General features: G+C 45.5%; 49 protein-coding genes, 1 other RNA gene, 1 pseudogene and 1 other annotated feature (2 of these 52 running past the window's edge). Of the genes and pseudogenes, 42 read left to right on the top strand and 9 right to left on the bottom strand.

The genetic code is table 11. The annotated features are described in order from the left end of the window. The 8 genes and pseudogenes from OCV77_RS03365 to OCV77_RS03330 form a co-directional block, all read left to right on the top strand. Positions 1 to 86: the 3' portion of an MATE family efflux transporter gene (locus OCV77_RS03365; RefSeq protein ID WP_262573326.1), read on the top strand. 1,663 nt of this gene lie to the left of the window's left edge; only the last 86 of its 1,749 coding nucleotides appear in the window; its start codon lies beyond the left edge, outside the window; the stop codon is at positions 84 to 86. Between the two features lie 12 nt (positions 87 to 98). Beyond that, complete coding sequence (locus OCV77_RS03360; protein ID WP_262573324.1) at positions 99 to 9,083, top strand: non-ribosomal peptide synthetase; 8,985 nt, start codon at positions 99 to 101, stop codon at positions 9,081 to 9,083. A 24-nt stretch (positions 9,084 to 9,107) separates the two neighbouring features. Continuing rightward, positions 9,108 to 9,407 carry an STAS domain-containing protein gene (locus OCV77_RS03355; protein ID WP_118796823.1) on the top strand — a complete coding sequence of 100 codons (300 nt, stop codon included), beginning with the start codon at positions 9,108 to 9,110 and terminating at the stop codon, positions 9,405 to 9,407. A gap of 36 nt (positions 9,408 to 9,443) precedes the next feature. Continuing rightward, positions 9,444 to 9,944 (top strand): annotated as a pseudogene (locus OCV77_RS16610) (4'-phosphopantetheinyl transferase family protein); the annotation flags it as partial. 180 nt (positions 9,945 to 10,124) lie between these two features. Beyond that, positions 10,125 to 10,784, top strand: coding sequence for a (d)CMP kinase (gene cmk, locus OCV77_RS16605; protein WP_262573364.1), 660 nt, complete (start codon positions 10,125 to 10,127; stop codon positions 10,782 to 10,784). A gap of 13 nt (positions 10,785 to 10,797) precedes the next feature. Then, positions 10,798 to 11,646, top strand: coding sequence for a 4-hydroxy-3-methylbut-2-enyl diphosphate reductase (ispH, locus tag OCV77_RS03340; protein WP_118796824.1), 849 nt, complete (start codon positions 10,798 to 10,800; stop codon positions 11,644 to 11,646). Next, positions 11,627 to 12,763 (top strand): 30S ribosomal protein S1, encoded by a 1,137-nt coding sequence (gene rpsA / locus OCV77_RS03335; protein ID WP_118796825.1) that lies wholly within the window; start codon positions 11,627 to 11,629, stop codon positions 12,761 to 12,763. Before ispH ends, rpsA begins: the two co-directional genes overlap by 20 nt. Before the next feature lie 107 nt (positions 12,764 to 12,870). Beyond that, on the top strand, positions 12,871 to 13,653 hold the full coding sequence (locus OCV77_RS03330) for a CheR family methyltransferase (RefSeq protein ID WP_262573319.1): 783 nt from the start codon (positions 12,871 to 12,873) through the stop codon (positions 13,651 to 13,653). Positions 13,654 to 13,710: 57 nt separating this feature from the next. On the opposite strand, the gene OCV77_RS03325 is transcribed toward OCV77_RS03330, so the two are convergent. Next, on the bottom strand, positions 13,711 to 14,814 hold the full coding sequence (locus tag OCV77_RS03325; protein ID WP_118796827.1) for a ribonuclease H-like domain-containing protein: 1,104 nt from the start codon (positions 14,812 to 14,814) through the stop codon (positions 13,711 to 13,713). 153 nt (positions 14,815 to 14,967) lie between these two features. Between OCV77_RS03325 and rsxC the strand changes: the two genes are divergently transcribed. Genes rsxC through OCV77_RS03290 form a run of 7 tightly spaced genes read left to right on the top strand, consistent with a single transcriptional unit; the run spans position 14,968 to position 20,958 of the window. Next, positions 14,968 to 16,287 carry an electron transport complex subunit RsxC gene (rsxC, locus tag OCV77_RS03320; RefSeq protein WP_262573315.1) on the top strand — a complete coding sequence of 440 codons (1,320 nt, stop codon included), beginning with the start codon at positions 14,968 to 14,970 and terminating at the stop codon, positions 16,285 to 16,287. Positions 16,288 to 16,299: 12 nt separating this feature from the next. After that, entirely contained in the window at positions 16,300 to 17,232 is a 933-nt protein-coding gene (locus tag OCV77_RS03315) for an RnfABCDGE type electron transport complex subunit D (RefSeq protein WP_118796828.1), read from the top strand. Next, positions 17,229 to 17,840 (top strand): RnfABCDGE type electron transport complex subunit G, encoded by a 612-nt coding sequence (locus OCV77_RS03310; RefSeq protein WP_262573312.1) that lies wholly within the window; start codon positions 17,229 to 17,231, stop codon positions 17,838 to 17,840. Before OCV77_RS03315 ends, OCV77_RS03310 begins: the two co-directional genes overlap by 4 nt. Further along, the gene (gene rsxE / locus OCV77_RS03305; RefSeq protein ID WP_118796829.1) at positions 17,840 to 18,532 is read left to right on the top strand and encodes an electron transport complex subunit RsxE; all 693 of its coding nucleotides are present in this window, start codon (positions 17,840 to 17,842) and stop codon (positions 18,530 to 18,532) included. The genes OCV77_RS03310 and rsxE overlap by 1 nt, the downstream gene beginning before the upstream one ends. Next, the gene (gene rsxA / locus OCV77_RS03300) at positions 18,519 to 19,103 is read left to right on the top strand and encodes an electron transport complex subunit RsxA (protein ID WP_118796830.1); all 585 of its coding nucleotides are present in this window, start codon (positions 18,519 to 18,521) and stop codon (positions 19,101 to 19,103) included. Before rsxE ends, rsxA begins: the two co-directional genes overlap by 14 nt. A 12-nt stretch (positions 19,104 to 19,115) precedes the next feature. Further along, complete coding sequence (locus OCV77_RS03295; RefSeq protein WP_262573310.1) at positions 19,116 to 19,916, top strand: RnfABCDGE type electron transport complex subunit B; 801 nt, start codon at positions 19,116 to 19,118, stop codon at positions 19,914 to 19,916. A gap of 13 nt (positions 19,917 to 19,929) precedes the next feature. Beyond that, positions 19,930 to 20,958: an aldo/keto reductase gene (locus OCV77_RS03290; RefSeq protein WP_118797117.1), complete on the top strand. Its 1,029-nt coding sequence runs from the start codon at positions 19,930 to 19,932 to the stop codon at positions 20,956 to 20,958. Positions 20,959 to 20,970: 12 nt separating this feature from the next. On the opposite strand, the gene OCV77_RS03285 is transcribed toward OCV77_RS03290, so the two are convergent. Beyond that, positions 20,971 to 21,945, bottom strand: a complete 975-nt coding sequence (locus OCV77_RS03285) for an FAD:protein FMN transferase (RefSeq protein WP_262573307.1) — start codon at positions 21,943 to 21,945, stop codon at positions 20,971 to 20,973. A gap of 159 nt (positions 21,946 to 22,104) precedes the next feature. On the opposite strand from OCV77_RS03285, the gene OCV77_RS03280 reads away from it, so the two are divergent. Beyond that, positions 22,105 to 23,256 carry a GH25 family lysozyme gene (locus OCV77_RS03280; protein ID WP_262573304.1) on the top strand — a complete coding sequence of 384 codons (1,152 nt, stop codon included), beginning with the start codon at positions 22,105 to 22,107 and terminating at the stop codon, positions 23,254 to 23,256. A gap of 10 nt (positions 23,257 to 23,266) precedes the next feature. Here the strand turns inward: OCV77_RS03280 and OCV77_RS03275 are convergent, their stop codons facing one another. Further along, positions 23,267 to 24,061 carry an AP2/ERF family transcription factor gene (locus OCV77_RS03275; protein ID WP_262573302.1) on the bottom strand — a complete coding sequence of 265 codons (795 nt, stop codon included), beginning with the start codon at positions 24,059 to 24,061 and terminating at the stop codon, positions 23,267 to 23,269. Between the two features lie 122 nt (positions 24,062 to 24,183). Between OCV77_RS03275 and OCV77_RS03270 the strand changes: the two genes are divergently transcribed. Beyond that, positions 24,184 to 24,807, top strand: a complete 624-nt coding sequence (locus OCV77_RS03270) for a cell wall hydrolase (protein ID WP_118796835.1) — start codon at positions 24,184 to 24,186, stop codon at positions 24,805 to 24,807. 96 nt (positions 24,808 to 24,903) lie between these two features. After that, positions 24,904 to 26,391, top strand: a complete 1,488-nt coding sequence (thrC, locus tag OCV77_RS03265; RefSeq protein WP_262573296.1) for a threonine synthase — start codon at positions 24,904 to 24,906, stop codon at positions 26,389 to 26,391. Between the two features lie 75 nt (positions 26,392 to 26,466). On the opposite strand, the gene OCV77_RS03260 is transcribed toward thrC, so the two are convergent. After that, the gene (locus OCV77_RS03260) at positions 26,467 to 27,834 is read right to left on the bottom strand and encodes a citrate/2-methylcitrate synthase (RefSeq protein WP_262573294.1); all 1,368 of its coding nucleotides are present in this window, start codon (positions 27,832 to 27,834) and stop codon (positions 26,467 to 26,469) included. 293 nt (positions 27,835 to 28,127) lie between these two features. Between OCV77_RS03260 and OCV77_RS03255 the strand changes: the two genes are divergently transcribed. The 10 genes from OCV77_RS03255 to OCV77_RS03210 all read left to right on the top strand — a co-directional run bounded on the left by OCV77_RS03255 (position 28,128) and on the right by OCV77_RS03210 (position 40,524). After that, positions 28,128 to 29,777, top strand: a complete 1,650-nt coding sequence (locus OCV77_RS03255; protein ID WP_262573291.1) for a DUF5722 domain-containing protein — start codon at positions 28,128 to 28,130, stop codon at positions 29,775 to 29,777. A gap of 82 nt (positions 29,778 to 29,859) precedes the next feature. Next, a non-coding RNA gene (gene ssrS, locus OCV77_RS03250) (6S RNA) lies at positions 29,860 to 30,060 on the top strand. A 120-nt stretch (positions 30,061 to 30,180) separates the two neighbouring features. Next, positions 30,181 to 32,418, top strand: a complete 2,238-nt coding sequence (locus tag OCV77_RS03245; RefSeq protein WP_262573288.1) for a SpoIID/LytB domain-containing protein — start codon at positions 30,181 to 30,183, stop codon at positions 32,416 to 32,418. Between the two features lie 21 nt (positions 32,419 to 32,439). After that, complete coding sequence (locus OCV77_RS03240) at positions 32,440 to 33,288, top strand: YihY/virulence factor BrkB family protein (protein WP_262573286.1); 849 nt, start codon at positions 32,440 to 32,442, stop codon at positions 33,286 to 33,288. 48 nt (positions 33,289 to 33,336) lie between these two features. Continuing rightward, positions 33,337 to 33,565 (top strand) — a binding site (T-box leader). Positions 33,566 to 33,635: 70 nt separating this feature from the next. Then, a complete protein-coding gene (pheS, locus tag OCV77_RS03235) occupies positions 33,636 to 34,679 on the top strand; it encodes a phenylalanine--tRNA ligase subunit alpha (protein ID WP_118796841.1) in 1,044 nt (347 codons plus the stop codon). Positions 34,680 to 34,698: 19 nt separating this feature from the next. After that, positions 34,699 to 37,143, top strand: coding sequence for a phenylalanine--tRNA ligase subunit beta (gene pheT, locus OCV77_RS03230; RefSeq protein ID WP_262573284.1), 2,445 nt, complete (start codon positions 34,699 to 34,701; stop codon positions 37,141 to 37,143). A 16-nt stretch (positions 37,144 to 37,159) separates the two neighbouring features. Further along, positions 37,160 to 38,572: an aminopeptidase gene (locus tag OCV77_RS03225; protein WP_262573282.1), complete on the top strand. Its 1,413-nt coding sequence runs from the start codon at positions 37,160 to 37,162 to the stop codon at positions 38,570 to 38,572. Next, positions 38,572 to 39,633, top strand: a complete 1,062-nt coding sequence (gene queA / locus OCV77_RS03220; RefSeq protein WP_262573280.1) for a tRNA preQ1(34) S-adenosylmethionine ribosyltransferase-isomerase QueA — start codon at positions 38,572 to 38,574, stop codon at positions 39,631 to 39,633. Before OCV77_RS03225 ends, queA begins: the two co-directional genes overlap by 1 nt. 40 nt (positions 39,634 to 39,673) lie before the next feature. Beyond that, positions 39,674 to 40,018, top strand: coding sequence for a PilZ domain-containing protein (locus tag OCV77_RS03215; protein WP_262573279.1), 345 nt, complete (start codon positions 39,674 to 39,676; stop codon positions 40,016 to 40,018). Between the two features lie 32 nt (positions 40,019 to 40,050). Further along, the gene (locus OCV77_RS03210; protein ID WP_262573277.1) at positions 40,051 to 40,524 is read left to right on the top strand and encodes a VanZ family protein; all 474 of its coding nucleotides are present in this window, start codon (positions 40,051 to 40,053) and stop codon (positions 40,522 to 40,524) included. On the opposite strand, the gene OCV77_RS03205 is transcribed toward OCV77_RS03210, so the two are convergent. Next, on the bottom strand, positions 40,514 to 41,461 hold the full coding sequence (locus OCV77_RS03205) for a LysR family transcriptional regulator (RefSeq protein WP_262573275.1): 948 nt from the start codon (positions 41,459 to 41,461) through the stop codon (positions 40,514 to 40,516). The two genes, OCV77_RS03210 and OCV77_RS03205, sit on opposite strands and share 11 nt — an antisense overlap. Positions 41,462 to 41,613: 152 nt before the next feature. Between OCV77_RS03205 and OCV77_RS03200 the strand changes: the two genes are divergently transcribed. From OCV77_RS03200 to atpC, 7 genes are read left to right on the top strand one after another with little or no spacing between them, the layout of a single operon-like run. Next, positions 41,614 to 42,291, top strand: coding sequence for a F0F1 ATP synthase subunit A (locus tag OCV77_RS03200; RefSeq protein ID WP_262573273.1), 678 nt, complete (start codon positions 41,614 to 41,616; stop codon positions 42,289 to 42,291). 34 nt (positions 42,292 to 42,325) lie between these two features. After that, positions 42,326 to 42,553 (top strand): ATP synthase F0 subunit C, encoded by a 228-nt coding sequence (gene atpE / locus OCV77_RS03195; RefSeq protein ID WP_118796849.1) that lies wholly within the window; start codon positions 42,326 to 42,328, stop codon positions 42,551 to 42,553. A 26-nt stretch (positions 42,554 to 42,579) separates the two neighbouring features. Next, entirely contained in the window at positions 42,580 to 43,068 is a 489-nt protein-coding gene (locus tag OCV77_RS03190) for an ATP synthase F0 subunit B (RefSeq protein WP_262573271.1), read from the top strand. Then, positions 43,055 to 45,073, top strand: coding sequence for a F0F1 ATP synthase subunit alpha (atpA, locus tag OCV77_RS03185; protein WP_262573270.1), 2,019 nt, complete (start codon positions 43,055 to 43,057; stop codon positions 45,071 to 45,073). Before OCV77_RS03190 ends, atpA begins: the two co-directional genes overlap by 14 nt. A gap of 1 nt (position 45,074) precedes the next feature. Beyond that, on the top strand, positions 45,075 to 46,010 hold the full coding sequence (gene atpG, locus OCV77_RS03180; RefSeq protein ID WP_118796852.1) for an ATP synthase F1 subunit gamma: 936 nt from the start codon (positions 45,075 to 45,077) through the stop codon (positions 46,008 to 46,010). Further along, positions 46,010 to 47,407, top strand: coding sequence for a F0F1 ATP synthase subunit beta (gene atpD, locus OCV77_RS03175; RefSeq protein WP_262573268.1), 1,398 nt, complete (start codon positions 46,010 to 46,012; stop codon positions 47,405 to 47,407). Before atpG ends, atpD begins: the two co-directional genes overlap by 1 nt. A 36-nt stretch (positions 47,408 to 47,443) precedes the next feature. Continuing rightward, positions 47,444 to 47,860, top strand: a complete 417-nt coding sequence (gene atpC, locus OCV77_RS03170; RefSeq protein ID WP_262573266.1) for an ATP synthase F1 subunit epsilon — start codon at positions 47,444 to 47,446, stop codon at positions 47,858 to 47,860. Between the two features lie 57 nt (positions 47,861 to 47,917). Here the strand turns inward: atpC and OCV77_RS03165 are convergent, their stop codons facing one another. Continuing rightward, on the bottom strand, positions 47,918 to 49,018 hold the full coding sequence (locus tag OCV77_RS03165) for a prephenate dehydrogenase (protein WP_262573264.1): 1,101 nt from the start codon (positions 49,016 to 49,018) through the stop codon (positions 47,918 to 47,920). 251 nt (positions 49,019 to 49,269) lie between these two features. Here OCV77_RS03165 and OCV77_RS03160 point away from each other — a divergent pair, with 251 nt between their 5' ends. Continuing rightward, positions 49,270 to 51,360, top strand: coding sequence for an elongation factor G (locus OCV77_RS03160; RefSeq protein WP_262573263.1), 2,091 nt, complete (start codon positions 49,270 to 49,272; stop codon positions 51,358 to 51,360). A gap of 169 nt (positions 51,361 to 51,529) precedes the next feature. Beyond that, on the top strand, positions 51,530 to 53,941 hold the full coding sequence (leuS, locus tag OCV77_RS03155) for a leucine--tRNA ligase (RefSeq protein ID WP_262573262.1): 2,412 nt from the start codon (positions 51,530 to 51,532) through the stop codon (positions 53,939 to 53,941). 63 nt (positions 53,942 to 54,004) lie between these two features. On the opposite strand, the gene OCV77_RS03150 is transcribed toward leuS, so the two are convergent. The 3 genes from OCV77_RS03150 to OCV77_RS03140 all read right to left on the bottom strand — a co-directional run bounded on the left by OCV77_RS03150 (position 54,005) and on the right by OCV77_RS03140 (position 55,150). After that, positions 54,005 to 54,274: a hypothetical protein gene (locus tag OCV77_RS03150; RefSeq protein WP_118796857.1), complete on the bottom strand. Its 270-nt coding sequence runs from the start codon at positions 54,272 to 54,274 to the stop codon at positions 54,005 to 54,007. Further along, entirely contained in the window at positions 54,264 to 54,773 is a 510-nt protein-coding gene (locus OCV77_RS03145; RefSeq protein WP_118796858.1) for a hypothetical protein, read from the bottom strand. The genes OCV77_RS03150 and OCV77_RS03145 overlap by 11 nt, the downstream gene beginning before the upstream one ends. Positions 54,774 to 54,913: 140 nt before the next feature. Then, positions 54,914 to 55,150, bottom strand: a complete 237-nt coding sequence (locus OCV77_RS03140; RefSeq protein WP_118796859.1) for a chorion class high-cysteine HCB protein 13 — start codon at positions 55,148 to 55,150, stop codon at positions 54,914 to 54,916. 190 nt (positions 55,151 to 55,340) lie between these two features. On the opposite strand from OCV77_RS03140, the gene OCV77_RS03135 reads away from it, so the two are divergent. The 5 genes from OCV77_RS03135 to OCV77_RS03115 form a co-directional block, all read left to right on the top strand. Then, positions 55,341 to 55,886 (top strand): RNA polymerase sigma factor, encoded by a 546-nt coding sequence (locus tag OCV77_RS03135; RefSeq protein ID WP_118796860.1) that lies wholly within the window; start codon positions 55,341 to 55,343, stop codon positions 55,884 to 55,886. Continuing rightward, complete coding sequence (locus OCV77_RS03130; RefSeq protein ID WP_262573259.1) at positions 55,876 to 56,247, top strand: DUF4179 domain-containing protein; 372 nt, start codon at positions 55,876 to 55,878, stop codon at positions 56,245 to 56,247. Before OCV77_RS03135 ends, OCV77_RS03130 begins: the two co-directional genes overlap by 11 nt. Next, the gene (locus OCV77_RS03125; RefSeq protein WP_262573258.1) at positions 56,231 to 56,857 is read left to right on the top strand and encodes a histidine kinase; all 627 of its coding nucleotides are present in this window, start codon (positions 56,231 to 56,233) and stop codon (positions 56,855 to 56,857) included. The genes OCV77_RS03130 and OCV77_RS03125 overlap by 17 nt, the downstream gene beginning before the upstream one ends. Then, a complete protein-coding gene (locus tag OCV77_RS03120) occupies positions 56,854 to 57,471 on the top strand; it encodes a PrsW family intramembrane metalloprotease (RefSeq protein WP_262573255.1) in 618 nt (205 codons plus the stop codon). Before OCV77_RS03125 ends, OCV77_RS03120 begins: the two co-directional genes overlap by 4 nt. Positions 57,472 to 57,549: 78 nt before the next feature. Then, a protein-coding gene (locus tag OCV77_RS03115) for a hypothetical protein (protein ID WP_118796864.1) crosses the window boundary here: on the top strand, positions 57,550 to 57,671 show its 5' portion. It continues 172 nt past the right edge of the window; 122 of the gene's 294 nt are visible here — the first part of the coding sequence; its start codon is at positions 57,550 to 57,552; its stop codon lies off the right edge, out of view.

Raw genomic sequence — 57,671 nt, 5'->3', positions numbered from 1 at the left:
ACGGAATAGAGCTTGTGAAAAAGATTTCCAGATCTATGGACTATATACGCACGATTGATATGAATAATACTATAATATCATTTTAAGGAGGGGAAGAAATGTCTTCTATTAACGAGAAATCCGGTTTTGAATTTGTGTTTCAGCCTGTAACGAAGCTGTTCGAGGAACAGGTACGTCTGCACCCGGACAAATGTGCGGTCGCATCCAGTAAAGAACGCTTTACCTATGCCCAGCTGAATGAAAGAGCAAATAAAATCGCCCATTCTCTCATTGAAAAAGGGGTTCAACGAGAGACGATCGTTGGGGTAGTACTGGAGCGCTGCTGCGATTTTTATGCAGTACGACAGGGAATTCTGAAGTCCGGAGGTGCGTTTGCAGTAGCCTCCCCGGATTATCCGGATGACAGGATCCAGTTTATCTTTGAGGATGCCGGAGTGCCCTTTGTGATCACAACAAAGGAAATCGCAGAGGAACGTAAGGAGCTGTTTGAAAAGCTTCCCTGCATCGTGGTTCTGCTTGAAGAACTGCTGGCAAATCCGAATACAGCAAATCCGGATACAGAGATTGGCGAACATGATCTTTGTTATTGTATTTATACATCCGGGTCTACCGGAAAGCCTAAGGGGGTTATGATCGAGCATCTGAATCTTGCTAATTTCGTAAACCCTAATCCGAAAAATGCAGAAACCTACGGGTATGTGAGCAGGGGAAGTGTATCACTTTCTATGGCAGCGATGACATTTGATGTTTCTGTACTGGAAGAGTTTATTCCGCTGACAAACGGACTGACTGCAGTGATCGCAAGTGATGAAGAGATCCTGAATCCGGTCATGCTTGGTGATCTGATCGTAGAAAATAAGGTTGATATCATGACAACGACACCGACCTATCTGTCCAACATGATCGATCTGCCACAGCTTAAGGAAGCTGCTTCCCAGATCAGGGTATTCGACGTGGGAGCAGAAGCCTTTCCACCGGCTCTTTATGATAAAATACGTGCAGTAAATCCGGATGCATATATTATGAATGGCTATGGTCCTACAGAAACAACGATCAGCTGTACGATGAAGGTGATCACTGACAGCAAAAATATTACGATTGGTGAGCCAAACGGTAATGTTCAGGTATATGTGGTTGATAAGGATAATAAGATCCTTCCGGACGGAGAAACCGGCGAGTTGGTAGTTGCCGGTCTTGGAGTAGGCAGGGGGTATGTCAATCTGCCTGATAAAACAGCAGCCGTTTTCATTACGCTGAATGGTGAAAGAGCATATAAAACCGGAGATCTTGCAAGAATTACTCCGGAAGGTGAAATTGAATTCTTTGGAAGGATTGATAACCAGATCAAGCTTCGAGGATTACGGATTGAGCTTGGTGAGATTGAAGAGGTCATTAACAGCTTTGAGGGAATTATTACCAGTATTACGGTACCAGTCGATAATAAATATCTCTGCTGTTATTTTATGGCAGACCGTAAGATTGATGCCGATGAGCTTTCTACATATGCATCAGAATCACTGGCGCATTATATGGTACCGGATGTTTTCGTGCAGATGGAAAAGATGCCGGTAACAGCAAATGGCAAGATTGATAAAAGTGCGCTGCCAAAGCCTGTTTCACAGCCAAAGAACTTGAAAGAGCCGGAAACACCGATGCAGAAGAAGATTTTTGAGATCGTTTCCAGTGTAGTGGAAAATGATTTCTTTGGAATTGATACAAGCTTTTATAAAGCAGGATTGTCTTCCATCAGTGCTATGAAGCTCTGCGTTCTGATCTCCGATGAGTTTGGCATTACGGTAAAAACAAGCGATATCCATGAAAACAATACCGTTGAAAAACTGGAAAACTATGTCATGCTTGCACCCAAGATCAGAACCTATGAAAAGCGGGAAGTATATCCACTTACCGGTTCCCAGAAGGGTATTTTTGCAGAGTGCAGCAAGAACCCAGAAAGCACCGTATATAACATCCCGTTCCTGTTTGAACTGGAAAGCTCCGTGGATGTACAGAAGCTGTCCAGAGCCGTAGAACAGATGGTAAAAGCACATTCCTATCTGCTTACCGAGGTATTCTTAAACGATAAGGGAGAGATGGTTCAGCGTCCTGGTGAGGAGAACTTCGTACCGGAAGTTATTGAGACAACGAATGAACAGTTTGAAGAGCTGAAGAAGGAACTGGTGCGTCCGTTTAAGCTGGAAAAGGGACGTTTATTCCGTGCGCAGATTTATGTTACCGAAGACAGGAAATATCTCTTTACCGATTTCCATCATATTATTGCAGACGGAAATTCCTATGATATCATTTTTGAGGATATCAACCGTGCTTATGTAGGAGAAAAGCTGGAAAAGGAGACATATACCGGATTTGATGCTGCCCTTGATGAAGAGCAGCAGATGCAGGAAGGAAAATATAAGAAAGCAGAGAAGTATTATGACAGTGTGTTCGGAGAGGTGGAAACCGAATCCCTTCCGCTTCCGGATGTAACCGGAAAGAACCCTGAAAAGGGATATCTGGAGAGAAAGCTTGCCGTTGCAGAAGACCAGATCCTTTCCTGCTGCGAGAAGTTTGGAGTGACACCGAATATTTTATTCACTGGTGTATTTGGTATTCTGATGTCCAGATATTCCAATGCAGACGACAGTCTCTTTTCCACGATTTATAACGGAAGAAATGATTCCAGACTGGAAAATACAGTCTGCATGCTGGTTAAGACGCTTCCGGTTTATTGCAGGTTTGAACAGAAGACGACGATCCAGGCCTACATGACAGAGCTTTCCGGGCAGCTCCTGTCCTCCATGGCAAATGATATTTTCCCGTTTTCTGATATCTGTGCAAAATATGGATTCAATTCTGATCTTACCTTTGCTTATCAGGCAGAATTAAGTGACGATTACCCGATTGGTGATACCGTTGCAAGGGGACATGATCTTTCCCTTGATATGGCGAAAATGCCGCTGCTCATCCAGGTAAGAGAGTACAATAATGAATATGTGCTTACAGCGGAATTCCGCAGTGACATGTACAGTGATGCTTTTGTAGACGGTATGCTGGACGCCTATGAAGCAGCTATGGACTCTGTACTGAAAAACAAGTACGTTTCAGAGGTTTCCATTATTTCAGAGAATGCAGTTAAAAAGATTGCAGAATTTAATGATACTGCCTGTGAATATGACAGGGCGAAAACTATTTCCGACAGATTTGCGGAAATGGTACAGACTATACCGGAGCATACGGCTGTTGTATTTAAGGACAAGAAGTTCACTTATAAAGAACTGGATGAGATCAGTGACAGGCTTGGAAAATATATTGCTTCTCTTGGAATTGGAGCAGAAGATGTCGTGTCTATTCTGATTCCCCGCTGTGAGTATATGGCCATTGCGCCTATGGGCGTTATCAAAGCCGGTGCAGCCTATCAGCCGCTCGATCCGTCTTATCCGAAGGACAGACTGATGTATATGCTGGAGGATTCTGCTGCCAAACTGCTGATCGCAGACAGAGAGCTTCTGCATCTGGTAGATGGTTATCAGGGACCTGTTTTATATACGGATGAAATCATGCAGCTTGAAGATGTGGATGCAGAACTGAAAAAGCCGCAGCTTCATGACCTGTTTATCTTACTCTATACCTCAGGCTCGACCGGTGTACCGAAGGGATGTATGCTGGAATATGGAAATATTACCGCATTCTGCCACTGGTACGGGAAATATTACAGTATTGATCCTGATTGTAAGATAGCTGCCTATGCGTCCTTCGGCTTTGATGCTTCCATGATGGATATTTACGGTGCACTTACAAATGGTGCGCAGTTACATATTATTCCGGAGGAGATTCGTCTGGATTTCATTGGACTGCAGAAATACTTTGAAGAAAATGGCATTACCCATTCCTTTATGACGACACAGGTCGGAAGACAGTTCGCACTGGAAATGGATTGTAAGAGTCTCCGTTATCTTTCCGTTGGTGGAGAGAAGCTGGTTCCCTGTGAGCCGCCCAAGGGTTACAGATTTGTCAATGTTTACGGGCCTACAGAAACGACTGTTCTTGTAACAGCATTTGAAGTGGATAAATACTACCCTAACATACCAATCGGCAAGGCACTGGACAATGTCAAGCTTTATATTACGGACAAGGCAGGTCATATGCTGCCCTATGGTGCCTGCGGAGAACTGATGATCTCAGGCTTCCAGGTTTCCAGAGGATATCTTAACAAGCCGGAGAAAACGGCTGAGGTTTATACAAAGAATATTTATGATGATACCGAAGGCTATGAGGTTCTGTATCATTCCGGAGATGTGGCAAGATACCTTCCGGATGGAAATATCCAGATCATCGGCAGAAAGGATTCCCAGGTCAAGATCAGAGGCTTCAGAATTGAACTTTCCGAAGTGGAAGAGGTCATCAGAAGATATCCTGGTATCAAGGATGCGACAGTTGTTGCATTTGATGATCCGAATGGCGGAAAATATATTGCAGCCTATGTGGTATCCGACAGTAAGGTGGATATTAATGGATTAAATGATTTCATTAAGGAAACCAAGCCTGCCTATATGGTGCCTGCAGTTACCATGCAGATCGATAAGATCCCGCTGAACCAGAACCAGAAAGTAAATAAAAAGGCACTTCCTGTACCTGAGAGAAAAATAGAAGAGATCATAGCACCGAAGAATGAGATCCAGCAGAAATTATTTGACTGTATCGCAGATGTCCTTGGCTATCAGGAATTTGGTATTACCACAGATATTTATGAGGCAGGACTGACTTCCATCAGTGCAATCAAGCTGAATATCCTGATCTCCAAAGCGTTTGATATTGTCATCAAGACATCGGACATCAAGGATCATCCGACGATTGAGATGTTGGAGGGCTTTGTCCAGACTGCAGGAAAAGAAACAAAGAGAGAAATACAGGAAAATTATCCGCTTACCAATACACAGGAGGGAATCTTTATTGAATGTACAGCCAATATGGGCTCTACCATTTATAATATTCCTTACCTTCTGAAGCTGGATAAAAAGGTAGACCTTGAGAAGCTTGCAGAGGCCATTGACAGTACGATAGAGGCACATCCTTATCTGAAGACCCGTCTCTTTATGGACGAAAACGGGGATGTCCTGCAGAAGCGTGATGACAGCTTAAGCTGCAAGACACAGATCATCAATGGAATGAACAGGGAAACGCTGGTCCGTCCGTATATGCTGTTTAATGATCAGCTTTTCCGGTTTGAAATTTACAGAACCTGTGACGGAAATTATCTGTTCCTTGATATTCATCATATTATCGCAGACGGTACGTCCCTTGGTATTATCCTGAATGATATCAACCGGGCTTACAGCGGAGAAAAGCTGGAGGCAGAAAAATATACCTCCTATGATCTTGCACTGGATAACCGCGATGCCTTGAAGAGTGATACCTATAAAAATGCAGAGAACTACTATAAATCGGTATTTGAAAATAAGGGTGGAAGTATAAGCTTCTATCCGGATAAGAACGGAGCAGTTCCGACTGCGGCGACTTATCACAGAGAGGTTACGGAGATTTCTGTGCAGCAGGTAAAGGATTTCTGCAAGAAGCATGGAATCACAGAAAATGTGTTCTTCATTTCTGTGTTTGGCCTTACACTTGGTAAATATAATTTCAGAAGGGATGCGGTATTTACTACCATTTATCATGGAAGAAATGATTCCAGACTTTCTGAAACAGTTGGTATGCTGGTAAAGACACTTCCTGTTTACAGTGATTTTTCAGGAAGCTTAAAGGATGGACTGCTTGCTGTACAGCAGCAGCTGATCGATTCCATGAACAACGATATTTATCCATTCTCACAGATCAGCCATGAGTTCAACATCAAGGCGGATGCCATGGTGATCTATCAGGGAGATAATTTTGCGTTTGATACGATCGGCGGTGAATACGCACAGGAGGAGCCGGTCAGCTTAAATGCGGCGAAGGCACCGGTTTCCATCAGCATTTCCATCGAAAGGAATAAGTTTGTCTTTGAAATTGAATATCGTGGTGACATGTACTACGAAGAAACCATCAAATATCTTGCAGACAACCTGGAACTTGCTGCAGGTGGAATCATGAAGGAACAGGAGCCGGAAGACATCAGGCTGATGTTTGAGGAAGAGACAGAGATGGAGGATGATCCGGAGCATACAGGCAAGACCTTTGTGGATCTGTTCCGGGAGGCAGCAGCAAAATATCCGGACAGACCGGCAGTAAGAGATGGCTCTGGCGAAATTACTTACCGTGAACTGGACAGAATGTCCGATTACGTTGCACAGAAGCTTACTGAAAATGGATTTGGCAGAGAAAAAGCGGCAGGCATTTTGTGTGGAAGAACCAAAGAATATGCAGTTGCCTATGTGGGTGTCATGAAGGCTGGCGGAGCCTATGTACCGCTGGATCCGGAGTATCCGCAGAGCAGAATTGAGTACATGCTGAAGGATTCAGGAGCAGAGAACCTGCTTGTAATGAATCAGTATCGGGATCTGGTCAGCTTCTATGAAGGAAATGTGATCAGTCTTGATGATGTCGCAGAAGAAGCAAAAGACTTTACACTTTCTGCAGAGCTTACAGCGCCGAAGCCTGAGAATCTTGCTTACATGATTTATACATCAGGTTCTACCGGAAAGCCTAAGGGTGTTATGCTGGAGCACAGGAATCTGATGAACCTGATCGAATATGTCAGACTGACCAGAAAAACAACGCCGGATGATATTGTGGCTGAATTTGCAAGCTTCTGCTTTGATGCATCGGTAATCGACCTGTTTGCTCCGCTTACCGCAGGGGCATTACTGTATATCTTCCCGGAGGATATCCGCAAGGATGCCGTTGCAGTTACAAAATGTATACAGGATCAGAAGCTGACCAGTGTTACGTTCCCGACTCAGATGGGCGAACTGGTAGCAGAACTGCTTGAGGATGCCCCGCATCTTAAATTTGTTACCCTTGGCGGTGAGAAATTCAAGCATTACAGAAACCGTACTTACCAGATGATCAATGGCTACGGTCCCACAGAGGATACCGTATCTTCCACAGAGTTCTGGGTTGATAAACAGTATGACAACATACCAATCGGAAAATCCCAGAGGAATGTACGCAGCTACATTGTCAGTGAAGACTTAAAGAGACTTCCGGTAGGCGCATCCGGCGAGCTCTGTCATGCAGGACGCCAGATCGCAAGAGGATATCATAACCTTCCGGAGAAGACCGCATCAGTATTTGTGGAGAATCCGTATTCTGTATGTGAAGATGACAGACGTCTTTACAGAACCGGCGACATGGTAAGAATGAAGGGTGATGGAAATATCGAGTATATTGGCAGAATTGATTCCCAGGTTAAGATCAGGGGCTACCGTGTGGAGCTTGGTGAGATCGAAGGCGCTGTCCTGAAGCATGAACTGGTGAAAAATGCTGCTGTTACCGTGGTTGAGAAGGGTGGAAACAAGTATATCACTGCTTATTACACAGGAGAAAACATCCCGGATGAAGAACTGAAGACCTTCTTAGAGCCCCTGATCCCTGATTATATGATGCCGTCCTTCTTCGTCCATATTGATGAAATGCCTGTGACACCGGGTGGTAAGATCGACAAGAAGGCACTCCCGATGCCGGAAGTAACCGTAGACAGCACAAGCTATGTAGAGCCGGTTACTGCGGTTCAGAAAGTGCTCTGCGAGATCTTTGAAAAAGCACTGGGAATTGAAAAGGTGGGAATCGAGGATAACTTCTTTGAACTGGGAGGTTCCTCACTGACCGCATCCAAGGTTGCCGTGATGTGCCTTTCCAAGAATATTTCCATTGTATATGCGGATGTATTTAAATACCCTACAGTCCGTGAACTGGCAGCGATCGTAGATGATCAGGTATCCGATCAGAGTGCACAGAGCAATAATGAGTTTGCTGGCTACAATTATAATAAGATCCAGAGTGTTATCAGTGGAAACGTGGAAGAAAATGTGGACAGGATCACCAGGGAAAAGCTGGGAGATATTATGATCACAGGAGCGACCGGCTTCCTTGGAATCCATATCCTGAAGGCATACCTTGACAATTATGATGGTAAGGTTTACTGTCTGGTGCGTAAGGGTGCCTATGAGTCCATGGAAAAACGGATGATGCACATGCTGATGTATTATTTCGATAATCCATGTGAGGAGCTGTTCAAAGATCGTATTGTCTGTGTGGACGGTGATATTACTTCAAAGGAGCAGGTGGAAAGCTTTGCAGCCTATAAATTCCAGACGCTTATTAACTGTGCTGCCTGTGTAAAGCACTTTGCGGCCGGGGATGTGCTGGAAAAGATCAATGTACATGGTGTCGAAAATCTGATTGATTTCTGTAAGAATAATGGACGCAGACTGATCCAGATTTCCACAGTATCCGTTGCAGGGGAAGGCTCAGAGGGGATTCCGCCAAAGGACAGAGTCTTCTGTGAAAACGACCTGTATATCGGACAGAGTATTACCAATGAATATATCCGTACCAAGTTCCTGGCAGAAAGAGCGGTACTGGAAGCTGTTTCCGGCGGACTTGACGCAAAGATCATCCGTGTGGGTAATCTGATGAGCAGAAACTCTGATGGTGAATTCCAGATTAACTTTATTACAAACGGATTCCTGCGGAGCCTCAGAGGCTATAAGGCGGTTGGCAAATTCCCGATGGGCAGCATGCATGAAATTGCAGAGCTTTCTCCGATTGACTCGACTGCACTTGCTGTTCTGAAGCTGGTACAGACAGACAGAAGATTCACTGTATTCCATGCCTGCAACAGCCACCATATCTATATGGCGGATCTGATCTATGCAATGCGTAAATATGGCTTTAAACTGGATATTGTTAAGGATGAGGAATTTGAGGAAGCAGTTAAGGAATTTGCAAAGAACGGCAATGATTCTGATGCCGTTTCCGGACTGATCGCCTATACCTCACACAATGAGAACGAGATTTATACGATGGAATACAGCAACCGGTTTACAGCACAGGCGCTTTACCGGCTGGAATATAAATGGCCTGTTACAGATGACCGATATCTGGAAAATGCGATCGGAGCACTTGACAGACTTGCATTTTTTGACTGATAACTGAAAAAGGAGAGAATAAGAATGGAAATTACAAGCAGAACTGAGGGAAACAAGGTAACCATGGAGATCAGTGGCTGGCTGGATACACAGACAGCGCCAAAGCTGGAGGAGGAACTGTCCCATCTTGATGACAGTGTAACAAGTCTTGTGTTTGATTTTGCAAAGCTGGAATATATTTCTTCTGCAGGATTACGACAGGTGATCTCTGCATACAAAAAAATGGCAGGCAAAGATGGCTTTAAGATCATCCATGTTTCTGATGAAGTGCTTGATGTCTTCAGACTCACCGGATTTGACCAGAAGATCCAGATTGAGAAATAAAAAACACTCTCAGCCTGGAATCTTCAAAAAAGTAAAATGATGAAATTATACAGAATAAATATTAATATGCTTGATGATCCACTGGAGAACAAAAGGCTTCTTGAGCTGGTAGGTACAGAGCGGAGGAAAAAGGTCATCCGGTATCGCATGCCGGATGACCGGAAGAGAAGCGTTGGAGCAGGTATTATTATAAATAAAATTCTGGATGAAAACGGACTTTCTGAAAGCTGTCTGAAGTACTCCGAAAATGGAAAACCTGTTGCAGACAATCTTTTTTTCAATGTATCCCATGCAGGAGATTATGTTGTTGGTGTGTCATCAGACTGTGAGGTCGGATGTGATATTGAAAAAATTGTGAATGCACCGCTTAAGATCGCAGAACAGTATTTTAATGAGGGAGAAGAACGGTACATAAAATCTGCGTGTGATCCGGATAAGGCCTTTTTTACACTTTGGACGCTGAAGGAAAGCTATATGAAAATGACAGGAAAGGGAATGAGCCTTTCTCTTGACTCTTTTGAAATTATCCGGACAGAAACTGGCTTTGTACTTGGAAAAACACCGGAGAAGCGGTGCTTTTTCGGGACTATGGAATTTGATGGATACAGCTTTTCGGTCAGTAACGAAACAGATTTTGATTTAAAACAGCTGGAGTTTTATGATATAATGAGCGCAGTGGAAAACCAGGCGGCTGTAAAAACAGAAAGGAATCATAAGATGAGTTATCAGATTGCCATAGATGGACCGGCAGGTGCCGGTAAAAGTACCATAGCCAGAAGAGTGGCCAGAGAGAAGAATTTTATATATGTAGATACAGGTGCCATGTATCGTGCCATGGCGTATTATCTGCTTAAGGAGAAGGTGGATCCCTCCGATGAAGAAGAGATTTCTGAGAAATGTACCGGTGCACATATTACGATCCGGTATCAGGATGGGGAGCAGGTTGTTCTGCTAAATGGTGAAAATGTGAATCCTGTGCTCAGGACAGAAGAAGTGGGAAATATGGCTTCTGTTACCAGTAAAAATAAAAAGGTGAGGGAGAGACTGACCCAGCTTCAGAAGGAACTGGCAGAAAAGAACAGTGTTGTTATGGATGGCAGGGATATCGGAACCTGTGTCCTTCCTCAGGCAGATGTAAAGGTATATCTGACAGCCAGCGCAGCAGTCCGCGCAAAGCGCAGATTTGACGAACTGACTGCCAAAGGGGAAAGCTGTGATATTCAGAAGATAGAAGCGGATATCGTAAAAAGGGATGAGCAGGATATGACAAGAGAGATCGCACCGTTAAAGCAGGCAGAGGATGCAGTCCTTGTAGATTCTTCGGATATGAGTATTGATGAAGTGGTAGAAAAGATCCTTTCCCTGACAGAAGCATAAGGAAGGAAAGCAGATGGAAGTTATTTTAGCGAAGAGTGCCGGCTTCTGCTTCGGTGTAAAACGGGCTGTGGAAACAGTATATGAACAGACAGGAACAGAAAACAGGATTTATACTTATGGTCCTATTATCCATAATGAAGAAGTGGTGAAGGATCTTGAAAGTAAGGGTGTTACTGTACTGGAGGGAGAAGAGGATCTGAGAAAGCTTGATAAAGGAACTGTAGTGATCCGGTCCCACGGAGTACCGAGAGAAATCTGTGAAATGATAGAAAAAAAGGGATTGACCTGTGTGGATGCTACATGTCCCTTTGTAAAAAGGATCCACAGGATCGTTGAAAAAGAAAGCGGAGAGGGCAGGAGGATCATCATTATCGGAAATCCGGGACACCCGGAGGTAGAGGGGATCATGGGATGGTCACATACGCCTGCAGCTGTTATAGAATCAGCAGAGGAGGCAGAAAAATTCACCTGTTTACCGGGTGAGAAACTGTGCCTTGTATCCCAAACGACATTTAACTACAACAAATTTAAAGAATTAGTTGAAATTTTTCAAAAAAAAGGTTACAATATTACCATTGTTAATACTATCTGTAATGCAACGGAAGAACGACAAACTGAGGCACGTGAAATTGCGGACAAGGTCGATGCGATGATAGTAATAGGTGGGAAGCACAGCTCCAATACCAGAAAGCTCTATGAGATCTGCAGGGAGAGATGCAAGTCTACCTATCTTATACAGACACTGGATGATTTGCATTTGGAATTGCCTGAAACTGCTGCTCTGGTGGGTATTACTGCGGGGGCTTCCACCCCCAACAATATAATCGAGGAGGTTCAAAATTATGTCAGAATTAACTTTTGAACAAATGTTGGAAGAATCATTAAAAACAATACATACAGGAGAGGTAGTTGAAGGTACAGTCATCGATGTTAAGCCCGAAGAGATCATCCTTAATATCGGCTACAAGTCAGATGGTATATTGACAAGAAATGAATATACCAATGAACCCAATGTAGATCTGACTACTGTAGTTAAGCCTGGAGATACCATGGAGGTTAAAGTCCTGAAGGTAAACGATGGCGAAGGACAGGTTCTCTTAACCTATAAGAGACTGGCAGCTGACAGAGGAAATAAGCGTATCGAAGAAGCGTTCAACAATAAAGAAGTCCTTACTGCAAAGGTATCTCAGGTACTGGAAGGCGGATTAAGCGTTATTGTTGATGAAGTAAGAATATTTATTCCGGCAAGTCTTGTATCTGATACTTACGAGAAGGATCTTTCAAAGTATGCCGGACAGGAGATCCAGTTCGTGATCAGCGAGTACAATCCTAAGAGAAGAAGATATATCGGTGACCGCAGACAGCTCCTTACTGCTGAGAAGGCAGAGAAGCAGCAGCAGCTTCTTGAGAGCATTCATGTAGGAGATGTGGTTGAAGGCGTTGTTAAGAATGTAACTGACTTTGGTGCATTTATTGATATCGGTGGTGCAGATGGACTGCTTCATATTTCTGAGATGAGCTGGGGTCGAGTAGAGAACCCGAAGAAGGTATTCAAGGTTGGTGATAAGGTTAAGGTATTTATCAAAGATATCAATGGTACCAAGATTGCACTGAGCCTTAAGTTTGAAGATGCAAATCCCTGGAAGGATGCAGCAGAGAAATATGCAGTAGGCAATGTTGTAACAGGCAGGGTTGCCAGAATGACAGATTTTGGTGCATTTGTAGAGCTTGAACCCGGTGTGGATGCACTGCTTCATGTATCACAGATTTCCAAGGAGCACATTGAAAAACCTTCTGATGTTTTAAAGGTTGGTGACGAGGTTACTGCTAAGGTTGTTGATTTCAATGAGGCAGATAAGAAGATCAGCTTAAGCGTTAAGGCATTACTTGCACCGGAACCGGCTAAGGAAGCAGAAAAGGAAGATGAAGACGTTGTTTCTGTAGATATTGATGCAGTAATTGCAAACGAAGAGAATTAATTGCCGGACAGGTATAATAAAGAATGGCATGCAGGAAGTACGTGGAAACGTACTTCCTGTTATTATTGAATGGAATTTTTTCAAGATAAGAAAGATGGTGAAGGCTGATGGCATACGATTATGAAAATTTTAAAACGGCAGTGTTTCAATTAACGAAGATCGATCTGAATGCATATAAGGAAAGACAGATGAAGAGAAGAATCGATTCGCTGATTACCAAGAATGGATTTAAAGGGTATGAGGATTATATAAAGGCTCTGAAAACAGATCGTGAAAAATTTGAGGAATTTGTTACTTATCTGACGATTAATGTATCTGAGTTTTATCGGAATCCGGAGCAGTGGAAGCTGCTTGATGAAACGATCATACCGGATCTGATCACAAAATTTGGTAAGAACCTGAAGGTTTGGAGCGCAGCCTGCTCTACTGGTGATGAGCCTTACTCTCTGGTTATGGCGCTTTCCAGACATATTCCGCTGAACATGATCCGTGTTTATGCAACAGATCTTGACAAGCAGGTTATAGCTAAGGCGAAGGTCGGACTGTATGGAGAGAAAAGTATTGCTTCCGTACCGGATGATTTTAAAAAAAAGTATTTTACGAAGGTAGGTCCGTCTTATAAGATTTCCGATGAAATCAAAGCAAGAGTGGAATTTAAGGAGCAGAATCTGCTGGATAATAATTATCCGTCGGGGTGTCACCTGATCGTCTGCCGGAATGTTCTGATTTACTTTACAGAAGAAGCCAAGGATGAAGTGTTCAGGAAATTTTATTCCTCACTGGCTCCTGGCGGGGTACTTTTCATAGGAAGTACGGAGCAGATCATCAACCACAGAGAAATGGGATATGAGCGGAAGAATTCCTTCTTCTATGAACATCCGAAGCAGTAAAATGAAAAACAGGCGGCATTTCCGGAAAGAAATGACCGCCTGACTTAGTGATTGGCATTATGGCTGTACCGCCATGATATTCAGGATATGGCTGGCATAGCTTGAAAAAAGCTGCCGGTCTTTTTTAATTTCATCAGTCAGTTCGAAGAACAGGTCGTGACTTTTATAATCACGCTTGAAGAAAGGCTCTGCCAGAATCTCCCACTGGGGAAGATAACTGGAAAATTTCCTTGTATAGCAGTTGGAGGCTGATGCCTGCTCCCGGTATTCCTTGTCTACAAAGGAAGCGATAGATTTATGGATCGCAGTATCCTCTGTGGGAAGATAATAATAATCCTTGTAGTTGGCATAGAAATATTTCAGCTCTTCTTCATAGATCGGTACGATCAGGGTGCCTTCATGTTCTTCGCCTTTGAAATGACACCCTCTGGCCATGGCACTGACGGATACAGGCAGAGGAGAGGCGAAGATCAGCTTCATCATCAGTTCTTTACGCAGAATGCCATGAATATCATTATAATAATTTGCCTGTACCTTGCGGGCTTTCAGACTGTTATTGAACAGATCGTAATAGGACAGGATGGGAAGAACCTCCAGCATGCCCTTCATATCATCTGAATTGTGCAAAAGAAGGATATGATACAGGTTAAAATCATGGGAAGAGAGATAATCCTTGTAAACATTGATCAGCTCACCACCGGTATATCTGTCCTCACGTCTGATATTCAGGAAGGATTCGACTGTTTTCTGCTTACAGTTGGGGAGCTTTAAGAAGCCCCGGTAGGGATGGATCCTTTTGTAAATATCGATACCCTCAAACTGGCTGAAATCATAAGGAAGCTGATACTGAAGCAGCTTCTTGCGAAGATAAGGCAGATCAAAGGAATTACCGTTATAATGGATCAGAAATGAATAGTCTGCGGCGAATGTGAAGAAGGATTTTAACAGTTCAGGCTCTTCTTCAGCAGACTGTGCAAACCACTGTCTGATCTGCCAGTTTCCTTCTTTGTAAAAGGCGCATCCAATCAGATAAAGCTGGGAATTGTCCGCAGAAAGTCCGGTAGTTTCGATGTCCAGAAACAGGATCTGATCAAGGGGAGCAAGACGCTCTATCGGGTATTTTAAAATGAAATTATTTAAGATAATTTCTTCGGTTTTCATAGAATGTTCTCCTTCGCAAAATCACATCTTCAGTGTAGCATATTTTTCAAAAATGCAGTAGTATTTTCGACAAAAAAATAGTATATTTAAAAGATAAGAATGAGAATTTTCATCAGCTTGATGGAAGAGAAATCAAGGGAAAGAAGGAAAGTTATGGCAAAACTAACGTTTATTGGAGGAATCCATCCCTATGACGGTAAGGATTTGTCGAAGGATAAGCCGATACGTGAGATCCTCCCTAAGGGAGATCTGGTCTATCCACTGTCCCAGCATATCGGGGCACCGGCAAACCCTATAGTGAAAAAAGGTGACAGGGTTCTGACAGGACAGAAAATTGCAGAGGCATCAGGGTTTGTTTCCTCACCGATTTATGCTACCGTATCAGGAACAGTCAAGGCGATTGAGCCAAGACGTGTGGTGACTGGTGATAATGTCATGAGTATCGTTATAGAGAACGACGGGCTGTATGAGGAAGTAGAGTGGCCTGAGGTAAGACCATTTGAAGAACTGACAAGAGAGGATAAGATCAATATCATCAAAGAAGCTGGTATTGTGGGAATGGGCGGCGCCGGATTCCCGACCTTTATCAAGCTTTCTCCCAAAGAGCCCGAAAAAATAGAATATGTGATCGTCAACTGCGCAGAGTGTGAACCCTATCTGACCTCTGACTACCGGAAAATGCTGGAAGAGCCGGATAAGCTGATCGGAGGACTGAAGGTTTCCTTAAGCCTTTTCGAGAATGCAAGAGGTATTTTGGCAGTAGAGGATAATAAGCCTGACTGTATCGAACGCCTCCGTGAGATGACAAAGGATGAACCGAAGATTGCAGTGAAGGCACTGAAGACCAAGTATCCGCAAGGGTCAGAGCGTCATTTGATCTATGCGGTAACAGGCAGAGCCATCAACAGTTCACAGCTCCCTGCGGATGCGGGGTGTGTAGTGAATAACGTGGATACCGTGATCTCCATTTATAATGCAGTGATGAAAGGCCGTCCCCTGATGCACAGGATCGTTACCGTGACAGGAGATGCGGTCGCAGAGCCCTGCAATTTCAAGGTAAGGATTGGAACCAATTATCACGAGCTGATAGAGGAGGCCGGCGGCTTCAAGACACCTCCGGTTAAAATTGTTTCCGGTGGTCCCATGATGGGCTTTGGAATTTTTGATTTGGATGTACCAACAACCAAAACATCATCTGCGCTGCTCTGCATGACGAAGGATGATGTATCCGCCATGGAGCCTTCTGCCTGTATCAACTGTGGCAAATGTGTGGAGGCCTGCCCGGGAAGAGTGGTGCCAAGGCTTCTTGCTGACTGTGCTGAGCACTATGATGAAGAAGGCTTCCTGAAAAACAATGGTATGGAATGCTGTGAATGTGGCTGCTGCAGCTATGTCTGCCCGGCTAAGCGTCCGTTGACCCAGGTGATCAAGTCCATGCGCAAAATGCAGCTTGCCAAGAAAAAGAAGAAGTAGGAGGAACAGAAAATGAGTGATTTGATGAAGGTGTCATCTAATCCGCATATCAGGTCTAAGGTGACGACAAAGAGCATTATGCTGGCTGTCGTAGTAGCACTGCTTCCTGCTGCTGGCTTTGGTATTTACAATTTTGGACTGGATGCACTGATTTTAATTTTAGTAACGATAGCAACGACAGTATTAACAGAGTATCTTTATGAAAAGGCCATGCATAAGCCTGTGACGATCGGGGATTTCTCGGCAGTAGTAACGGGACTTCTGCTGGCATTGAACCTGCCGTCCACAGCACCCTGGTGGATCGCTGTGATCGGTGGTGTATTTGCCATTCTGGTCGTAAAGATGCTGTTTGGAGGTCTTGGACAGAACTTCATGAATCCGGCGCTGGGTGCCAGATGCTTTCTTTTGATCTCCTATACATCTATTATGTGTAATTTCCAGACAGATACATACACAGGGGCGACTCCGCTTGCTGCACTGAAGGCAGGGGAGGATGTGAATATCCTTGATATGGTGATCGGAAGAACAGCCGGAACTATTGGTGAAACCTCCATGATCGCCATTGTGATCGGTGCGTGCTTCCTGATCTTACTTGGTGTTATTGATCTCCGGATCCCCGGCACCTATCTGGTAAGCTTCGTGATATTCCTGAGCCTCTTTGGAGGACATGGCTTTGATCCTGCCTTTATCAGTGCCCATCTGGCAGGCGGAGGTCTGATGCTGGGTGCTTTCTTTATGGCAACAGATTATGTGACGAGGCCCATTACCAAGAAGGGACAGTATCTGTATGGTGTTTTCCTTGGTGTATTAACCGGAATCTTCCGTATTTTTGGACCTTCTGCGGAAGGAGTTTCCTATGCCATTATCATAGGCAACCTGATCGTGCCGCTGATTGAAAAGGTGACACTTCCCAAAGCATTTGGAAAAGGAGGGGAAAGGTCATGAGTGATAAAAAAGGAATGATAAAGGATGCATCGATCCTGCTGCTGATTACGGTAGTAGCAGGACTTATCCTTGGATTTGTATATCAGATCACAAAGGAACCGATAGCGGCTGCAGAAGAAAAGGCAGCAAAGGCAGCTTATCAGGAGGTATTCCCGGATGCGGCTGGATTTTCTGATAAGCTGGAGCTGGCAGTGCCGGAAGGTGACAGCACCTGGGAGCAGAATTATGCAGGAGTTGATCTTGACAATGCTCTGATGGCGACAGATGCTGAGGGAGGCTGCCTTGGGTATGTGCTGACGATGACGAGTCATGAGGGCTATGGCGGGGATATTACCTTTACCATGGGGATCCAGAACGATGGTACATTAAATGGGATCTCCCTTCTGAGCATTTCAGAAACAGCCGGACTTGGCATGAAGGCCGGTACCGTACTGGTTCCCCAGTTTGCCGGAAAGCAGGTATCGCAGTTTACCTATACGAAAACAGGATCTACGATGGACAGTCAGATCGATGCCATCAGCGGTGCAACGATCACAACGAATGCAGTGACAACGGCCGTGAATGCCGGTCTTTACATTTTTGAAACGCAGCTTGGAGGTGACAGGTGATGAAAGAGAACAGTGCTCTGGAGCGATTAAAAAACGGTATTATCACTGAAAATCCGACCTTTGTGCTGACACTTGGTATGTGTCCGACACTGGCCGTTACCACGTCAGCGGTCAATGGTCTTGGTATGGGACTGACCACCATGGCGGTACTGGCACTGAGCAATATGTTTATTTCCATGCTCAGAAAGGTGATTCCTGATAAGGTCAGGATTCCTGCCTTCATAGTGATCATTGCCTCCTTTGTTACAGTAGTGGAGCTTCTGCTGAAGGCTTTTATTCCATCTCTGTATGATGCCCTTGGCTTATACATTCCACTGATCGTTGTAAACTGTATCATCCTTGGAAGAGCGGAGGCCTATGCTTCCAAGAATAAGGTGATCCCTTCCCTGTTTGATGGAATCGGTATGGGACTTGGATTTACCCTGGCACTTACGATCATCGGCGCTGTCAGGGAACTTCTGGGGGCTGGACAGCTCTTTAATATGCAGGTGATGCCTGACAGCTATGTACCCTGCAGCATTTTCGTGCTGGCACCCGGTGCCTTCTTCGTACTGGCAGTCCTGACTGCTATTCAGAATAAGATCAGGATAAACGGAGAGAAGAAGGGCAAGGATATGTCAAAGATCCAGTCTGGATGCGGCGGCGACTGTATGAATTGCAATAAGGAGGAAGCAGAACATGGAAACTGTTAAGGATCTTCTGATCATACTGGTCTCCTCATCGCTGATCAGTAATGTTGTATTGAGCCAGTTCCTCGGACTTTGTCCTTTCCTTGGAGTATCCAGGAAGATGAATACAGCGGCAGGAATGGGAACTGCAGTTATCTTTGTCATTACACTGGCATCCGCAGTAGCAGGCGTTATTTACAAGTTTATCCTGGTTCCCTTAGATCTGACCTATCTGCAGACCATTGTTTTCATTCTGGTCATTGCGGCACTGGTACAGTTCGTGGAAATGTTCCTGAAAAAATTTATGCCGGCATTATATAAGGCACTTGGCGTATATCTGCCTCTGATCACAACCAACTGTGCAGTACTTGGGGTAGCCCTTACCAATGTGCAGAAGAACTACGGTATCCTTCAGGGTATCGTGAACGGATTTGCTACAGCAGCCGGATTCACCATTTCCATTGTGATCCTTGCAGGAATCAGAGAAAAAATGCAGTATAATGATATCCCGAAATCCTTCCGTGGTATGCCCATCGTTCTTGTGACAGCAGGTCTGATGGCGATTGCCTTCTGTGGATTTTCAGGACTCTTATAGGAGGTATGACAGGTGGATATAACAGGAATTTTACTGGCAGTTGCTGCAGTAGGAGGCGTTGGCCTTTTCGTAGGAGTATTCCTCGGGATTGCGGCAATCAAATTTAAGGTAGAGGTAGATGAAAGAGAAGCAGCCGTATTGGAGGCACTTCCCGGAAATAACTGTGGTGGATGCGGATTCCCCGGCTGTAGCGGTCTTGCGGCTGCTATTGCCAAAGGAGAGGCGCCGGTCAATGCCTGCCCGGTAGGCGGAGAGCCTGTAGGAAGGGTGATTGCTGGTATTATGGGAGTGACAGCAGAAGAAAAGAAGAGAATGGTTGCCTTTGTACAGTGTCAGGGTGACTGCGACAAGACCTCTTCAGATTATGAATATACGGGGATTCATGACTGCCGTATGCTTTCTTTTGTGCCAAATGGAGGTGCAAAAAGCTGTAACTACGGATGTCTTGGATATGGCTCCTGTGTCAGTGTCTGTCCCTTTGATGCGATCCATGTAGTGAACGGAGTAGCAAAGGTAGATAAGGAAGCCTGCAAGGCATGTGGTAAATGTGTGGAGGTCTGTCCGAAGCACCTGATCAGCCTGATCCCTTATGATGCAAAATATGCAGTTGCCTGCAGCTCACAGGATAAGGGACCGGTAGCAATGAAGGATTGTACGGTGTCCTGCATCGGTTGTCAGCTCTGCAAGAAGAACTGTCCGGCAGAGGCTGTAAGCGTTGAGAATTTCAACGCAACGATCCTCTATGACCAGTGTAAGGGATGCGGTATCTGTGCACAGAAGTGCCCCAGAAAATCCATCGTGGCACATGAATAAAGGGGAGAATATCATGGTACAGGTAAGACTGGGAAAAACAGAAATAGTGGTAAACAAGAATGGATTCGGAGCGCTTCCGATCCAGAGGATCAGTGATGAGGCTGCAGCAGCCCTCCTGAACAAAGCCTATGATGGCGGGATCCGGTTCTTTGATACGGCAAGAGCCTACAGTGACAGTGAACACAAGGTGGGGCTTGCTTTTGAAAAGAAAAGAGAGAGCCTTTATATCGCCACCAAAACAGGGGCACAGACAGGAGAAGGACTGCGTGAGGATCTGAAAAAGAGCCTTGAGAATCTTCGCTGTGATTATATTGATATCTATCAGTTCCATAATCCGGCGTTCTGTCCAAGACCGGGAGATGAAAGCGGACTGTATGATGCAGCACTGGAAGCAAAGAAGGAAGGAAAGATCCGTCATATCGGAATCACCAATCACAGACTGTATGTAGCGAAAGAAGCCATAGAGAGCGGCTTATATGAAACACTGCAGTTTCCCTTCTGCTATCTGGCGACAGAGAAGGATCTGGAGCTGGTAGAAGCCTGCAGGGAAAAGGATATGGGCTTTATTGCCATGAAAGCACTGTCAGGAGGACTTATTACCAATTCGGCAGCGGCTTATGCGCATGCGGCACAGTATGAAAATGTACTGCCAATCTGGGGTGTGCAGAGAGAATCGGAGCTGGATGAATTCCTTTCCTATATAGAAAATCCTCCTGAAATGACAGAGGAGATCGCAGAGCTGATCAGAAGGGACAGGGAAGAGCTGTCAGGAGATTTCTGCAGGGGCTGTGGTTATTGTATGCCGTGTCCGGCAGGGATCGAGATCAATAACTGTGCCAGGATGTCACTGCTGCTCCGGAGATCCCCGTCAAAGCTGCAGCTTACAGAAGAAGTACAGGCGAAGATGAATAAGATCAAGAACTGCCTGCACTGTAATAAATGTAAGAGCAAATGTCCGTATGGACTGGATACACCGGCACTTCTTCAGAAGAATCTGGCAGATTATGAAGAGGTTCTTGCCGGGAGAGTATCTGTATCCTGATCGGAAAAAGAATCAGCCGGTGATCAGTTCACCGGCATCACTTATGAAGACAGCCTCTGTATCAGGGAGGCTGTCTATTAATTTGCGTCCATTTTCATAGCCGAGAATAAAGCAGAGCGTGGAGAGAGCATCTCCGTCAACAGAGTTCTCACTGATGATAGTAACACCATTTAGACCACTGTTTACAGGGTATCCATCTCTCGTAGAAAGAATGTGATGATAGAGGATACCATCCTTTTCAAAGTAACGTTCATAGTTTCCGGAGGAAACAAGGGATCTGTCACGGACAGTCAGTGTTGTCAGGGCAGTGCCGGTCTCAGCAAAGGGCTTCTGCACACCGATATGATAATCGGATCCATCCGGTTTCGTGCCGATCGTAAGCACATTTCCGCCAAGGTTGATGATACCGTTTTCTACGTCGTTTTTTGTCAGAAATTCCTTCAGCTTGTCGGCAATATAGCCTTTGGCAATGAAACCAAGATCCAGTCTGGCTTTTGGATCAAGAAGAGTAACGGTATTGCCGGAGAGCTTTACCTTTGTATAATCAATGTGGGAAAGTGCTTCTTCTATATCTTCTCTGGAAGGGACAATTCCCTCATTGGTATCTCCAAAGCTCCAGAGATCAGAGAGGGTACCAATGGTAGGATCCACAAGACCGTCTGAAAGGGAGGCGTAGGACAGGGCAATGGACAGAAGCTCTGCTGTCCGGGCATCTACTTCTACTGGAGAACCGTCTGCATGGTTGATGCGGTAAATATCGCTTCCCTCTGCTGTTTTGCTGAGGAGACTGTCATATTCCCCGATCAGAGACATGGCTTCGTCAAAGAGGGGATCCTCACCTGATCTGTCGTAAAGAGTGATGGAAACAATGGTATTCAGGTAAAAACCTGTTTTGGTTGTTTCTGCAGCATTTCTCTGACAGCCAGTCAGGGAAAAGGGACAGAGGGAAGCAAGTATAAGACAAAATAAAAAATAAGCTTTTTTCATGGTTAAAGTCCTGTATGGGATCCTCTGCTGTAGGCAGTACAGGAGAATCCGCCTGATATTGATTTGAGAGTTAATGCTTTTGGTGTTGTAAAACCAGGGCAGAATATTGTATACTCATTTCACAGGTGGTAAACACCTTTCAGAAAGTGGAGTGAATGTATGTATTTACCAGAAGAACCGGAAGACCATAAGGTCAGTGCACCGGTGATCTATACAATAGCAGCGATTTCAGCCCTGATCTTTATTATATTAGCGGTGGTGCTTGTTAGCAACAGTCAAAGCAGATCCGGGGCAAAAAAAAGAGCAGAGGCGCTTGCTGCAGCATCAGCTACGTCAACACCTCTGCCGGAGGAAGAAACGGAAGAGGATTATGGAGATGCCGGCATAGAAAAGCTGTACCGGGAGCATAAGCTCCGGGCAGAGGATCTGGATTTCTGGGATATGTATGACGGAGCAGGAACAGTGGTAGAGGAAGAGGCAAGTCCGTCACCATCGGCAACACCGGATCCGACGCCGACCCCTTCACCGACGGAGGAGGAGCTGGCAGCGGACGGCAGGCATATCCAGGTTACCTATAAGGACGGGACAGAAGAGTGGATCGAAATCGATGATAAGCTTCCAAAGGCAGATTACGATTTTACGAAGCTTAAGATCACCAATGGGAAGATGGCCTATTACAGCGGAAATAAAAAGCTGTCAAGGCTTGGCGTGATGCTTTCCAGTGAGAACGGTACCGTGGATTTTGACAGGCTGAGTGAAGACGGAATAGATTTTGTGATGCTGAAGGTAGGCGGCAGAGGATATGGAACCGGACTGATCTCTCTGGATCCTGATTTCACAACAAGGATCGAGGCAGCACAGAAAGCAGGACTTTCTGTTGGATGCTATTTTTCTTCCCAGGCAGTTACTGTGGAAGAGGCAGTGGAGGAAGCAGCCTTTGTAAAAAACCAGCTTCTTCCGTATAAGATCAGTTATCCTGTCGCATTGCAGATGGAAAGCATTGAAACAGATACGGCAAGAACAGATATCCTGGATGAAAAGGACAGAACAGAGATTGCACAGGCTTTCCTGAAGGATATAGCGGATGCCGGATATCAGGGTATTCTTTATGGAGACACCAATTTTCTGCTGACTGATGTCATGCCCTCTGAAATGCTGAAGGATTATGATGTATTTCTGGAGGATGAAGAGGCAATACCTGCCTATCCCTATCAGTATAAGATGTGGGAATATGCCGCACAGGAAAATATAAATGGTGTGGAAAAGCCGGCATCGTATGTGATCAGCTTTACCGATTATGCGAACAGGTAAAAGAGCAGGATTATGGCTTATAGTGCATGATCCTGGAGGAAATGGGGAGCTTTCTATACAGTTCTGCGTAGGCAGATGGAGAAAGCTCCTCGATGTAATTTACGACAAATTGCCTGCGTACACCTGACCTGTGAAGAATATCGGCAGCCTTATTATAGGCAATGGCTGCTTCTATGGCACTGTCATAGGTGCCGATCGTATAATTCCCGTTGATATGGATCCGTGCTGTGTAACGGACCGTATTCTTTTCCTTTTTCTCCCTGACACCGTGGTAACGGTTCAGGATCTCTATGTTTTCATATCGGAAATCGTTACAGTCCCCATTGACAAAGCGGTAATCCCGGCCGAAAACGGCATAGTTCTTGATGCCATAGCGTCCGGCAATATTGGTCTGCATACCATATTCTGAGACGAAGAAATGACGTCCCCGCTGCATGATCTTGTGACTGGAATAATAAAACAGGTCATCAATATCAAACTTCAGGATTTCATGGGCGCTAAGGAAGTATTCAAAGTATCTTGGATGAAGATAGATCGGATTGGCAATATAGATGCCATTGTCCCTGAAATTGATCAGACATACCCACTTTCCAAAGGGCAGGATCCGGAGATCCGAGTGTTCTTTAAAAGACAGTGATGGATCCTTCAGAAGGGAGTCTGCTTCCAGATATGCACCAAAAGCCCTGGCAGAGGTGTCATAACTGCCAAGGCTGATATGTTTCTGATGATAGGTAATAGAAGAACGGTAGTAAATGCTGCCGTCTTTTTTTGTTGTTTCATATACACCGGGAAGCTTTTTTTTCATAAAAATAGTATAGCATAGAGTTAATAATTTTGAAATAAATTACAGAAAAATGAAATTTTAGAAATATTTTCAGGCATCCATGTATAGAATAGTTAGTGGACAGAAAGGAACAGGTAAAAAGAATGTATAAAAATTTTATTATTCGGTTATTTCTGTGTAATACGCTTTTTCTTGCGGGGTGGTTCTGCGTGACAGGAGTCAGGGCAAACCTGTTTGCCGCATCACCGGCATTTCAGCTTACCAGTGTACAGGAAAGCAGGCCTGTTAAGGAGCATTTCTTTGGTTATCTGAAAAGAGCTTCCTCAGGACAGCGTATTGTGGATTATGAGGTAATGGAAAAGCCGGAATACAGTAAGCTGTCAGACAAGGATTACGAGATCCTGCTTAAGATTGTACAGGCTGAGGCCGGGAGTGAAGATGAAAAAGGGAAAATGCTTGTAGCCGGAGTTGTGATGAACCGTGTGGAAAGCAATAAGTTTCCGGATACAGTGGAAGAGGTTGTGTTTCAGAATGAAAATGGCGTTTATCAGTTTTCACCAGTAGCTAATGGAACCTATCAGAGCGCAGTGGCAACAGAAGAAACCAGGAGAGCAGTGGACAGGGTGCTTGAGGGGGAGGATGTCACGGAAGGAGCGCTGTATTTTGCAGCCAGAAAATATGCGGAAGAAGGAAAAATGAAGTGGTTTGATAATTGCCTGATACGCCTCTTTTCCTATGGAGGACATGAGTTTTTTAAGGCAGGATAAAGAGTGTATTGCTTGTCAAGCAATTCCGTTTATGCTAGAATGATAAAAAATTATAAATCCAGATTACAAAGGAACGAACACGGAAGGAAGAAAAACATGGAAATCTTGTATCATAGCACGAGAACTGAAGGAAATCCGGTTACAGCATCAAAAGCAATTCTGAAGGGACTGGCTGACGATGGCGGATTATTCGTGCCGGAGAGGATACCGGCACTTGATAGATCACTGGAAGAGCTGTCGCATATGACATATGGTGAAGTTGCCTATGAGGTTATGAAGCTTTATTTTACGGATTTTACAGAAGAAGAGCTGAAAGGCTGTATAGCAAGAGCGTACGACTCCAAGTTTGATACAGAAGTGATCGCTCCGCTTGTGGAAGCGGATGGCGCTTATTATCTTGAACTGTTCCATGGTGCGACCATCGCCTTCAAGGATATGGCACTGTCTATCCTGCCACATCTTCTGACAACCTCTGCCAGAAAGAATCACGTGACAAAGGAGATCGTGATCCTGACAGCAACCTCCGGAGATACCGGCAAGGCAGCACTTTCAGGTTTTGCAGATGTTGAAGGTACAAGGATCATTGTATTCTATCCAAAGAATGGTGTCAGTCCGATCCAGGAGAAGCAGATGGTGACCCAGAAGGGTAAAAATACATATGTGGTAGGGATTCATGGCAATTTTGATGATGCACAGACCGGAGTCAAGCAGATGTTCGCTGACAAGGAGCTGGCTGCTTATATGGCTGAGAAGGGCTTCCAGTTTTCATCCGCCAATTCTATTAACATTGGAAGGCTGATCCCCCAGGTTGCCTATTATGTTTATGCTTATGTGAAGCTTCTTGAGGAAGAGAAGATTAAAGCCGGGGAGGCTGTTAATTTCGTAGTTCCAACTGGTAACTTTGGCAATATTCTGGCAGCATTCTATGCAAAGCAGATGGGACTTCCGGTTCATAAGCTGATCTGTGCGTCCAATGAGAATAAGGTTCTGTATGATTTCTTTACCACAGGTACCTATGACAGAAACAGGGAGTTTATGCTGACAAGCTCACCGTCCATGGATATTCTGGTATCCAGCAATCTGGAACGCCTCATCTACAGGATCGCCGGAGATGATCCGGATAAGAACAGAGAGCTGATGAGTGAACTGAGGCAGGATGGCAGGTATACTATTACAGAAGAGATGAAAGCACAGCTTGCTGACTTTTATGGTAATTATGCAAGTGAGGAGGAGACAGCAAGGACGATCCATGACCTGTATGATAAGACAGGCTATGTGATCGATACCCATACAGCAGTGGCCTCCTGCGTTTATAAGAAATATCTGAAGGATACCGGTGATGCAAGTGTTTCTGTCATTGCATCCACGGCAAGTCCGTATAAGTTTACAAGAAGCGTGATGAAGGCTATTGATGAGAAGTATGATCATATGAGCGATTTTGATCTGGTGGACAGGCTTTCTGAAATCTCAGGAACTGCCGTACCCAGAGCTATTGAGGAGATCAGAACAGCACCGGTGCTTCACGACCATGTCTGTGATAAGACAGAAATGAAGCAGACAGTTCTGGAGTTTCTTGGGATCTGACCGTATTTTTTGGTTCTAACAGTACTAAGACTTTAAATTAAAATTATGAAGAAAAGGAGCTGATGCAGATTTGCATCAGCTCCTTTTTTCAATAGGAACATAGTCCTTGTCTTCACAGATTGGTTTATAAGCCGGGCGGATGATCTTGCCGTTATTGGCAAGCTCTTCCATTCTGTGGGCGCTCCAGCCGGAGATACGTGCCATCGCAAAGATGGGGGTATAAAGCTCCAGAGGAAGCGAAAGCATATTGTAAACAAAGCCGGAGTAAAAGTCCACGTTGATACTGACACCCTTATACATTTTACGCTCCCTCGCAATGACCTCGGGGGCAAGACGTTCCACCATGGAATAAAGAGCAAATTCCTTCTGAAGTCCCTTTTCCTCGGAAAGCTTCTCTACGAAGGACTTGAGGATCACAGCCCTCGGGTCTGATTTGGAATAGATCGCATGGCCGACACCGTAGATCAGGCCGGCATGGTCGAAGGCTTCCTTATGTAGGAGACTCCTTAAGTAGTCTGCCACCTCGTCCTCATCTGTCCAGTCGGAAACAGACTGCTTCATGTCTTCAAACATCTGTACTACCTTGATATTGGCACCGCCATGTCTCGGTCCCTTCAGGGAACCGATGGCCGCAGCAATAACGGAGTAGGTATCGGTCAGGGAAGAGGTCACAACGTGAGTCGTGAAGGTGGAGTTGTTTCCACCGCCGTGTTCCATATGGAGTACAAGTGCGATATCAAGCAGCCTGGCTTCCAGTGGTGTATAGGAGCTGTCCGGTCTCAGGATATGCAGGATATTCTCCGCAGCAGAAAGACCTGGATCCGGCTGGTGGATGAAAAGGCTTTTGCCATCATGGTAGTGGCAGTAAGCCTGATAGCCATAAATAGACAGCAGGGGAAACAGGCTGATCAGCTGCAGACACTGGCGCAGCACATTGGGAAGGGAAACATCATCAGCCCTGTCATCATAGGAATACAGAGTCAGAACACTTCTTGACAGAGTGTTCATCATATCCTTACTGGGTGCTTTCATGATGATATCGCGTACAAAGCTGGTAGGCAGAGTACGGTAAAAGGCGAGGAGCTTACGGAAGGAAGCAAGCTCTTCTGCATTCGGCAGCTTGGAGAAGAGAAGCAGATAGGTGATCTCTTCAAAGCCGAACCGGTTATCAGAGGTAAAGCCGCTTACCAGATCCTTTACATTATAGCCGCGGTAGAAAAGCTGTCCATGCGCAGGAACCTCTTCCCCATTTATGATTTCCTTGGCACGGACATCGGAAATGTTGGTCAGTCCAGCAAGGACACCCTTTCCATTCAGGTCACGGAGACCACGTTTGACGTTATATCTGGTAAAAAGTTCTGTATCTATCACGTCAGCGTTCTGTGCAAGCGAAGATAGACGTACGATATCGGGTGTAACCTCAGAGTATACATTATGATCCATGGATTGTCTCCTTTCTGCGATGGTCAGGACAGTTACAATTGTGAATGAATATTGACATGTATCAGAATATGTCAGAAAAAAGTATATATAAACTATGATATCATGTGAAAAGAACGAAAACAAGTAAAAATTTTGAGTTTATAGTTTTTTTACATTTTTCAGGAGAAAGATAGCGGCGGTAAAAGGCAGAAGGGAAAAGAACGACAGGAAGGGCAAGTGTATGTTGCCAAATACAGCTGTTTCCGTTTATAATGGTAAAGGTAATAAAACAAAAGAAAAAGTGGGGAAGACAGGTGGAAATCAAAAAAAACAACTATCGTTCCAATAAAATCGTGATGGGGATCGCAGCCGCAATACTGACAGGTCTTGTATTCTTTGCAAAGCCCATGGAGGTATCGGCAGAAGGCAGGCCGGTGTCCATTACTTCCTGTATGATCAGCGGGGATCAGGTTGTCTGCCAGCTTTCAGCAGGCAGTGTTCCTTACGGAGATGATGGCAATTATTATATTTATGCGGATGAAGTATGGCAGGATGGTCCAAGAGGACAGGCAGTAGCCAGGGCTTCAGCTGGGAGATCGGTTTCTGTGAGTTTTCCACTGAATTATAATACAGACAGCTCCAATCTGAGCTGTAAATTCCTGGTAGCCGTAAAGCGCGGCGGGCAGATGGTACAGGTCAGTGATGAGCACTACATCACCAATCCGGAAGCGATCGCAGCCTACAGTGCAGTAAGAAATGATCATGGGATCAAGGGAATCCTTCCGGATGTGACCAGGATCTCTGATGGACAGCTACAGGATCTTGGTATCCAGCAGATCGTTTACAATATGGATCTCGGAGAACTCTGTTCTGCAGAAGGACAGCCGGATGCCATTGCCTTTTCCTATAATGGAAAGACCTTTTATTTTAACGGGGAAGTTCTTTCCCGTTATGACTCCACGATCCGGAGCATCAACCGGTTTGGAATCCAGGTGACGCTGGTGCTTCTGAATGGAGGGGAGGGAGATTTTGGCAAGGATCTGATCCATCCGCTGGCAGCCGGCGGTGACTGCCCTGGCTATGCCCTGAATGTAGCAGATGAAGCAGGAACCGGACATCTGAAGGCAATCGGTGCTTTCCTTGGCCAGCATTATTCCGGACATATGGGAGCAGGGCAGGTAGATAACTGGATCATCGGGAATGAGGTCAATGCCAGAACCTCCTGGTGGTATACCAATTCTACGAATATGGATCTGAATGTGAATATTTATGTGAAGGCGTTCCGCATTCTGTATAATGAACTGAAGGCACAGAATGCCAATGTCAGGATTTATAATTCCATTGACCAGGAATGGGGCAGAAAGTCCAACCCTGGTAGCTTTCTGGCAAAGGGATATCTGGATCAGTTTAATTATTATATGAACAGGGAAGGAAATATTGACTGGGGGCTTTCCTATCATCCCTATAATTCACCGCTGTACGACCCTTATGCATGGAACGGTCCGGCAGTATGGGTAAAGGAGAGCATTTCCACACCATATATTACCATGCAGAATATAGATATTCTGATCAATTATATGCATCAGAAGCAATTTTTAAGTCCTTCCGGAGAAGTACGAAGTATTTCCCTTGCGGAGATCGGCTATACCTCTGCCTTTGGATCAGAAGCACAGGAGGCATCTATTGCCTACGGCTATCTGAAAGCAGCCTCCCTGCCGGATGTAGATGCATTTATGCTCTTCCGTCAGACAGATGAGGCTTCCGAGATGGAAAGTCATCTGGATCTTGGACTATATGATCTTTCCGGAAATAAAAAGCCGTCCTATGAGATCTATAAGAATCTCGGAACGGCAAATGAGGCGGCAGCCAAGGCAAGGGCATCTGAGATCATCGGCATGGATATTGATGAGATGATCAGTAAAAATATTATCTGGACCAGAGGCGGCAATGGCGTAGTCCAGTAAGGGTGCAGAATGCTTAAGGCTGCGAAATTGATAAAGATAGAAAGTTAGAGTTGTAATTTGAGACTGGATTGGATATAATAAAAACAACCTGAGATGTGCGACAACTCCTGCTATTTTTGAACCTACAGATACTTTAAACGGGATTCCTATATCATCTGGCGGCTGTCAAGCCCTCACTCACCAGCCCGGTGAGGATTGGAAGGGAAGGCAAAAGCGCAGATTGCGGTCACCCACCTAGCATTGCTAGGAGTCAAAAGGCAGGAACCGGCATTTTGGGGATACGAAAGAAGAGCAGCCAGACTGGCTGCTCTTCTTTTGGCTTTAAGAACTGCAGCACAGGATATCAAAGGGTGAAAGAAAGTCCGGCAGGGCATTGCCGGATAAAAGAGTAAGGAAAAGTGTAATGAAAAAATGGGAAAAGCTGGCGGCAAAAGCAGGAATGATCCTGCTGCTGTTATTACTATTTTGTATTCTTATAAAGAAAGACAGACAGGAGCGGGGAATGCTGGTACCGGAGGGTGAAAAGATACAGATAAAGGATGCCATCAGCCTTGTCATGGCCTTTGGAAGAAAGGCATCTCTTTCAGAAGAGCAGAGAGAAAAACTGGAAAACTGGAGCCTTCAGGTGAGTGAAGCTCATGGAGAAGGTGAAAGCAGCCTTCTGACTTATGGAGATTACATAGAACTGACGGCCATATGGGATCAGGACAGGGAGACAGAAAATACAGAGAAGGCTCCGGAAAAGGAGCTGGATCAGAAATACAGAAAAGAAGATCTGCTTCTGTTTCAGGATTTTACAGAGGGGTATCAGAAAAGGCTGGAAGCCTTTCAGATCCAGGATCAGATCGTAAGGGAAACACTGGAGCTTCTTGGAAAGGGATCAGAGGCCAGTGTCATAGACAGCAGAGGAAATACATACGGATATGAAAATGTGGAGGTACCTGTGTACTGCGTGGCTGAAGCCTATGTGGAAAGAAATGAAGGAGAGGATGACAGGATTCTTGTCCTGACAGAAAGAAAGAAGAATTCCTTTACCCTGAAAAATGCACTGATCACTGAGAATGACGCAGATGGATTTTATTTTCTGTGGTCCGGCGAGGAAATGTACTGCCCTTTGAAAAATAATGAGATTTTCCAGGAGAAGGTTGCAGATCTTACCTTTGCAGAGGGAAAAGCTCTTGACAGAAAAATAAAGAATGAAAAGGTGGGCGGTGTTCTCCTTGGAGTGGCAGAAGAAGGTATTGAACTGGAGGACAGGGGCTTTTTGCCATTTGCAGAGGATTACAGAGTATATCAGCTATATGGTTCCTGTAAAGAATCAGACAGGACGGAGTTTAAGATCGGATATGACTTTGCTGATTATGTTATGGATAAGGGGAAGGTCTGTGCAGTTCTTCTTGTAAAGGATCAGAATATGGAAAACATACGGGTGGCTGTCAGCAATCAGGCTTATGATGGGATTTATCATGAGGAAATAAAGCTGAAGGCGGACTGTGAGCTGAACCTTATCTATGGAAGCTACGGGGATAGACAAAGCAGAAGGATCCCGGCAGGAGAAGAAGTAATAGTAGACAGTGACAGCATGCTTGTCAAGGGAGACCGGCTTATGATCGAACCTTCAGCAGCCTCTTCCAGGATTCAGGTGCTCTCCCTGAAAAGGGCTTATGGCATTCCGTCCTATAGGGGCAGGATGGAGATCGTAAAGAAGGAACAGGGCCTTTTGCTGATCAATGAGCTTTTGCTGGAAGAGTATCTTTATTCAGTAGTTCCAAGTGAGATGCCTTCCTCTTATCCGGCAGAGGCACTTGAGGCGCAGGCTGTCTGTGCAAGAACCTATGCCTACCGGTATCTTCTGAAATCCGGGCTCCCAGAGGAGGGCGCCCATGTGGATGACAGTGTACGGTATCAGGTTTATAACAATATCGAGGAGAGCAGAAATGCCAGAAGAGCGGTGGGAGAGACTGCCGGAGAAATGCTTTTCTATGATGGAGTACCGATCCATGCATATTATTATTCTACCTCCTGTGGGAGCGGCAGTGATGAAAGAGCCTTTGGAAGCACAGAAGACCTGCCCTATCTGAATACCAGACGGATTTCACATGAAGAAGAGGAAGAAGACCTCAGGGAAGAAAGTGCGTTTCAGGATTTCCTGAAGGAGGAGCACCCCGGGGATTATGAAAAAGAGGAGGCCTGGTATCGCTGGCAGTATGAGGTACAGGAGATAGATGCTGCAAAGATGGCAGAGATCATGAAGGAAGCTTTTTCAGAAATCTATGATATTTCTGTTGAGAAGCGGCTTGAGAGCGGTCTTGCCACAGTGCTTTCCGTAAAAACAGATACAGGTGATTATGAGGTAAAGGGAGAGTATCAGATCCGGCAGGTATTATCTCAGGGCGGGGAAGTGATCCGGGCAGATGGATCTGCGGTAACCACCGGGAAGCTGCTTCCCAGCGCGTATCTGATCATTTCTGTTGAAAAAAAGAGGGGAAATGTGATAGGATATACTATATTTGGCGGCGGATACGGTCATGGTGTCGGGATGAGCCAGAATGGGGCTGCCGATATGGCACGTGCCGGAAGGAAGAGAGAGGAGATCCTTTCTTTTTTCTATGAAGGTGCAGACTTCGTAAAAATGTATTAAACAGGCTTGGAGCAGGATATCGTGATCAGAAGATTAATATTTATCGGCTATGATTTCAGTAAACATATGGGAAAAAAGAATATCAGCGCATTTGCTGCCAGTACAGCTTTCTTTCTGTTCCTGTCCCTGATCCCCATGCTGATGCTGCTTTGTGCCCTGATTCCCTATACCCCGCTGACAGAAGCCAATCTGATGACTGTAGTGACGGCAATAGCACCGGATAATATGGATGCATTGCTGACGGGGATGATCGCTGAGGTTTATGATAAGTCTGTCGGGATCATTTCTGTGACCGCCATAGTGACGTTGTGGTCGGCAGGAAAGGGAATGTTAGCCATGATGCGCGGGCTGAATGCCATTAATGATGTGGAGGAAACGAGAAATTATATTCTGCTTCGGTGTGTGGCATGTCTGTATACGATTCTGACGCTGATCCTGATGCTGGTTTCCCTGATCGTCATGGTCTTTGGAAATACACTGGTATCCATTATTGAGGGACAGATTCCACAGACTTCTTATCTTTTTGATCTGCTGATGAATTTCAGACTGCTGTTTACCTGGTGTATCCTTACTTTGTTTATCGCACTGATGTATACCTATGTACCGGGCGGCAAATATGGTTTCAAGATGCAGCTCCCGGGAGCTGCAGTAGCGGCTGTTGGCTGGAGCGTGATCACATTTGTTTTTTCCATTTATGTGGATGAGTTTAATGGCTTTAGTGCTTATGGGAGCCTGACGACGATCATTGTACTTATGCTGTGGCTGTATGCCTGTATGTATCTTGTCATGACGGGAGCCTTCCTGAACAGGTATTTCAAGCCGGCATTCCAGTTTTTTGTCGGGAAGAGGAGAAAGGAAAAAGCCGTATAAGGCTTGACAAGCAGAAGCATGGCGGCTACAATAATAGCAGATTTATGAGATAAGGCGTTGAAGGTGTATCAGTAGTCAGTTATCTTCATCCAGAGAGAGGAGGCCACCGGCTGTAAGCTTCCTTATGTTCAGGTAAGCTGATGAATTTCCCACCGGAGCTTTCGGGTTGAACAGATTTATCAAGTAGATCCGGACGTTGTCACACGTTACGTGAATAGAGAGCCCATTATTTATGATGGGAACCTGGGTGGTACCGCGGATTTGATTCGTCCCTTGTATTCATTGGAATACAGGGGATTTTTTATTGCAGACCACATTCAGTAAAATAACAAAGAGAGGTAAAACGTATGCAGGATCAGGTATTATCAGACAAGCTGTCTTCCCTGAAGGAAAAGATCGAGGGCGAGCTTAAGGAGATGAAAAACTCCAAGGAATTATATGAATTTAAGAATCTTTATCTGGAAGGCAAGAAGAGTAAGATCAGTGAACTGATGAAGGAAATGGGGAAGCTTGCACCGGAGGAGAGGGCAGGCTATGGCAAGTCTGTCAACGAGCTGAAGACATGGGCCTTTGACCGTTTCGCCGATATGGAAGAAAAGATGAAAAAGCTGGAGCTTCAGCACAGATATGAGAGAGAGCGGATTGACCTCACCGTTCCGGCTCAGCCGGCAAAGATCGGCAATCTTCATCCTGTAACACTGGTGCGCAACCAGCTGATCGATATTTTTGCTGGAATGGGCTTTGAGGTATTTGAGGGAAGTGAGATTGAAACGGATTATTATAATTTTACTGCACTGAATACACCACAGGATCATCCGGCAAGGGATATGCAGGATACCTTTTATCTTTCCCCGGAATTCCTGCTCCGTACCCAGACATCCGCAGGACAGATCCATGTCATGGAAAAGAAGCAGCCGCCGATCAAGATTTTATCTCCTGGCAAGGTATTCCGCTCAGATGATGATGCAACCCATTCTCCCATGTTCTCCCAGATGGAAGGACTTGTAGTGGATAAGGGGATTACCCTTGGTGACTTAAAGGGGATGCTGGATGTGTTTGTACAGAAAATTTTCGGAGAAGGTGTTACAACAAGACTCCGTCCTTCCTATTTCCCGTTCACAGAGCCTTCTGTAGAAGTGGATGTAAGCTGCTTTGAATGCGGAGGTAAGGGATGCAGCCTTTGTAAGGGAACCGGCTGGATCGAGGTACTTGGTGCCGGCGTGGTCAATAAACGTGTTCTTGAGAACTGCGGCATTGATTCCGAAGAGTACAGCGGATTTGCTTTTGGTATCGGTCTTGAGCGTATTGCCATGCTGAAATACGGAATTAACAATATCAAGCTGTTATTCAATTCCGATTTGCGCGTGTTAGAGCAGATCAACGAGAAATAAGCGGGAGGAAAAAAGGATCATGATATTACCATTAAGCTGGTTGAAAGAATATGTAGATGTAGATGTAACACCGGATGAGCTGGAAAAGAAGCTGTTTGATGCCGGTTTTGAGGTAGAAGAGAAATATGAGGCAGGTAAGGATATCAGCAATATCGTTGTCGGACTGGTAGAATCCTGTGAGCCGATTCCGGATACCCACCTTCACGTATGCCAGGTAAATGCCGGTACCCATGGAACCATGCAGGTATGCTGCGGTGCAGACAATGTATGTACAGGAGGAAAATTCCCTCTTGCATTACCGGGAGCCTCTGTTTATGCAACAGCAAAGGATCACAAGACAGTAGAAGGTGTTATGACGATCAAGAATGGCAAGCTGCGTGGCTATGAATCCAACGGTATGCTGTGTTCTGGTGTGGAACTCGGACTGACAGAGGATCTGTATCCGGGAGCAGAGTATAACGGACTGCTTGTGCTGCCTGAGGATGCACAGCCTGGAGATGATGTAAAGAAGCTGACAGGACTTGATGATGTGATCTTCGATATCGCCCTGACAGCAAACAGACCGGACTGCCAGAGTATTCTCGGCATGGCAAGAGAGGTTGCTGCCATGCTTGGTAAGCCGCTTAAGATGCCTGCCTGCGATTATACTGAGACAGAGGTTAAGAAGGATGGCTTCCAGGTGACTGTGGAGGCACCGGAGCTCTGTCCTCGTTACAGTGCACACTATGTTTATGATGTAAAGATCGGGGAATCCCCACTCTGGATGAAGAGAAGACTTGCCCTTGTCGGCATGTCCTCTATTTCCAATATCGTAGATATTACCAATTATGTATTAAAAGAGATCGGACAGCCTATGCATGCGTTTGACTGCTCGTATCTGGAGGGCAATGCGATCTGTGTCAGAAGAGCAAAAGAGGCAGAGAAGATCATTACCCTGGATGAGCAGGAATATGAGATGACACCGGATAATCTGGTGATCTGTGACGGCGTGAAGCCGGTAGCCCTTGCAGGCGTTATGGGAGGACTGAATTCTGAGATCCGTGATACCACAGAAAGCGTTATGTTCGAGTCTGCCAAGTTCGCAAGAGACAGTGTCAGAAAGACGGCAAGAAGCCTTGGCAAGAGTACGGATGCCAGTGCCCGTTACGAAAAGGGTGTGGATGAGTATTCCACTGTCCTTGGCATGAAGCGTGCCCTGCATCTGATCGAAGAGCTTGGCTGCGGTAAGGTATCCTCTACCCATGTGGATATCAACACCGGTAATTCCATAGAGCCGACAGAAATGAAGGTAAGTATTTCCAAGGTCAACGGTGTCCTTGGTATTGAAGTGCCGGAGGCAGAGATCGTCCGTATTATGAAGAATCTGGATTTTGATCCAAGCGTACAGGATGATGAGCTGACCATTCATGTACCGGCATACAGAGAAGACATGCTGCCAAATGGCGAGGGGGATGTGGAACGTTATCCAGACGTGGCAGAGGAAGTGATCCGTATGTATGGCTATGACCATATCGTTCCGACTTTTCTTTCTACCGCACAGGTTACCATGGGAGGTCTAAACAGAAAGCAGAAGGGAGAGCTGGCATTAAAGAAGACGCTCTGTGCCATGGGCATTAACGAATGTATGCACTATTCGTTCTTCTCCCCGGCGGATCTGGATCTGCTTCGCCTTGGACCGGATGCTGAGGAAAGAAATGCGATCAGGCTTCTGAATCCGATCAACCAAGATCTTTCCCTGATGAGGACCACACTGGTACCTTCCATGGTCAATGCTATTGCCAGAAATGAGAAGAACGGTATCCTTGCAGGAAGGCTGTTTGAAGTAGCCAAGAGGTTTATTCCAAAGAGCCTGCCGCTGACAGAATATCCGGAAGAAAAGGATACTCTCTGTATTGGTATCTTCGGCGCAGAGGAAAGCTTCTACACCATGAAGAGTATTGCTGCAACGATGGCAGAAAGCCTGGATATCACATTCACCTATGAACAGGCACAGAAAACCTTCCTCCATCCTTATCAGACGGTGAAAATTTTCTGCGAAGGGGAAGAGCTTGGATATTTTGGAAAGCTTGCTTATGATATTCAGAACGAACTGAATATGAGGACAGGTGCCTTTGTCCTGGAAATGGATCTTGAGAGACTTTCCAAATGGTATGACAAAAAGAGAGTATTTAAGGCATTATCCAGATTTCCTGAAGAAAAACGTGATCTGGCATTTGTCATGAATAAGGATATTACCTTCGGACAGGTGGAAGAATGTATTAAAAGGGCAAATAAGTATATTAAGGAGATCAGACTCTTTGACGTATATGAAGGCGGGCAGATCCCGGAGGGAAAAAAGAGTATGGCCTACACCATTACCTTTGCCCCGAAGGATGAGGCTTTGGATGCAGAAACGGTTCAGAAATTTGTAGATAAGATCTGCAGAACGTTAAAGAATGATCTGGATATTGACCTGAGAGCATAAAGAAGGAGTATAAAAAATGGAACAGAAAAATGTATGGGAAACTTATAGTGAAAAACAGCTGAAGGAATTGGAAAAGCTGAATAAAGAGTACCGCGAATTCCTTTCTGACTGTAAGACAGAGAGAGAATGTGTAGATTATATAGTAAATGCAGCAGAAGCAGCAGGATATAAGGAGCTGCAGGAGATCATCAAAGAGGGCGGCAGCCTGAAAAAGGGAGATAAGGTTTATTCTGTATGGATGAACAAATCCGTTGCCCTGTTTCATATCGGTGAGGAAAAAATGGAAAAGGGCATGAATATACTTGGTGCCCATATCGATTCTCCAAGACTCGATATCAAGCAGAATCCCCTTTATGAGGATGGAGGCTTTGCTTATCTTGACACCCATTATTACGGTGGTGTCAAGAAATACCAGTGGGTGACGATCCCACTTGCCATTCATGGTGTGGTAGTAAAAAAGGATGGTACGACCATTGAATTGAATATTGGCGAGAATGAGGATGATCCGGTGTTCTTTATCTCTGATCTTCTGATCCATCTGGCACAGGAGCAGCTTGAGAAAAAGGCTGCCAAGGTGATCGAGGGCGAAGCGCTCGATATCATCATCGGAAACAGGCCGCTTACCTTCAAAAAGGATGAGAAGAAGGAAGAGGGTGCCGGTAAGGATGCGGTAAAGAAGGGAATTCTTTCTATTCTGAAGGATACCTACGATATGGATGAGGAAGACTTCATTTCTGCAGAGCTTGAGGTGGTTCCAGCCGGAAAGGCAAGAGAAGCGGGCTTTGACCGCAGCATGATCTTAAGCTATGGACAGGATGACAGAGTATGTGCCTTTACCTCTCTGAAGGCCATGCTGGAGATGAAGAGTGTGAAGCGGACATCCTGCTGCCTGCTAGTAGATAAGGAAGAGATCGGCAGTGTGGGAGCTACCGGTATGCAGTCGCATTTCTTCGAAAATATGGTGGCAGAGGTGATGAACCTGCTCGGTGAATATTCCGAACTGAATGTACGCAGGTGCCTTTCTGCATCCTGTATGCTTTCCTCTGATGTCAGCAGCGCTTATGATCCGTCTTACGCATCAAGCTTTGATAAGAAGAATGTAGCTTATCTTGGCGGCGGTATGGTGTTTAACAAATTTACAGGCTCCAGGGGAAAATCAGGATCCAATGATGCCAATGCAGAATATCTGGCATATCTGCGCAGTATTTTTGCAGAAGAAAAGGTTCATTTCCAGACAGCAGAGCTTGGAAGAGTTGATCTTGGCGGTGGCGGAACGATTGCTTATATTCTGGCACTGTATGGCATGAATGTGATCGATAGTGGTGTAGCCGTTTTAAATATGCATGCGCCTTATGAAGCGACCAGCAAGGCTGATGTATACGAGACAAGAAGAGGCTACGAGGCTTTCTTAAAAGGAGCAGGAATCTGATGACAGAGGGATTAAAGACTTCTGATTTTAATTTCGAGCTTCCAAAGGAGCTGATCGCACAGGATCCGCTGGAAGACCGGAGCGCATCGAAACTTCTGATGGTGGATAAAAGGACTGGGGAATGGAAGCACGAGATCTTTCATAATATTGCAGACTATCTTCATCCGGGTGATTGTCTTGTCCTGAATAATACCAAGGTACTTCCGGCAAGACTGCTTGGTATAAAGGAAGATACCGGAGCAGCGGTAGAGGTGCTTCTTCTGAAACGACGTGAAAATGACATCTGGGAAACTCTGGTAAAGCCGGGTAAGAAAATGAAGCCGGGGGCAAGACTTGTCTTTGGGGATGGTCTTCTGAAGGCAGAGGTTCTTGAGATCGTGGAAGAGGGAAACCGTCTGGTGCAGTTCTACTATGACGGGATCTTTGAAGAGGTGCTGGATCAGCTTGGAGAGATGCCGCTGCCTCCTTATATCACACACAAGCTGCAGGATAAGAACCGCTATCAGACGGTTTATGCGAAGTATGATGGTTCTGCTGCGGCACCGACAGCAGGTCTTCATTTTACAAAGGAGCTGCTGAAACAGATAGAAGAGAAGGGTGTAAGACTTGCCTATGTAACCCTGCATGTAGGTCTTGGGACATTCCGCCCAGTAAAGGCTGACAATATTCTGGAGCATCATATGCATTCTGAATACTATCAGATCACACAGGAGGCGGCAGAGCTGATCAATCAGACAAAGGCAGAGGGAAAACGTGTAATCTGTGTAGGAACTACAAGCTGTCGTACAATAGAGAGCGCTGCAGATGAAAACGGTCATCTGGAAGAGTGCTGCGGCAATACGGATATCTTTATTTATCCGGGATATCAGTTTAAGGTGCTTGACTGTCTGATCACCAATTTCCATTTGCCGGAATCTACACTTGTCATGCTTGTATCCGCACTGGCAGGAAGAGAACATGTGCTTGCAGCATATGAGGAAGCAATCCGTCAAAAATATCGGTTTTTTTCCTTTGGAGATGCCTGCTTTTTTACAGACAGCTTTACAAAAGATGAAGATTAGTTTATGATAGGCAGTAAGTGATAGTTGTGGGAGGATCCTTATGGAAGAAAGAAGAAAATGTAACCGGATGAAGCTGATTTCTCAGATCGTTATCAAAAGGATCGATGAAGAGAAGCCGGATGAATTAGCAGAAATCAATATTCTGGATGTATCAAGGACAGGGATCGGATTTGCCTGCAGCAAAGCACTGGAGATTGGTGCTATATATGAGGCATACTTAAGAATATGGACACAGGAAGTACTCCATGCCTTTATCGAAATTGTAAGAATTGAAAAGAAAGAACAGGGATTCTCCTATGGTGGTATTTTTATTGGAATGCCTGCTGTAGATGGTGCAAGGATAGAGGTATACAATACAGTGGAAACCCTGGGTAAGAATAATTAACCATGACCGTTAATAAAAAATGGAAGATCGGAATGACAGCAGTACTTATCGTACTGCTGTTTCTGATATATGTGATGATTTTTAATTTTTCAGCAGAGGATGCGACTGCCTCTTCCGGTGTAAGCCAGAAGGTGACGAAGTGGCTTTTGCATCTCTATTATAAGCTGCAGGGAAATACAGGGGGTCTGACCGTGGTGATCCCGGCAGGAGAAGTAGACGAGGCAGAAGCAGTGATCCGGAAGCTGGCACATTTCACAGAATACATGTTGGTAGGCCTGCTTTCCCTGTGGATATGGCTGCTGTGGAATGATAAGAGACTGCGCTGCGGTGCATTTGTGCTGGTACAGCTTATGATCTCTGCTTCACTGGATGAGTTTCACCAGTATTTCGTGCCAGGAAGATATGCCAGTATCAGAGATGTGCTGATCGATACGGCGGGCGGTCTGACCGGGATGCTGCTTGTCTTTCTGGTCAGCCTGTGTATCAGAAAAAGCACTAAAAGCTGATGCCGCTGTCTGTGGAATAGGAGAACAGGGGATCGGTATCAGATCCCTTTAACATATCAATAAGGATCTTCGCCGGAGTATTCTGTGGGTGCAGAGGATTCCGGATCAGACAGATCTGTCTTTTGGGTACAAAAAAGTCTGTTTTCAACTGGATAATTCCATAATTAATTAAATAGTGACGCGCAAATTTATAGGGGACAAGGCCTATGCCCAGATTGTGGACGGTGGCAGGAGCAATCAGGTCATTGGAATTGAGCTCGATATTGGGACTGAGCTCAAAGCCATGCTCCTCAAACAGAGAATCCCAGAATCTGCGGCTCGCAGTGCCATGTTCCATGGAAATGATCGGGAAGGAAAGAATATCTTCCATGGAAAGCAGCTTGTCTTCCAGATAGGAATAACGGCTGCCGGCGATCAGTATATCCTGAAAATCAGAGACAGATGTGATCTCAAAATCACTGAAGCTTTCAAGGGGTGTGATACTCAGGGCAAAATCGGCTGTTTCGTCGTTCAGAGAGGCCATCATAGCAGGAAAAGAGTGCGCGTGGATCTGAAGCCTTACATTGGGAAAACGGTGCTGAAAGCGTTCCAGAAAGGGAAGCAGGAAATAACGCATGGTCAGCTCGGTGGCACTGATCGTGATTTTTCCATTCTGATTTGTGGTATACTCTCTGATGATTTCCTGAGCCTGTCCCATCTGCTGGCAGGGGTGGCTGATCTGCCGGAAAAGGCGCTGGCCTTCTTCTGTCATGGATACACCCTTCTGTGAACGCACAAACAGCTGACAGCCAAGGGCAGCTTCCAGGTTCTGGATATACTTTGTTACGGTGGGCTGTGTCAGACAGAGATGACTGGCAGCAAGCGTGATGCTATGGCTTCTTGCCACTTCATAAAATACTTTATAGTAGTCAAAGCTGATCTCCATAAGATTCTGCATAATAGATCTCCTGTTTACCTTTGATAAAATATTTTTTTATTATAATACAGTTCATTCAAAATATCTATGGATATTACAAAAAAAGTGAATTATGGAATTATATTTTTCTGTATTATAATGGCACTGAACTAAAAAAGAAAGGAAGTGCGAAGATGGGTAATTTAGGTGAAGCACTCAGGGAAGAGCTGAACTGTGAAAGTGCTTTTACGATCGGTGGGATCGGTATTTCCGAATCTGTAGTTGTCACCTGGATCATAATGGCGGCAGTACTTGTCCTGTCATTGCTCCTGACCAGAAAGCTTAAGGTGGAGCATCCAAGCAGAAGACAGCTTCTTCTGGAACAGGCCGTCACCTCGCTGGAGGGTATCACCGAAGGGATCCTTGGAGCTGAGGGAAAGCAGTATGCGGCATACCTGGCATCCGTACTGATGTATCTCGGTATTGCAAACCTGATCGGTATTTTTGGTTTTAAACCGCCGACGAAGGATATGAACGTGACAGCAGCGCTTGCGCTCATGAGTATTATCCTCATAGAGTATGCTGGCATTCACAGAAAGGGTGTAAAACGCTGGTTTAAGAGCTTTGCAGAGCCGATCGCATTGATCGCACCGATCAATGTTCTTGAACTGGTCATCAAACCGCTGTCACTCTGTATGCGGCTGTTTGGAAATGTTCTTGGCGCATTTGTCATTATGGAACTGATCGAATACATAGTACCGGTTGGTGTGCCGATAGTATTCAGTATGTATTTTGATATTTTTGACGGACTGATACAGGCATATGTATTTGTGTTCCTGACAGGTCTGTTCATGAAGGAAGCAATGGAATAAAGAAAGAGTAAAGTAAAGAAGAGGAGAAAAGATTATGAACACAACACTTATTGCAATTGGTGCAGGTATCGCAGTTTTGACCGGTATAGGTGCCGGCGTTGGTATTGGTATAGCAACCTCAAAAGCAACAGAGGCAGTTGCAAGACAGCCTGAAGCAGAGGGTAAGATCACAAAGCTTCTTCTGCTTGGTTCAGCACTTGCAGAGGCAACAGCTATTTATGGCTTTGTTATCGGTCTTTTGATCATTATTCTGCTTAGCTGATCAGACAGGAAAGGAATGAAAAGCATATGTTAAGACTAGATATCAATCTGCTTTTTACCATAATCAACTTACTGATCTGGTATCTTCTGATTAAGAAATTCCTTTTTAAGCCGGTGAATAATATCATCGCCAAAAGAGAAGAGGCGATTGAAGGCCGTTACAAGGAAGCAGAGCAGGAGAAGCTTGAGGCGGGACAGCAGAAGGAAAAATATGAAGCACTGCAAAGCGGCATCCAGGATGAAAAAGCTCAGGTGATGAAGAAAGCACAGGAAGATGCGAGGGCAGCTTACCAGCAGATCGTGGAAGAAGCAAACAGGAAAGCCGGGCAGATCATTGAGGATTCCCAAAAAACTGCTGAGCTGGAGCATAGCAAAATGGTCAGCCGTGCAGAAAAGGAAATCCGTTCCCTGCTATTCTCAGCTGCGTCAGAGGGAATGCAGAAGGAAGAAGATAACAGTGAACTATATGACAAATTTTTGACAAAAGCAGGTGAGAGTGAGCATGCAGAATCTTAATATTTATCTGGAAAAAATGATAGGTGAGCAGATTGCAGACCGGGATATAGATGAGGCACTTGACCTGCTGCAGATCGTACCGGAGATCCAGAAGCAGCTGGATGATCCGACTGCCTCACCTGAAAATAAAGAAAAAATCATCCAGAAGATCTTCCCGCTGCAGATCAGAGGACTTTTAAAGCTTCTGGCTGCCCATTGTCAGGTTTCTGAGCTTGAAATGCTGAAGGAGGAGTATCATACTCTGTCAGCAGAAGAAAAGCAGCCGCTTGACTGTGTCCTTGAATATGTAACAGAGCCAAGTGACAGACAGCTTAAAGGCATTGTCAGCTTTTTGGAGGAAAAATACCCGGGAAGAGTCCTGAACCTGACCAGAAAGCAGAATGAAAATCTGGGAAGTGGATTTATCCTTCGGGCCGGAAGCCAGGAATACGACTGGAGTACAAAGGGCCGGGAGGCACTTCTGAAAAAAAAGATTGATTCCATGGAGCTGTCCGGAAAAGATTCTCTTTTGGTTCAGAAGGGAATTATCAGTATTCTTAGGGACAGCCTTGAAAATATTGATGTATCCGGAAATGAAGTAGGTATTGTCAACAGTGTTGGTGACGGGATCGTCTATGTGGATGGAATTGACCATGCCATGTATGGAGAGGTTGTGATCTTCGAAAATGGACAGAAGGCCATGGTGCAGGATATCAGGGAAGACGAGGTCGGCTGTATCCTGTTTGATGATGAGGAAGAAATAGAAGAAGGTACAAAGGCTGTACGAAGCGGCCGTATGGCAGGAATTCCGGTAGGAGATGAATTTATCGGAAGAGTTGTGAATGCTCTCGGAGCCCCGATTGATGGCAAGGGAGAGATCAGTGCCTCGGATTACAGACCGATCGAGCAGCCTGCGCCCGGTATTGTTGACAGAAAGTCTGTGGATACACCGCTTGAGACCGGTATTCTTTCCATCGATTCCATGTTCCCGATCGGACGTGGACAGAGAGAACTGATCATCGGAGACAGACAGACAGGAAAAACCTCAATCGCAGTGGATACGATCCTGAACCAGAAGGGGAAAAATGTGATCTGTATTTATGTGGCGATCGGACAGAAGGCATCTACGGTTTCCAAGCTGGTACATACACTGGAAAAGCATGGGGCGATGGAATATACGATCGTGGTATCTTCTACAGCCAGTGATCCGGCACCGCTCCAGTATATTGCGCCCTATTCAGGAACTGCACTGGCTGAGTATTTCATGTACAGAGGGCAGGATGTCCTGATCGTTTATGATGATCTTTCCAAGCATGCCGTTGCTTATCGTGCACTTTCCCTGCTGCTTGAGAGATCCCCCGGACGTGAGGCTTATCCCGGTGACGTCTTTTATCTGCATTCAAGACTTCTGGAGAGATCCAGCAAGCTCAGCGATACCATGGGAGGCGGTTCCATTACGGCGCTGCCGATCATTGAAACACAGGCAGGTGATGTATCAGCCTATATCCCGACCAACGTGATTTCCATTACAGACGGACAGATCTTTCTCGAAAGTGATCTGTTTTTCTCGGGAATGCGTCCAGCTGTCAATGTAGGTCTTTCTGTATCCCGTGTAGGTGGTGCAGCACAGACCAAGGCCATGAAAAAGGCGGCAGGAAGCATCCGTATTGATCTTGCCCAGTACCGTGAAATGGAAGTCTTTACCCAGTTCAGCTCAGATCTGGATGCTGTTACCATGCAGCAGCTGCAATATGGAAAAGGGCTGATGGAGCTGTTAAAGCAGCCGCTGGAGCATCCGATGTCACTGCATGAACAGGTGATCACCCTGTGCAGTGCAACGAATAAGCTGTTTTTGGACATTCCGGTTCCGAAGCTGAAGGAATTTCAGGGAAATATGCTCACCTATATGGATGAAAAGCATCCAGAGATCGGAAATGAGATTGAACAGATGAAAACGCTGAGCGACGATCTGATAAAGAGGATTGTTTCAGCTGTGAAGGAATATAAAAGTCAGGTGGTGAGCTGACATGGCGGGCTTAAGAGAAATTCAGAGCCGGATCAGAAGCATAGAGGATACCCGTAAGATCACGGGAGCCATGTACATGATCTCATCCACGAAATTGAAAAAAGCAAAAAGAGATCTGGAAAGGACAGAGCCATATTTCTATATGCTGCAGTCCACCATTGAACGTATCATGCGGCACCTGCCGGAAATGGAGCATCCCTACTTTGAAGACTCTTCCAGAAAATGTACTAGGATCGGGCTGCTTGTGATCACCGGAGACAAGGGACTGGCCGGAGCCTATAACCACAATATACTGAAGCTGGCACAGCAGTTTTTGGATCAGTCAGAAAAGCAGATCAGTCTTTTTGTGGTGGGTGAGCTTGGAAGGCAGTATTTTGCCGGAAAGCATATTCCCATTGCAGAGAATTTTACCTATACGGTACAGGATCCTACCTTTGACAGAGCCAGATGGATCAGCGAGATCCTGAGAGAAAAGTATATGGCGGGAGAGATCGAAGAGCTGCATGTGATCTATACCCGTATGGAAAACAGCATGCTGTGTCAGGCAGAGGATAAACGGCTGCTGCCCCTGTCAGGAAAGCAGCTTCCTCAGCCGCCGACAGATGTCTATCAGGAAGAGTTTATGCTGGAACCTTCAGCAAAGGACGCAGTGGACATGATCGTACCCAATTATCTTGCCGGCTTTATTTATGGAGCACTGGTAGAAGCCTTCTGCAGCGAGCAGAATGACAGGATGATGGCAATGGAAGCTGCTACAGATAATGCAGATAAGCTGCTGCATGATCTGAACATCATGTATAACCGGGCAAGGCAGGCACAGATCACGCAGGAGATCACAGAGGTTTCAAGCGGTGCGCGGGCACAGCGTAAGAAGAGAGAAGCGAAAAAGAAAAGGGCTGCGAGGCTGCAGCAAAGAATAAAAGAGGTGAATGTGTGATGGAAAAAGGAAAAATCATACAGATATCGGGACCTGTAGTTGACGTACAGTTTGAAAAGGGACCGCTCCCCCATATTAAAGAGGCACTGACAGTAGAAAATCAGGGAAAAAAATGTGTCATGGAGGTGGCAAAGCAGCTTGGCAATAATGTGATACGGTGTATCATGCTGTCAGCCAGTGAAGGACTTTGCAGAGACATGGAGGTAACCCCAACAGGAGCCGGAATTACGGTTCCGGTGGGAGAAAAAACGCTGGGAAGACTGTTCAATGTCCTTGGAGAAGCCATAGACGGAGGAGATGCGGTTACGGACAGTGAAAAATGGTGTATCCACCGAAAACCGCCAACCTTCGAGGAACAGAGTCCTGTGGTTGAAATACTGGAGACCGGGATCAAGGTCATCGATCTGCTTGCTCCTTATGCAAAGGGCGGCAAGATCGGATTGTTTGGCGGTGCCGGTGTAGGAAAGACTGTCCTGATCCAGGAGCTGATCCGGAATATTGCAACAGAGCATGGCGGATATTCTATTTTTACCGGTGTTGGTGAACGTTCCAGGGAAGGAAATGATCTGTGGACAGAAATGAAGGCATCCGGAGTCCTGGAAAAGACAGCCCTGGTATTCGGACAGATGAATGAGCCCCCAGGAGCCCGTATGAGGGTAGCAGAAACAGGTCTGACCATGGCGGAGTATTTCCGTGACGAAATGAATCAGAATGTACTTTTGTTCATAGATAATATTTTTCGTTATGTACAGGCTGGAAGCGAGGTGTCTGCACTGCTTGGACGTATGCCGTCAGCAGTAGGCTATCAGCCCACACTGGCTACTGAAATGGGAGAGCTTCAGGAGAGGATCGCTTCTACAAGAAAGGGATCAGTTACCTCTGTGCAGGCAGTTTATGTGCCGGCAGATGATCTGACTGACCCGGCACCGGCAACCACCTTTGCCCATCTGGATGCAACTACCGTCCTGTCCAGAAAGATCGTGGAACAGGGAATTTATCCTGCGGTAGATCCGCTGGAATCCTCATCCCGTATATTGGAAGTAGATGTGGTAGGACAGGAGCATTACGAGACAGCAAGAAGGGTACAGGAGATGCTCCAGAAATATAAGGAGCTGCAGGATATCATTGCCATTCTTGGTATGGAGGAGCTGTCTGAGGAGGATAAGCTGACCGTAAGCCGTGCAAGAAAGATCCAGAGATTTCTTTCACAGCCCTTCCATGTGGCTGAGAACTTTACTGGTATTCCCGGAAAGTATGTACCGCTTAAGGATACGATCCGTGGTTTCCAGGCGATCATTAACGGAGAAGCAGATGCTTATCCGGAAGCAGCATTCTTTAATGTCGGAACGATCGAGGATGTGGCAGAAAAGGCGAAGGCAATGGAAGGTAGTGTATAGGCAGAGGCTGGCAGACGGTCTTGAAAGGAGCTTATGATGTCAGATTTTTATTTGAAAATGATCTCCAGTAATGGAGTCTTTTATGAAGGACTCTGTAATTCATTGATCATTCCGGCACCAGATGGAGAAAGGGCTGTTATGGCACACCATGAAGAGCTTATGATCGCTGTGACAGAAGGGGAAGCCAGATTCCGGAAGAAAGAGGGAGAGGCTTTTACCAGTGTGGTAGTAGGACGTGGCTATTGCCAGGTAGCCAATAACAGAGTTGTGCTTTTGACAGACACGATAGAAAGACCGGAAGATATTGATGAAAACCGGGCAAGAGAAGCGCTGGAAAGAGCAAATGAACGGCTGCGCCAGAATCAGAGCATCCGGGAGTATCATATGACGCGGGCGGCCATGGCAAGAGCACTTGCAAGGATCAGGGAATCGGAAAAATTTGCAGGATATTAAAGCTGGGAATCATAAAGAAAATGCAGGCTGTCTGGCCTGCATTTTGTTGTAGTGTATTTATTTTTCGTGGATGGGGTAGCCGCTTTCAGAGAGGATAGCGGCTGCCTTTTCTATGCTTTCTTCAGCATAAAATTCAATATTCAGGGCACCCTCCTGCTGTTCTCTGTTGTGGAGGATACCAATATTCTTGATACTGATATTATGATCGGCCAGAATGGCAGCAACATTTGCGATGGAACCGGTTCTGTCGGCAATATCAATGCTGAGGGTATAAGAGGTTTTGATAGGACCGCTGGAAGCATTGATGAAGGAATCCCGGTATTCTCTGGCACTGCGGAAAAAATCATAGATCCGTTCACCGTCTGCAGCGGAAATCTCCGTGCGGATCGCAGAAAGGGCTTCCATATAATGGTCAAGCAGAGTAAGGATATTATTCCTGTTAGTCAGGCAGATCTGCTGCCACATATCAGAAGAAGAGGAAGCGATCCTTGTGATGTCCTTAAACCCCCCGGCAGCGATCATTTTCATCAGTCCTTCACTACCGTCCTCTTCCTTTACCAGATTGACAAGGGAAGCAGCGATCACATGAGGCAGATGGCTGATGGCAGCGGTGATGTAGTCATGCTTTTCACAGGTGATCACAAGAGGGATGGCCTTCAGGGAGGTGACAAGCTCCCTGTATTTTTCGACCCATTCCTTCCTTACGGAAGCGGTAGGGGTGAGGATATAGTAGGCATTCTGCAGAAGAAGTGCCTTGGAGTTGGCAAAGCCTGTCCGTTCACTGCCAGCCATGGGGTGGCCTCCGATAAACTGATCCTCCAGAGAGAGCTCTTTAATATGCCTGTGGATATCGGATTTGACACTGCCGACATCGGTAAGCAGACAATCCTTTGAGAGGTATGCTTTAAGAGCCAGAAGGTTTTCGTCATTAAAGGATACCGGTGCGCATAAGAAAATATAGTCACAGGAAGAAAATTCACTGCTGATACTGGAAAGCTCCAGATCAAGGATACCTTCTGAAACAGCAAGTGCAGTTGCTTCCCGGTTGACATCATAACCGATCAGCCGGTAATCCGGGTGATACTGCCGAAGAGCCCTTGCGATTGAACCGCCGATCAGGCCAAGACCGATAAAGCCACAGGTAATCTGATGTTCCATGATGATTTTTCTTCCTTTCCGGGTACAAAATACTAAGGGTAATATAGCACTTTAAAGCACGAAATTCAACTGGAATGTATAAGAGATGGAAAATACTATGAACAATGCTGACGTGTGTACTTAATTAACAAAAAGTATTGAAAAATTCAGATTATTTTAGTAAAATGTACTCATGGGTTTTCCTGGAGAAAAGGATTTTAAATTCAAATTTTGTTAAAATGCCCAAAATAACAGAAAACGGAGGAAACAATATGAATATTTACACTACTGACAAGATTCGTAATGTCGTTCTGCTGGGACATGGCGGCAGCGGCAAGACCAGTCTGGTTGAGGCTATGGCATATCTGTCAGGTATTACTTCCCGCCTTGGAAAGGTAGATGACGGAAATACAGTGAGCGATTTTGGCAAGGAAGAGCAGAAACGTAAAATTTCAGTGAGTACTTCCGTGATCCCGATCGAATGGGCTGGAAATAAGATCAATATCATTGATACACCTGGCTTTTTTGATTTCGCAGGCGAAGTGGAAGAGGGCATCAGTGCTGCCGGAGCAGCGATTATTGTAGTTAATGGTAAGGCCGGTGTGGAGGTCGGTACGAAGAAGGCATGGGATCTCTGCGAGAAGTACAAACTGCCCCGCATGATCTACGTCAGCAATATGGATGTGGATAATGCATCCTTCCGTCAGGTAGTAGAAGATATGACCGCCATGTTTGGCAAGAAAATGGCTCCCTTCCATCTGCCTATCCGTGAGAATGAGAAATTTGTCGGCTACATCAATGTCATTACAGAGACAGGTAACCGCTGGCAGGGTAAGGAGGTTACAGAATGTGAGGTGCCGGATTACAATAAGCCAAATCTTCAGATCTGCAGAGATACCCTGATGGAATCTGTGGCAGAAACCAGTGAAGATATGATGGAGCGTTATTTTAACGGAGAGATATTTTCAGAGGCGGAGATCAGGGCAGCACTTCGAACCAATGTCTGTGGTGGCAGTATCGTCCCCATGACAATGGGTTCCAACACACTGTGTCAGGGTATGTATACACTGCTTGACGATATCATCAAGTACTTCCCGAGTCCGGAGAACAGGGTAGTAGCAGGTATCAATATGAAGACCAGTGATATTTATCATGCGGACTATGATTTCTCCAAGGCCAAATCTGCTTATATCTGGAAGACGATCGTAGATCCCTTCATTGGAAAGTATTCTCTGATCAAGGTGAACTCCGGTGTATTAAAGGCAGATGATATGATCTACAATGTTGATAAGGATATTGAAGAAAAGATCAGCAAGCTGTATGTAATGCAGGGAAGCAGGGCGATTGAGATCAAAGAGCTTCATGCGGGGGATATCGGAGCACTTGCCAAGCTGACAGCAGCAAGAACCGGTGACAGCTTATCCACTAAGGCTACGACAATCAAGTATGGTAAATGGGAGCTGCCGGTACCTTATACATATATGAGATATAAGCCTAAGAATAAAGGTGATGTTGATAAGATTTCCCAGGCTCTTCAGAAGATTTCCCATGAAGATCTGACCATGCGCTATGTCAATGATGCAGAAAATAAGCAGATGCTCCTGTATGGAATGGGTGATCTTCATCTGGAGGTGATCGCAAGCAAGCTTCTGAATGAATATAAGGTTGAGATTGAACTGAGCAGGCCTAAGGTAGCCTTCCGTGAGACCATTAAGAAAACCTCTGATGTGGAATATAAGTATAAGAAGCAGTCCGGCGGTCATGGACAGTATGGTCACGTAAAGATGCGTTTTGGCCCTTCCGGTGATCTGGAAAAGCCTTATGTATTTGAACAGGAGGTTGTAGGCGGCGCCGTGCCGAAGAACTACTTCCCGGCTGTAGAAAAGGGTATCCAGGAAGCGACTGTGAAGGGACCTCTGGCAGCCTATCCGGTTGTTGGAGTAAAAGCAGTTCTTTACGATGGATCCTATCATCCGGTTGATTCTTCAGAAATGGCATTCAAGACTGCAGCAAAACAGGCATTTAAGAAGGGCTTTATGGAAGCTGGACCGATCCTCTTAGAGCCGATCATGTCACTTAAGGTTACTGTACCGGATTCCTATACCGGAGATGTTATGGGAGATCTGAATAAGAGAAGAGGAAGAGTGCTTGGCATGAATCCGGTAGCCGGAGGAAGCCAGGAGATCCTGGCAGATGTTCCGATGATGGGATTGTTTGGATATTGTACGGATCTTCGTTCCATGACGGGAGGAAGAGGAGATTATTCCTATGAATTTGCCCGCTATGAACAGACACCCTCTGATATTCAGGAGAAGGAAGTAGCAGCGAGAGCTGCCAAGGTAGCAGAAGGAAATGAAGAATAAAAGACGGGGGTCTTTTTAGAGAAGGAAAAGAGGACACATATGGGGTATGTGGCCCTGAAGAAACGGTGCTGCGCACAGGCGCAGTGCCGTTTCTTTTTCTTGACAATGCTCTTAAGAGTAGGTAAAATTGTGATTGGTTTATTATGCCATGATGAGAGGAGAGTTTACAATGGCTGAATTATATAATCACAGGGAAGTAGAGACCAAATGGCAGAAGGTCTGGGACGATGAAAAGGCTTTCAAGACATCAGATGACTTTACCAAACCGAAATACTATGCACTGGTTGAGTTCCCTTATCCTTCAGGACAGGGACTTCATGTAGGACACCCAAGACCGTATACGGCACTGGACATCGTAGCCAGAAAGAGGAGAATGCAGGGCTACAACGTTCTGTATCCCATGGGCTGGGATGCATTCGGGCTTCCTACCGAGAACTATGCGATCAAGAATCATATCCATCCAAGGATCGTTACCGAGAATAATGTGAAGAGATTTAAGAGCCAGTTACATTCCCTTGGTTATTCCTTTGACTGGGATCGTGAGATCAATACGACTGACGTTAAATATTATAAATGGACACAGTGGATCTTCTTAAAGCTGTTCAAGGCCGGACTTGCCTATAAGGCAGAGATGCCGATCAACTGGTGTACCTCCTGTAAGGTCGGACTTGCCAATGAAGAGGTAGTCAACGGTGTCTGTGAGAGGTGCGGAAGCGAGGTTATCCGTAAGGTAAAGAGCCAGTGGATGCTGAAGATTACTGCTTATGCAGACAAGCTGATCGAGGGACTGGATACGGTAGATTATATTGAAAGAGTCAAGGTTTCCCAGAAGAACTGGATCGGTAAGTCAACCGGTGCGGAAGTAGACTTTGCTGTTAAGGGCAAGGATGAGAAGCTGACAGTTTATACCACAAGACCGGATACCCTTTTTGGTGTAACCTACATGGTCATCAGCCCGGAGCATCCGATGATCGATAAGTATAAGGATGATCTGAAGAACTATGATGAGGTCGTTGCCTATAGAGAGCAGGCAGCGAAGAAATCTGATTTTGAGCGTACAGAGCTTGCCAAGGACAAGACCGGTGTCATGCTGGATGGTCTGACAGCGATCGACCCTGTGAATGACAAGGAAATTCCGATCTGGGTTTCTGATTATGTACTGATGAGCTATGGTACCGGTGCCATCATGGCTGTACCCGCCCATGACGAAAGAGACTGGGAGTTTGCAAAGAAGTTCAATATGCCGATCATCGAGGTCGTAGCAGGAAGTCCTGTTGATGTCAATGAGGCTGTTTATACAGATGTAGCAACAGGAACACTGGTGAATTCAGGATTTCTTGATGGATTATCCGTTGCGGATGCCAAGGAGAAGATCATCGAGTTCATGACCGAAAAGGGAATTGGACATGCAAAGACCAATTATAAGCTGAGAGACTGGGTATTCTCCAGACAGCGTTATTGGGGAGAGCCGATCCCGATCGTACACTGCGATAAGTGCGGCTATGTAGCGCTGCCGGAAAGCGAGCTTCCACTGGAGCTTCCGGATGTGGAAAGCTATATGCCGACAGATAATGGCGAATCACCTCTTGCAGCCATGACGGAGTGGGTAAATACTACATGTCCCTGCTGTGGAGGTCCTGCCAAGAGAGAAACAGATACCATGCCTCAGTGGGCCGGATCATCCTGGTATTTCCTGCGCTATACTGATCCGCACAATGATAAAGAACTGGCAAGCCAGGAAGCACTGAAATACTGGATGCCTGTTGACTGGTACAATGGCGGTATGGAGCATACCACGCTGCATCTTCTGTACTCCAGATTCTGGCACAGATTCCTTTATGATGAGGGAGTTGTTCCCTGCCCGGAACCGTATCAGAAGAGAACCTCCCACGGCATGATCCTTGGATCTAACGGAGAGAAGATGAGCAAGTCCAGAGGCAATGTTGTCAATCCGGACGATATTGTACGAGACTATGGTGCTGACACCTTACGTACTTATGAAATGTTTATCGGTGCCTTTGACTTAAGCGCATCCTGGTCAGAGGATGGTGTGAAGGGCTGTAGAAGATTCCTTGAAAGAGTATGGAAGCTGCAGGATATCCTGACAGAGGAGGATGGTTACTCTGCTGATATGGAAGTAAAGCTGCACCAGACCATTAAGAAGGTCAGCAGCGACTTTGAAAACCTGAAGTATAATACAGCGATCGCAGCCATGATGGCACTGATCAATGAATTCTATAAGAAGAATTCCGTAACAAAGGGTGAATACAGGACGCTGCTTACACTGCTGAATCCGGTTGCTCCCCATATCACAGAGGAACTGTGGCAGAGAGCAGGATTTGACGGAAGAGTTTATCAGACAGTATGGCCCGAGTTTGATGAAGAGAAAACAAAGGAAGCTACAGTAGAGATCGCGGTCCAGATCAATGGTAAGACAAGAGCGACTCTGGCGATCCATAAGGATGACCAGAAGGATACTGTCATTGAGAATGCGAAGAAGGTGATCGCTGATAAGCTGACCGGAAGCATTGTAAAAGAAATCTATGTACCGGGAAGAATTGTAAATATTGTTATGAAATAAATGTCAGGGATTGCAGAATGATGCTATATCAGTCTGCAGTCCCCTTTTTTTCTGCACGCAGGATCAGGAGCGCGCCCGCATGGAAAGAATCTTATCCATTTTGGACAGCTCTTCTGGTGTGGCGTGCTTCTTTAGCACAGCGGCGATAGTGCTGATTTCCTCATCTGAGAACGTGACCTTCTTTTCCTGTCCCCGTCTGGCTACTGCCATTAAAAATGGGAGGAGCTGCTCTTTACGCAGATTACTGCTTTCAAAAACCAGCGCCTGAAGGAATTCCAGCTTATAGGGATCGATATTTTGCAGGGATTCATCCTGCATCCATTCATTTGTCATTATGGTTACCTCCAAACATCTGAAATATTTCCTGCTGCTCAGGAGTGAGCATATTGATTAGTAACGACATGATATCCGGTGAAGAGCCTGAAGAAGGATCACCGGATGAAAACAGATCAGACATATCAGCAAATCCGGGGATCATATCTTTCATGGTTTCCATCGTTTTTGAAAATTCCCGGTACATTTCCATGCTTTGGAAAAGGCTGCAGAGCTGCTCAATCTGTTTCTTTTCCTTTTCATCACAGTACGGAAGAAGCTCTTTACAGAGAGAGGGAAGATCACGGGAAGCGTCCGGTCCTGTGCAGCCGCAGAGAGGATGAGGATTCTGGTTGTAATAATGGATCGTATATTGCAGCTCAAGAAATTTAATATAAACAGCCATGGATTTCTGAGCCTGATAGTCCAGACAGGAAAGAAGGATCTTAAGCATGGCAATATGATTCGTGCTGAATAATGTGTCAAATGCCATTACCTTGTTCCCATCCTGCTGCTCCATGGAATCCTCCTTTCAATGCCTGACGGATGAAGCTGTTTTCTCTGCTATCTTAAATGTATGAGCTGACTACCGGTCCTATGCAGAAAAGTAGGCCCTTTTCAGGACCTACCTTCAGAAATGATGAAAAGAATCAGAAGCTGTTAGTTGCATCCGCAGCTGTTGCCGCCACAGCAGCCAAGAAGTAAGAGAATGATCAGAATACTTTCACATCCGCAGCCGTTGCCAGAGTTAAAAAGACTGTTATTACCACAGCCGTTGCCACATCCGCCACACAGGCACAGTAAGATGATGATCCAGGTCATGGTGCTGCATCCACATCCGGAATTAGAAGATGTATTGGATGTGCATCCACATCCGGTAGCTGTTAAATCACTCATGGTATTGCCTCCAAAAGGGTTTGTTGTTTTATGCTATATCTTATGAAGGCAGGCTTGTATGTGTTTCTATGGGGGACAGAAAATTTTTAAAAACTGGCCAAAACGTCATTCTTGAAAATATACTGATATTTGCATATGATATAGATATCCTATCTGTACAGGGCTGGCAAGGGGAAAGGAAGTGAACGGCATGGTTTCCGATGAAGAATTATACAGGCGGTACGTAAATGGAGATGAAACGGGACTTGATGAATTAATGAAAAAATACGGTAATCCGCTGACTATGTACATAAACGGGTATCTGCAGGATGTTCACGAGGCTGAGGACCTGATGATAGAGGTTTTTTCCTATCTGTTTACGAAAAAGCCCCACATACGGGATGGAGGACTGAAAGCATATATGTATAAAGCAGCGCGACACATGGCATTGCGTCATAAGAGCAAACGGAGACATTCCTTCAGCCTTGATGACCTGGATGGAGAGCCAGATGGGAAAATGCTGGTGGAGGATGTTGTACGGACCAGAGAGCGCAACCGGATCCTGCATTTCTGTATGGGAGAGCTGAAGCCGGATTACCGGGAGGCTCTCTATCTGACCTATTTTGAGGGCATGAGCTATTTGCAGGCAGCCGAGGTTATGGGGAAAAGCGTAAAGCAGATCACAAACATGGTGTACCGGGGAAAAGAAAGACTGTGCGGATTACTGGAACGGGAGGGAATCACAAATGCGGAGTAATGAGGAAAGGATTGCCGAGGTGAAACGGCGGATCGAAAAAAGAGAGAGAGAGGAAAGACTGCACCGCAGCCGGATCACTGGCATCTGTGCAGTAGCAGCAAGCCTTGTGCTGATCATCTGTCTCTCCTTTTTCATACCTGATGCTGCCAGCCGGAACCGGAACAACAGCTATTCCAATTATGATATGGCAGCCAGCATATTTGGCAACAGTGAAGCACTTGGCTATATTGCCATAGGGCTGCTTGCTTTTCTACTTGGCATATGTGTTACCATTTTGTGCTTCCGCATCCGCCTGCTGGATGGGCAGAGCCAGGATACAGAAGATAAAAAGGGGGACAGAGAGGATGGAGCTGATCAATAATCTTTTACAATTTCTGGCTGCCCTGCTGGGGTTTGGTCTTGCGGGTATCCGGTATTGGAAAAAACGCAGTCAGGCTTATTTCCTGCTGACCTGCTTTTATGGCTGTTTTACACTTGGCGCACTTTACTGGACACTTTATCTGCTGTTGTTTTCAAAAACGCCACAGGTTTTTTATGTATCAGAGTTTGGATGGATCTCAAGCGTTATTTTCCTTCGCATTCTGCAATATACGCTGTCCAGTGGGGAAGAGCGTTCTTTCAAATGTAACGCGGCATGGCTTTCGCTGATCATTGGGGTTCCCCTGTTTTTGTTTTTCTGCAGCTATGGTGATATTTTGTCCAACCTGCTATGGTGCGCTATGTTGATCATTATTTCTTACTGCTCCATCAGGGGGCTTTTCTATGCAGAAAAACAGATAGGGTGTGAGAAAAATATGAAGTATTTTCACATCGTAGTCTTATGCTATGTGGCTGCAGAGTATGCACTCTGGATTTCAGGCTGCTTCTGGCAGAACAACAGTTTTTTAAATCCCAATTTCTGGTTTGATATTCTGCTGACCTGCTGTATTTTGTGGCTGCTGCCTGCTACAAGAAGGGCGGTGGTATCATGACTTACATAGAAAATGTGTTCATCTGTATGGTGTCACCGCTGCTGATCGGGGCTCTTTGCATGGGGAAACGGAAAATCAGTTTCTTTTTCTTCTGCTTTGCCGGAATGAGTGCATGTATGCTTTCTGCTTATATCAATACATTTTTTGCTGCGCTGTACAAGGCAGATGCATTTGTGGCTGCTGCAGAGATTGCTCCGGTTGTAGAGGAAGTGATGAAGTTTCTACCGCTGCTGTTTTTTCTTCTTATATTTGAACCGGAGCCGGGGAAGATCAAGACGGCTGCCATGATCGTTGGTCTTTCCTTTGCAACCTTTGAGAATGTCTGTTATCTGATACAAAATGGCGCAGAGTATTTTTCATTCATTTTCTTCCGCGGGTTTGGAACGGGAGCAATGCACGTAATATGCAGTGCAATCGTGGGAGATGGGCTTGCGTATGCATGGCAGCGGGCATGGCTGAAAATCGCCGGAACCTGTGGCCTGCTCGGGGCTGCTATTACCTTTCACGCGACATATAATCTTCTGATCGCTTATGGAGGCGCAGCACAGTATATTGCATATGCCCTGCCTGTCATGATTCTGGCAGCCGGAAAACTGATATTTAAAAAAAGGTGAGAGTTTTTCTGATTTTCTGTACCTAAGATAATAAAGAATCTTTTTTTGCAATGTATTAGGAAAGGAGCTTCAGACAATATGTATGATACAGAAAAGCGTGTCAGGCTGGTGAAAAAACGTGTGCTTGAAAAACGATACTGGCAGGAAAGGAGTCTGATCTGCCGGCTGTCTGTTTTGTGCATGGTATTGTTCGTGCTTCT

Source organism: Suilimivivens aceti (assembly GCF_025567405.1).
GTDB classification, from domain to species: domain Bacteria; phylum Bacillota; class Clostridia; order Lachnospirales; family Lachnospiraceae; genus Suilimivivens; species Suilimivivens aceti.
Note: the sequence above shows the minus strand (reverse complement) of the source record. Positions and strands in the feature narration are given on the sequence as shown.

Bases quoted from the DNA above. Each gene is read 5' to 3' on its own strand.
- OCV77_RS03210 (WP_262573277.1), top strand. From the start codon at position 40,051: ATGACAGCAGTACTTATCGTACTGCTGTTTCTGATATATGTGATGATT.
- OCV77_RS03130 (WP_262573259.1), top strand. From the start codon at position 55,876: ATGCGGAGTAATGAGGAAAGGATTGCCGAGGTGAAACGGCGGATCGAA.
- OCV77_RS03125 (WP_262573258.1), top strand. From the start codon at position 56,231: ATGGAGCTGATCAATAATCTTTTACAATTTCTGGCTGCCCTGCTGGGG.
- atpE (WP_118796849.1), top strand. From the start codon at position 42,326: ATGAACACAACACTTATTGCAATTGGTGCAGGTATCGCAGTTTTGACC.
- atpA (WP_262573270.1), top strand. From the start codon at position 43,055: ATGCAGAATCTTAATATTTATCTGGAAAAAATGATAGGTGAGCAGATT.
- OCV77_RS03150 (WP_118796857.1), bottom strand. From the start codon at position 54,274: ATGACAAATGAATGGATGCAGGATGAATCCCTGCAAAATATCGATCCC.
- rsxA (WP_118796830.1), top strand. From the start codon at position 18,519: ATGGAAACTGTTAAGGATCTTCTGATCATACTGGTCTCCTCATCGCTG.
- OCV77_RS03360 (WP_262573324.1), top strand. From the start codon at position 99: ATGTCTTCTATTAACGAGAAATCCGGTTTTGAATTTGTGTTTCAGCCT.
- OCV77_RS03330 (WP_262573319.1), top strand. From the start codon at position 12,871: ATGGCATACGATTATGAAAATTTTAAAACGGCAGTGTTTCAATTAACG.
- rpsA (WP_118796825.1), top strand. From the start codon at position 11,627: ATGTCAGAATTAACTTTTGAACAAATGTTGGAAGAATCATTAAAAACA.
- OCV77_RS03280 (WP_262573304.1), top strand. From the start codon at position 22,105: ATGTATTTACCAGAAGAACCGGAAGACCATAAGGTCAGTGCACCGGTG.
- OCV77_RS03190 (WP_262573271.1), top strand. From the start codon at position 42,580: ATGTTAAGACTAGATATCAATCTGCTTTTTACCATAATCAACTTACTG.
- OCV77_RS03165 (WP_262573264.1), bottom strand. From the start codon at position 49,018: ATGGAACATCAGATTACCTGTGGCTTTATCGGTCTTGGCCTGATCGGC.
- OCV77_RS03315 (WP_118796828.1), top strand. From the start codon at position 16,300: ATGAGTGATTTGATGAAGGTGTCATCTAATCCGCATATCAGGTCTAAG.
- atpD (WP_262573268.1), top strand. From the start codon at position 46,010: ATGGAAAAAGGAAAAATCATACAGATATCGGGACCTGTAGTTGACGTA.
- leuS (WP_262573262.1), top strand. From the start codon at position 51,530: ATGGCTGAATTATATAATCACAGGGAAGTAGAGACCAAATGGCAGAAG.
- OCV77_RS03215 (WP_262573279.1), top strand. From the start codon at position 39,674: ATGGAAGAAAGAAGAAAATGTAACCGGATGAAGCTGATTTCTCAGATC.
- pheT (WP_262573284.1), top strand. From the start codon at position 34,699: ATGATATTACCATTAAGCTGGTTGAAAGAATATGTAGATGTAGATGTA.
- OCV77_RS03290 (WP_118797117.1), top strand. From the start codon at position 19,930: ATGGTACAGGTAAGACTGGGAAAAACAGAAATAGTGGTAAACAAGAAT.
- OCV77_RS03160 (WP_262573263.1), top strand. From the start codon at position 49,270: ATGAATATTTACACTACTGACAAGATTCGTAATGTCGTTCTGCTGGGA.
- OCV77_RS03145 (WP_118796858.1), bottom strand. From the start codon at position 54,773: ATGGAGCAGCAGGATGGGAACAAGGTAATGGCATTTGACACATTATTC.
- OCV77_RS03245 (WP_262573288.1), top strand. From the start codon at position 30,181: ATGAAAAAATGGGAAAAGCTGGCGGCAAAAGCAGGAATGATCCTGCTG.
- atpC (WP_262573266.1), top strand. From the start codon at position 47,444: ATGTCAGATTTTTATTTGAAAATGATCTCCAGTAATGGAGTCTTTTAT.
- rsxE (WP_118796829.1), top strand. From the start codon at position 17,840: ATGAAAGAGAACAGTGCTCTGGAGCGATTAAAAAACGGTATTATCACT.
- thrC (WP_262573296.1), top strand. From the start codon at position 24,904: ATGGAAATCTTGTATCATAGCACGAGAACTGAAGGAAATCCGGTTACA.
- ispH (WP_118796824.1), top strand. From the start codon at position 10,798: ATGGAAGTTATTTTAGCGAAGAGTGCCGGCTTCTGCTTCGGTGTAAAA.
- cmk (WP_262573364.1), top strand. From the start codon at position 10,125: ATGAGTTATCAGATTGCCATAGATGGACCGGCAGGTGCCGGTAAAAGT.
- OCV77_RS03270 (WP_118796835.1), top strand. From the start codon at position 24,184: ATGTATAAAAATTTTATTATTCGGTTATTTCTGTGTAATACGCTTTTT.
- OCV77_RS03225 (WP_262573282.1), top strand. From the start codon at position 37,160: ATGGAACAGAAAAATGTATGGGAAACTTATAGTGAAAAACAGCTGAAG.
- OCV77_RS03325 (WP_118796827.1), bottom strand. From the start codon at position 14,814: ATGAAAACCGAAGAAATTATCTTAAATAATTTCATTTTAAAATACCCG.
- atpG (WP_118796852.1), top strand. From the start codon at position 45,075: ATGGCGGGCTTAAGAGAAATTCAGAGCCGGATCAGAAGCATAGAGGAT.
- OCV77_RS03310 (WP_262573312.1), top strand. From the start codon at position 17,229: ATGAGTGATAAAAAAGGAATGATAAAGGATGCATCGATCCTGCTGCTG.
- OCV77_RS03275 (WP_262573302.1), bottom strand. From the start codon at position 24,061: ATGAAAAAAAAGCTTCCCGGTGTATATGAAACAACAAAAAAAGACGGC.
- OCV77_RS03120 (WP_262573255.1), top strand. From the start codon at position 56,854: ATGACTTACATAGAAAATGTGTTCATCTGTATGGTGTCACCGCTGCTG.
- OCV77_RS03140 (WP_118796859.1), bottom strand. From the start codon at position 55,150: ATGAGTGATTTAACAGCTACCGGATGTGGATGCACATCCAATACATCT.
- OCV77_RS03260 (WP_262573294.1), bottom strand. From the start codon at position 27,834: ATGGATCATAATGTATACTCTGAGGTTACACCCGATATCGTACGTCTA.
- queA (WP_262573280.1), top strand. From the start codon at position 38,572: ATGACAGAGGGATTAAAGACTTCTGATTTTAATTTCGAGCTTCCAAAG.
- OCV77_RS03355 (WP_118796823.1), top strand. From the start codon at position 9,108: ATGGAAATTACAAGCAGAACTGAGGGAAACAAGGTAACCATGGAGATC.
- rsxC (WP_262573315.1), top strand. From the start codon at position 14,968: ATGGCAAAACTAACGTTTATTGGAGGAATCCATCCCTATGACGGTAAG.
- OCV77_RS03285 (WP_262573307.1), bottom strand. From the start codon at position 21,945: ATGAAAAAAGCTTATTTTTTATTTTGTCTTATACTTGCTTCCCTCTGT.
- OCV77_RS03135 (WP_118796860.1), top strand. From the start codon at position 55,341: ATGGTTTCCGATGAAGAATTATACAGGCGGTACGTAAATGGAGATGAA.
- pheS (WP_118796841.1), top strand. From the start codon at position 33,636: ATGCAGGATCAGGTATTATCAGACAAGCTGTCTTCCCTGAAGGAAAAG.
- OCV77_RS03200 (WP_262573273.1), top strand. From the start codon at position 41,614: ATGGGTAATTTAGGTGAAGCACTCAGGGAAGAGCTGAACTGTGAAAGT.
- OCV77_RS03205 (WP_262573275.1), bottom strand. From the start codon at position 41,461: ATGCAGAATCTTATGGAGATCAGCTTTGACTACTATAAAGTATTTTAT.